Annotated in this window: 53 protein-coding genes (2 of these 53 cut by a window edge); 37 read left to right on the forward strand and 16 right to left on the reverse strand. The window is 66.5% G+C overall.

From position 1 onward, the window contains the following. From hisS to CCUG20998_RS10260, 3 genes are all read left to right on the forward strand, one after another. Window positions 1–520, forward strand: partial view of a histidine--tRNA ligase gene (hisS, locus tag CCUG20998_RS10250; protein ID WP_020728504.1) — the 3' end only. It extends 743 nt beyond the left edge of the window; the window shows 520 of its 1,263 coding nt (coding positions 744–1,263); its start codon lies beyond the left edge, outside the window; it ends in the stop codon at window positions 518–520. A 64-nt stretch (window positions 521–584) separates the two neighbouring features. Then, window positions 585–2,048, forward strand: a complete 1,464-nt coding sequence (locus CCUG20998_RS10255; RefSeq protein ID WP_020728505.1) for an HNH endonuclease signature motif containing protein — start codon at window positions 585–587, stop codon at window positions 2,046–2,048. A gap of 355 nt (window positions 2,049–2,403) precedes the next feature. Beyond that, window positions 2,404–3,432, forward strand: coding sequence for an Rv2578c family radical SAM protein (locus tag CCUG20998_RS10260; protein WP_020728506.1), 1,029 nt, complete (start codon window positions 2,404–2,406; stop codon window positions 3,430–3,432). A 7-nt stretch (window positions 3,433–3,439) separates the two neighbouring features. Here CCUG20998_RS10260 and CCUG20998_RS10265 read toward each other — a convergent pair whose 3' ends face one another. Together CCUG20998_RS10265 and CCUG20998_RS10270 are read right to left on the reverse strand one after the other, a co-directional pair. Then, window positions 3,440–5,023, reverse strand: a complete 1,584-nt coding sequence (locus CCUG20998_RS10265; protein ID WP_020728507.1) for a purple acid phosphatase family protein — start codon at window positions 5,021–5,023, stop codon at window positions 3,440–3,442. Between the two features lie 38 nt (window positions 5,024–5,061). Next, window positions 5,062–5,907, reverse strand: a complete 846-nt coding sequence (locus tag CCUG20998_RS10270) for a patatin-like phospholipase family protein (protein WP_036455832.1) — start codon at window positions 5,905–5,907, stop codon at window positions 5,062–5,064. A 28-nt stretch (window positions 5,908–5,935) separates the two neighbouring features. On the opposite strand from CCUG20998_RS10270, the gene CCUG20998_RS10275 reads away from it, so the two are divergent. Beyond that, window positions 5,936–6,418, forward strand: coding sequence for a hypothetical protein (locus tag CCUG20998_RS10275; protein ID WP_172607125.1), 483 nt, complete (start codon window positions 5,936–5,938; stop codon window positions 6,416–6,418). A gap of 11 nt (window positions 6,419–6,429) precedes the next feature. Here the strand turns inward: CCUG20998_RS10275 and CCUG20998_RS10280 are convergent, their stop codons facing one another. Then, window positions 6,430–6,972, reverse strand: coding sequence for a helix-turn-helix domain-containing protein (locus tag CCUG20998_RS10280; protein WP_020728510.1), 543 nt, complete (start codon window positions 6,970–6,972; stop codon window positions 6,430–6,432). Window positions 6,973–7,064: 92 nt separating this feature from the next. On the opposite strand from CCUG20998_RS10280, the gene CCUG20998_RS10285 reads away from it, so the two are divergent. Both CCUG20998_RS10285 and CCUG20998_RS10290 read left to right on the forward strand, forming a co-directional pair. Next, window positions 7,065–7,850, forward strand: coding sequence for an aldolase (locus CCUG20998_RS10285; RefSeq protein WP_020728511.1), 786 nt, complete (start codon window positions 7,065–7,067; stop codon window positions 7,848–7,850). A 37-nt stretch (window positions 7,851–7,887) separates the two neighbouring features. Continuing rightward, window positions 7,888–8,778 (forward strand): dihydrodipicolinate synthase family protein, encoded by an 891-nt coding sequence (locus CCUG20998_RS10290; protein WP_020728512.1) that lies wholly within the window; start codon window positions 7,888–7,890, stop codon window positions 8,776–8,778. Window positions 8,779–8,827: 49 nt separating this feature from the next. Here CCUG20998_RS10290 and ypfJ read toward each other — a convergent pair whose 3' ends face one another. From ypfJ to CCUG20998_RS10305, 3 genes are all read right to left on the reverse strand, one after another. Further along, the gene (gene ypfJ, locus CCUG20998_RS10295; RefSeq protein ID WP_020728513.1) at window positions 8,828–9,712 is read right to left on the reverse strand and encodes a KPN_02809 family neutral zinc metallopeptidase; all 885 of its coding nucleotides are present in this window, start codon (window positions 9,710–9,712) and stop codon (window positions 8,828–8,830) included. 61 nt (window positions 9,713–9,773) lie between these two features. Then, window positions 9,774–10,289 (reverse strand): SRPBCC family protein, encoded by a 516-nt coding sequence (locus CCUG20998_RS10300; protein WP_020728514.1) that lies wholly within the window; start codon window positions 10,287–10,289, stop codon window positions 9,774–9,776. Between the two features lie 18 nt (window positions 10,290–10,307). Beyond that, window positions 10,308–11,195: an oxidoreductase gene (locus tag CCUG20998_RS10305; RefSeq protein WP_198967877.1), complete on the reverse strand. Its 888-nt coding sequence runs from the start codon at window positions 11,193–11,195 to the stop codon at window positions 10,308–10,310. A gap of 91 nt (window positions 11,196–11,286) precedes the next feature. On the opposite strand from CCUG20998_RS10305, the gene aspS reads away from it, so the two are divergent. The 3 genes from aspS to CCUG20998_RS10320 are packed head-to-tail and all read left to right on the forward strand — an operon-like array spanning window position 11,287 to window position 14,577. Further along, window positions 11,287–13,068 carry an aspartate--tRNA ligase gene (gene aspS, locus CCUG20998_RS10310; RefSeq protein ID WP_020728516.1) on the forward strand — a complete coding sequence of 594 codons (1,782 nt, stop codon included), beginning with the start codon at window positions 11,287–11,289 and terminating at the stop codon, window positions 13,066–13,068. After that, window positions 13,065–13,499: a nitroreductase family deazaflavin-dependent oxidoreductase gene (locus CCUG20998_RS10315; RefSeq protein WP_020728517.1), complete on the forward strand. Its 435-nt coding sequence runs from the start codon at window positions 13,065–13,067 to the stop codon at window positions 13,497–13,499. The genes aspS and CCUG20998_RS10315 overlap by 4 nt, the downstream gene beginning before the upstream one ends. Before the next feature lie 19 nt (window positions 13,500–13,518). Next, the gene (locus CCUG20998_RS10320) at window positions 13,519–14,577 is read left to right on the forward strand and encodes an FUSC family protein (RefSeq protein WP_020728518.1); all 1,059 of its coding nucleotides are present in this window, start codon (window positions 13,519–13,521) and stop codon (window positions 14,575–14,577) included. Window positions 14,578–14,583: 6 nt separating this feature from the next. Here CCUG20998_RS10320 and CCUG20998_RS10325 read toward each other — a convergent pair whose 3' ends face one another. Then, window positions 14,584–14,982, reverse strand: coding sequence for an MmcQ/YjbR family DNA-binding protein (locus CCUG20998_RS10325; protein WP_020728519.1), 399 nt, complete (start codon window positions 14,980–14,982; stop codon window positions 14,584–14,586). Window positions 14,983–15,115: 133 nt separating this feature from the next. Between CCUG20998_RS10325 and CCUG20998_RS10330 the strand changes: the two genes are divergently transcribed. Together CCUG20998_RS10330 and CCUG20998_RS10335 are read left to right on the forward strand one after the other, a co-directional pair. After that, window positions 15,116–16,060 (forward strand): transglutaminase family protein, encoded by a 945-nt coding sequence (locus tag CCUG20998_RS10330; RefSeq protein WP_099052704.1) that lies wholly within the window; start codon window positions 15,116–15,118, stop codon window positions 16,058–16,060. After that, window positions 16,053–17,108, forward strand: coding sequence for a zinc-binding metallopeptidase family protein (locus tag CCUG20998_RS10335; RefSeq protein ID WP_020728521.1), 1,056 nt, complete (start codon window positions 16,053–16,055; stop codon window positions 17,106–17,108). Before CCUG20998_RS10330 ends, CCUG20998_RS10335 begins: the two co-directional genes overlap by 8 nt. Window positions 17,109–17,130: 22 nt before the next feature. Here the strand turns inward: CCUG20998_RS10335 and CCUG20998_RS10340 are convergent, their stop codons facing one another. From CCUG20998_RS10340 to CCUG20998_RS10350, 3 genes are all read right to left on the reverse strand, one after another. Then, the gene (locus CCUG20998_RS10340) at window positions 17,131–19,806 is read right to left on the reverse strand and encodes a circularly permuted type 2 ATP-grasp protein (RefSeq protein ID WP_020728522.1); all 2,676 of its coding nucleotides are present in this window, start codon (window positions 19,804–19,806) and stop codon (window positions 17,131–17,133) included. A gap of 46 nt (window positions 19,807–19,852) precedes the next feature. Beyond that, complete coding sequence (locus CCUG20998_RS10345) at window positions 19,853–23,188, reverse strand: transglutaminase family protein (RefSeq protein ID WP_020728523.1); 3,336 nt, start codon at window positions 23,186–23,188, stop codon at window positions 19,853–19,855. A 153-nt stretch (window positions 23,189–23,341) separates the two neighbouring features. Then, entirely contained in the window at window positions 23,342–24,448 is a 1,107-nt protein-coding gene (locus CCUG20998_RS10350; RefSeq protein WP_036455525.1) for a membrane protein, read from the reverse strand. Window positions 24,449–24,638: 190 nt separating this feature from the next. On the opposite strand from CCUG20998_RS10350, the gene CCUG20998_RS10355 reads away from it, so the two are divergent. After that, window positions 24,639–25,997: a replication-associated recombination protein A gene (locus tag CCUG20998_RS10355; RefSeq protein WP_036455838.1), complete on the forward strand. Its 1,359-nt coding sequence runs from the start codon at window positions 24,639–24,641 to the stop codon at window positions 25,995–25,997. Window positions 25,998–26,042: 45 nt separating this feature from the next. Here CCUG20998_RS10355 and CCUG20998_RS10360 read toward each other — a convergent pair whose 3' ends face one another. Beyond that, window positions 26,043–26,666 (reverse strand): hypothetical protein, encoded by a 624-nt coding sequence (locus tag CCUG20998_RS10360; RefSeq protein ID WP_020724914.1) that lies wholly within the window; start codon window positions 26,664–26,666, stop codon window positions 26,043–26,045. 212 nt (window positions 26,667–26,878) lie between these two features. Between CCUG20998_RS10360 and CCUG20998_RS10365 the strand changes: the two genes are divergently transcribed. From CCUG20998_RS10365 to aroQ, 10 genes are all read left to right on the forward strand, one after another. Continuing rightward, complete coding sequence (locus CCUG20998_RS10365) at window positions 26,879–27,280, forward strand: secondary thiamine-phosphate synthase enzyme YjbQ (RefSeq protein WP_012393935.1); 402 nt, start codon at window positions 26,879–26,881, stop codon at window positions 27,278–27,280. A 118-nt stretch (window positions 27,281–27,398) separates the two neighbouring features. Continuing rightward, window positions 27,399–30,104: an alanine--tRNA ligase gene (gene alaS / locus CCUG20998_RS10370; protein ID WP_020728526.1), complete on the forward strand. Its 2,706-nt coding sequence runs from the start codon at window positions 27,399–27,401 to the stop codon at window positions 30,102–30,104. After that, window positions 30,105–30,617 (forward strand): Holliday junction resolvase RuvX, encoded by a 513-nt coding sequence (gene ruvX / locus CCUG20998_RS10375; protein WP_011739856.1) that lies wholly within the window; start codon window positions 30,105–30,107, stop codon window positions 30,615–30,617. Further along, a complete protein-coding gene (mltG, locus tag CCUG20998_RS10380) occupies window positions 30,610–31,866 on the forward strand; it encodes an endolytic transglycosylase MltG (protein ID WP_020728527.1) in 1,257 nt (418 codons plus the stop codon). Before ruvX ends, mltG begins: the two co-directional genes overlap by 8 nt. Beyond that, window positions 31,863–32,696, forward strand: a complete 834-nt coding sequence (locus CCUG20998_RS10385) for a shikimate dehydrogenase (RefSeq protein WP_020728528.1) — start codon at window positions 31,863–31,865, stop codon at window positions 32,694–32,696. Before mltG ends, CCUG20998_RS10385 begins: the two co-directional genes overlap by 4 nt. Before the next feature lie 11 nt (window positions 32,697–32,707). Continuing rightward, the gene (locus CCUG20998_RS10390; RefSeq protein WP_020728529.1) at window positions 32,708–33,151 is read left to right on the forward strand and encodes a prepilin peptidase; all 444 of its coding nucleotides are present in this window, start codon (window positions 32,708–32,710) and stop codon (window positions 33,149–33,151) included. A 77-nt stretch (window positions 33,152–33,228) separates the two neighbouring features. Continuing rightward, the gene (gene aroC, locus CCUG20998_RS10395; RefSeq protein ID WP_015355840.1) at window positions 33,229–34,452 is read left to right on the forward strand and encodes a chorismate synthase; all 1,224 of its coding nucleotides are present in this window, start codon (window positions 33,229–33,231) and stop codon (window positions 34,450–34,452) included. A gap of 8 nt (window positions 34,453–34,460) precedes the next feature. Then, window positions 34,461–35,015: a shikimate kinase gene (locus tag CCUG20998_RS10400; protein WP_020728531.1), complete on the forward strand. Its 555-nt coding sequence runs from the start codon at window positions 34,461–34,463 to the stop codon at window positions 35,013–35,015. Further along, on the forward strand, window positions 35,012–36,100 hold the full coding sequence (aroB, locus tag CCUG20998_RS10405; protein WP_020728532.1) for a 3-dehydroquinate synthase: 1,089 nt from the start codon (window positions 35,012–35,014) through the stop codon (window positions 36,098–36,100). Before CCUG20998_RS10400 ends, aroB begins: the two co-directional genes overlap by 4 nt. Beyond that, window positions 36,097–36,540, forward strand: coding sequence for a type II 3-dehydroquinate dehydratase (aroQ, locus tag CCUG20998_RS10410; protein WP_020728533.1), 444 nt, complete (start codon window positions 36,097–36,099; stop codon window positions 36,538–36,540). The genes aroB and aroQ overlap by 4 nt, the downstream gene beginning before the upstream one ends. Window positions 36,541–36,565: 25 nt before the next feature. Here the strand turns inward: aroQ and CCUG20998_RS10415 are convergent, their stop codons facing one another. Beyond that, on the reverse strand, window positions 36,566–37,336 hold the full coding sequence (locus CCUG20998_RS10415) for a B-4DMT family transporter (protein WP_036455530.1): 771 nt from the start codon (window positions 37,334–37,336) through the stop codon (window positions 36,566–36,568). Window positions 37,337–37,369: 33 nt separating this feature from the next. On the opposite strand from CCUG20998_RS10415, the gene CCUG20998_RS10420 reads away from it, so the two are divergent. From CCUG20998_RS10420 to CCUG20998_RS10440, 5 genes are all read left to right on the forward strand, one after another. Further along, complete coding sequence (locus CCUG20998_RS10420; RefSeq protein WP_020728535.1) at window positions 37,370–38,488, forward strand: M24 family metallopeptidase; 1,119 nt, start codon at window positions 37,370–37,372, stop codon at window positions 38,486–38,488. 14 nt (window positions 38,489–38,502) lie between these two features. Continuing rightward, window positions 38,503–39,066 carry an elongation factor P gene (gene efp, locus CCUG20998_RS10425; RefSeq protein WP_020728536.1) on the forward strand — a complete coding sequence of 188 codons (564 nt, stop codon included), beginning with the start codon at window positions 38,503–38,505 and terminating at the stop codon, window positions 39,064–39,066. A gap of 2 nt (window positions 39,067–39,068) precedes the next feature. Beyond that, window positions 39,069–39,590 carry a transcription antitermination factor NusB gene (nusB, locus tag CCUG20998_RS10430; RefSeq protein ID WP_036449785.1) on the forward strand — a complete coding sequence of 174 codons (522 nt, stop codon included), beginning with the start codon at window positions 39,069–39,071 and terminating at the stop codon, window positions 39,588–39,590. Then, entirely contained in the window at window positions 39,590–39,997 is a 408-nt protein-coding gene (locus tag CCUG20998_RS10435; RefSeq protein WP_012393948.1) for a hypothetical protein, read from the forward strand. Before nusB ends, CCUG20998_RS10435 begins: the two co-directional genes overlap by 1 nt. Before the next feature lie 181 nt (window positions 39,998–40,178). Beyond that, window positions 40,179–43,010: an aminotransferase class I/II-fold pyridoxal phosphate-dependent enzyme gene (locus CCUG20998_RS10440; RefSeq protein WP_012393949.1), complete on the forward strand. Its 2,832-nt coding sequence runs from the start codon at window positions 40,179–40,181 to the stop codon at window positions 43,008–43,010. 5 nt (window positions 43,011–43,015) lie between these two features. On the opposite strand, the gene CCUG20998_RS10445 is transcribed toward CCUG20998_RS10440, so the two are convergent. Genes CCUG20998_RS10445 through CCUG20998_RS10455 form a run of 3 tightly spaced genes read right to left on the reverse strand, consistent with a single transcriptional unit; the run spans window position 43,016 to window position 46,075 of the window. Further along, window positions 43,016–44,236 carry an FAD-dependent monooxygenase gene (locus CCUG20998_RS10445; RefSeq protein WP_012393950.1) on the reverse strand — a complete coding sequence of 407 codons (1,221 nt, stop codon included), beginning with the start codon at window positions 44,234–44,236 and terminating at the stop codon, window positions 43,016–43,018. A 45-nt stretch (window positions 44,237–44,281) separates the two neighbouring features. Further along, window positions 44,282–44,854 (reverse strand): GNAT family N-acetyltransferase, encoded by a 573-nt coding sequence (locus CCUG20998_RS10450; protein ID WP_020728539.1) that lies wholly within the window; start codon window positions 44,852–44,854, stop codon window positions 44,282–44,284. A 15-nt stretch (window positions 44,855–44,869) separates the two neighbouring features. Continuing rightward, window positions 44,870–46,075, reverse strand: a complete 1,206-nt coding sequence (locus CCUG20998_RS10455) for a serine hydrolase domain-containing protein (RefSeq protein WP_012393951.1) — start codon at window positions 46,073–46,075, stop codon at window positions 44,870–44,872. 408 nt (window positions 46,076–46,483) lie between these two features. Here CCUG20998_RS10455 and CCUG20998_RS10460 point away from each other — a divergent pair, with 408 nt between their 5' ends. The 5 genes from CCUG20998_RS10460 to CCUG20998_RS10480 all read left to right on the forward strand — a co-directional run bounded on the left by CCUG20998_RS10460 (window position 46,484) and on the right by CCUG20998_RS10480 (window position 52,377). Further along, window positions 46,484–47,362 carry an LppX_LprAFG lipoprotein gene (locus tag CCUG20998_RS10460; protein ID WP_036455840.1) on the forward strand — a complete coding sequence of 293 codons (879 nt, stop codon included), beginning with the start codon at window positions 46,484–46,486 and terminating at the stop codon, window positions 47,360–47,362. A 266-nt stretch (window positions 47,363–47,628) separates the two neighbouring features. Continuing rightward, window positions 47,629–49,092 (forward strand): fatty acid desaturase, encoded by a 1,464-nt coding sequence (locus CCUG20998_RS10465; protein ID WP_012393953.1) that lies wholly within the window; start codon window positions 47,629–47,631, stop codon window positions 49,090–49,092. After that, a complete protein-coding gene (locus tag CCUG20998_RS10470) occupies window positions 49,089–50,270 on the forward strand; it encodes a type III polyketide synthase (RefSeq protein WP_020728541.1) in 1,182 nt (393 codons plus the stop codon). Before CCUG20998_RS10465 ends, CCUG20998_RS10470 begins: the two co-directional genes overlap by 4 nt. An 80-nt stretch (window positions 50,271–50,350) precedes the next feature. Then, window positions 50,351–51,364, forward strand: coding sequence for a sulfotransferase domain-containing protein (locus CCUG20998_RS10475; protein WP_172607274.1), 1,014 nt, complete (start codon window positions 50,351–50,353; stop codon window positions 51,362–51,364). After that, on the forward strand, window positions 51,364–52,377 hold the full coding sequence (locus CCUG20998_RS10480; RefSeq protein WP_036455533.1) for a sulfotransferase domain-containing protein: 1,014 nt from the start codon (window positions 51,364–51,366) through the stop codon (window positions 52,375–52,377). Before CCUG20998_RS10475 ends, CCUG20998_RS10480 begins: the two co-directional genes overlap by 1 nt. A 6-nt stretch (window positions 52,378–52,383) precedes the next feature. On the opposite strand, the gene CCUG20998_RS10485 is transcribed toward CCUG20998_RS10480, so the two are convergent. After that, window positions 52,384–53,028, reverse strand: a complete 645-nt coding sequence (locus tag CCUG20998_RS10485; protein WP_099052706.1) for a class I SAM-dependent methyltransferase — start codon at window positions 53,026–53,028, stop codon at window positions 52,384–52,386. Between the two features lie 174 nt (window positions 53,029–53,202). Here CCUG20998_RS10485 and pyrR point away from each other — a divergent pair, with 174 nt between their 5' ends. The 5 genes in view from pyrR to carA are tightly spaced (each overlapping or abutting the next) and all read left to right on the forward strand, a layout consistent with a single transcriptional unit that may run on beyond the window. Then, window positions 53,203–53,766, forward strand: a complete 564-nt coding sequence (gene pyrR / locus CCUG20998_RS10495; RefSeq protein WP_012393958.1) for a bifunctional pyr operon transcriptional regulator/uracil phosphoribosyltransferase PyrR — start codon at window positions 53,203–53,205, stop codon at window positions 53,764–53,766. Continuing rightward, on the forward strand, window positions 53,763–54,725 hold the full coding sequence (locus tag CCUG20998_RS10500; protein ID WP_020728545.1) for an aspartate carbamoyltransferase catalytic subunit: 963 nt from the start codon (window positions 53,763–53,765) through the stop codon (window positions 54,723–54,725). The genes pyrR and CCUG20998_RS10500 overlap by 4 nt, the downstream gene beginning before the upstream one ends. Next, complete coding sequence (locus CCUG20998_RS10505) at window positions 54,722–56,014, forward strand: dihydroorotase (RefSeq protein ID WP_020728546.1); 1,293 nt, start codon at window positions 54,722–54,724, stop codon at window positions 56,012–56,014. The genes CCUG20998_RS10500 and CCUG20998_RS10505 overlap by 4 nt, the downstream gene beginning before the upstream one ends. Then, the gene (locus tag CCUG20998_RS10510; protein ID WP_020728547.1) at window positions 56,011–56,532 is read left to right on the forward strand and encodes a PH-like domain-containing protein; all 522 of its coding nucleotides are present in this window, start codon (window positions 56,011–56,013) and stop codon (window positions 56,530–56,532) included. Before CCUG20998_RS10505 ends, CCUG20998_RS10510 begins: the two co-directional genes overlap by 4 nt. After that, a protein-coding gene (gene carA, locus CCUG20998_RS10515) for a glutamine-hydrolyzing carbamoyl-phosphate synthase small subunit (protein ID WP_012393962.1) crosses the window boundary here: on the forward strand, window positions 56,529–56,832 show its 5' portion. The gene runs 824 nt beyond the window's last position; only the first 304 of its 1,128 coding nucleotides appear in the window; its start codon is at window positions 56,529–56,531; its stop codon lies beyond the right edge, outside the window. Before CCUG20998_RS10510 ends, carA begins: the two co-directional genes overlap by 4 nt.

The raw sequence follows: 56,832 nt of genomic DNA on the forward strand, positions 1-56,832 counted from the left end.
TGTCATCAACCCGCGCATGGTGCGCGGGCTCGACTACTACACCAAGACCACCTTCGAATTCGTGCACGACGGGTTGGGCGCGCAGTCCGGCATCGGCGGCGGGGGCCGCTACGACGGCCTGATGAAGCAGCTGGGCGGGCAGGACCTGTCGGGCATCGGGTTCGGGCTGGGTGTCGATCGGACGATGCTGGCGTTGCGCGCCGAAGGCAAGAGCGTGGGGGAGAGCGCCCGCTGCGACGTGTTCGGGGTGCCACTGAGCGAGCAGGCCAAGCTGACGCTGGCGGTGCTGGCCGGGCAGCTCCGCGCCTCGGGCGTTCGCGTCGACCTCGCCTACGGTGATCGCGGGCTCAAGGGTTCGATGCGTGCGGCCGACCGCTCCGGTGCGAGCGTTGCGCTGGTCGCCGGGGATCGCGATATCGAGGCGGGCACGGTCGGGGTGAAGGACCTCGGTACCGGCGAGCAGGTCTCGGTGTCGACCGATTCGGTTGTCGACGACGTGATTGCCAAGCTCGGACGCTAGCCCGGCCGCGCCCCCGTCGGGGCGATCGCCGTTCGTGTCGTACCCCCGTGGCATTATCGAATGTATGTTCGAATCCTGGTACGCCAGTCGTGCGACATCCGAGTCGGCGGCGTTGCTGGATCGGGTGGGTGAGGCCGCGCGTTCAGAGGCGCAGTCAGCGGCCGGGCGCCTGGTGGCGATCGGGGAGTTGTTCGTACTGCGGTGCCGCGAGTCGGGGGAGCGGGCCCAGTGGGCAACCGATACCTGGGAGGCAGTCGCCGCCCAGGTCGCGGCCAGATTGCGCTGCAGCGTGGCGATGGGGGCGAGCTATCTGCGCTATGCGATGGCGATGCGGGATCGGCTGCCGCTGGTCGGCAAGGTGTTCGAGTCCGGTGACATCGACTATCGGAGCTTTCAGACGATTGTGTTTCGCACCGATCTGATCGCCGATGCCGACGTGTTGGCCAAGGTGGATGCCCAGGTGGCGGCGCTGGTATCGCGTCGCCCCTCGCTGACGCGCGGTGGGCTGGGCGCGGCGGTCGACCAGATTGTCACCAAGGTCGATCACGACGCGGTGCGCCAGGCGCACAAGGCGGCCTCGGACCGGTACGTCGACGTCATTGGCGGTGGTTCGGGAATGGCCTGGGTGGAGGGCAGTGTGGTTGCCACCGCTGGGCAAGCCCTTGATCGGCGACTTGATGAGTTGGCGGCCACCGTGTGTGCGGCCGATCCGCGCACGCGCAAGCAGCGGCGCGCCGACGCGTTGGGGGCGCTGGCCGCCGGTATCGAGCGGCTGGTGTGTGGTTGTGGGTCGGCTCAGTGCGCGGCGTCGGAACCGGCGCGCTCGAGCAACATCGTGATACATGTCATCGCCGAGCGGGCCAGCGTCGAGGGCGCGGGCACCGCGCCGGGCGTGCTGGCGGGGTCGGAGTGGCTTGTCCCGGCCGAGTTGGTCGCCGAGCTGGCCAAGTCCGCCAGGCTGGTGCCCGTGATCCGGCCGGCCGAGATTGCCGAACCGAGATACACCCCATCGGCGCAACTGGCTGACTTTGTGCGCTGTCGCGATCTCACTTGCCGGGCCCCCGGGTGTGACCGCCCGGCCGCCGACTGCGACGTCGACCACACGGTGCCCTACGCGGCTGGCGGCCTCACGCACCCCTCGAACCTGAAATGCCTATGCCGCAAACACCATCTGCTGAAGACGTTCTGGGGTTGGCGCGACCAGCAGTTGCCCGATGGAACCGTGATCTGGGGTCTGCCCGACGGGCATGTCTATGTCACCACCCCGGGTAGCGCGTGGTTGTTCCCCTCGCTGTGTGCACCCACCGGCCGCGTGCCCGCGAGGTCGGCCGCGCAGGGCGCTTGTGGCGACGGTCGGGGCGCGATGATGCCCCAACGGCGTCGCACTCGGGCTCAGCAACGGGCCCATCTGATCGCTACCGAACGCCGTCGCAACCGGCAGGCGCGCCAACCCCGCTCCGTGTTCGCGCAGGGTTCGGACTTGCAGACCCGCACCTGCGCCGCTGCCGAGGAACCGCCGCCCTTCTAGCTGGCTCGGTGCGCCGTCAAAGATGCGTGCGAGCGATGTACTTCGTTCTGTGTTGTCGAGCTCAGACGACTATCGCTGCAACCGTGCGTCGGCGCCGGCTTCATCGCAAACGCCACCGCCGAAACCCGCCGACAAACTTCCCACGGACAAACATCGACCAATCGTAGGCCGCGCTCAAATCCATTGCGGCTCAACAATCTGATGCGCGCTCGACGGGCAGGTCTAGGTGACTATCCCGGGCGGCGCGTGGTCGTTCCCCTTGTGTGCAAGCCGGCGGCACCCACCAGTTCGACCGCGCACAAGCGAGCTAGTCGGGCGCTTGACTAGAAATCGAACTAATGTTCGAATGTGTGGTATGCGCTGGTGTGCCCAGGCCCTGGCGGTCAACGGGGAACCCGTCGATGACGGAGCGTTACCCGGGCTGCAGCGCATCGGGTTGGTTCGAAGCGTCCGCTCGCCGCACTTCGAGGGCATGACGTTCCATGAAGTGCTCTGCAAGTCCGCGCTGAACAAGGTGCCCAACGCCGCCGCGTTGCCTTTCCGCTACACCGTCAACGGCTACCGCGGCTGCACGCATGCCTGTCGTTACTGTTTCGCCCGTCCCACCCATGAGTACCTCGACTTCGACTCGGGTGCGGATTTCGATACCCAGATCGTGGTCAAGACCAATGTCGCCGAAGTGCTGCGCCGTGAGTTACGCCGGCCATTGTGGCGGCGCGAGACCGTCGCGCTCGGCACCAACACCGATCCCTACCAGCGCGCGGAGGGCCGTTACGCGCTGATGCCGGGAATCATTGGCGCGCTCGCCGGATCGGGAACCCCGCTGTCCATCCTGACCAAGGGCACACTGCTGCGCCGGGATCTGCCACTGCTGGCCGAGGCATCCGGGCAGGTGCCGGTGTCGGTGGCCGTGTCGCTGGCCATCGCCGACCCGGACCTGCACAAGGAGGTCGAGCCCGGCACGCCGGCCCCGCAGGCCCGGCTGGGTCTGATCGCCGCAATCCGCGACGCCGGTCTGGATTGTCATGTGATGGTCGCCCCGGTGCTACCGCACCTCACCGACTCCGCTGCGCACCTCGATCTCTTGCTCGGCCAGATCGCGGCGGCCGGTGCTACCGGTGTCACGGCTTTCGGGCTGCATCTGCGCGGAGCGACGCGCGGTTGGTTCATGTCCTGGCTGGCCCGGGCGCACCCGGACCTCGTCGGCACGTATCGGGAGCTGTACCGGCGCGGTGCCTACTTGCCGCCGTACTACCGCGACATGCTCAGGCAACGCGTGGCGCCACTGGTCGCCAAGCATCGGCTGGGCGGTACCGCGCGCCCGTCCTCGCCGGTCGCCGAAGCGGAGGTGATGCCCGTTCCCGAGCAGGCGACCCTATTTTGACGCGGCGTTAATCACCGCGCGGCTTGGTCAGCGTGAATTCGTCGACAACCGTGGTCGCCCCGAACAACCCGGTCACCGCGTAGTGCGTCGCCTTGATCGATGTGTGGCCGCCGGGTTGGCCGGGATCGACATCGAAGGCCGCAAAGCCGTAGGGGTTGTCGTGGTCACGGAACGCCGACCATGGTGCGTCCTCGAGCACGTAGATCGATGGCCGGGACCGCTCGCCGGGATCGTATGGGCCGACCGCGGTCACGACCCGGCAGCGGGGTTCGGGGAAGAACAACTGGTTGCTGGTCAGCGACCGCCCCCCGCAACCGATGACCAGGTGCACCGTTCCCCGGGTCGCGTCGATCACGTCGCCGCGGGTGTCCACGGGGATCGGCGTTCGGGTCTGGGTGTCCATCGCGCCGCGCAGCGGATGTGACCGCTCGTAGTGGTGCTCATGGCCGCACAACACGAGATCGACCTCGTATTGGTCGAACAACGGCAGCCACTCCTGCCGGATGCCCAGGTCGGCGCCGTTGAAATGATCGGCGGTCGAGATGGCCGTCTGGTGCATGCACACGATCACCCAGTCGACCGCCGGGTCGCGGCGCGCCGCGGCGAGTTCGGTTTGCAGCCAACGTCTTTGCTCGCCACCCGAATAGCCGTGTACGTAGGAGCTGCCGGCGTCCTGAAAACACACATCATCGTTGCTCAGGCTGATCACCCGCACCGAGCCGGCGGTGAAGGAGTACCACAGCCCGCGCAACTCCTGGCTGGCCCCAGAGTCGGGCACCGAGAAATAGGTTTGGTAGGCGCCGTAACCGATTGGCCCATTGCCCAATTCATTCTCGTGATTGCCGGCCGCGGGCATCCATGGCCGGTAACGCGCTGAACGGCTGTTGGTTTCCAGCCAGTCCGACCAGGTGCGAATGCGGTCGTGTGCCATGTTCGCGTAGCACAGGTCGCCGTTGACCAGGTTGAATAACGGGGCCATGCGCTCGATCGCGATGGTGATGTCGCCCGCGGCAGGCGTTCCGCCGTTGTCGCTCACGTATCGACCGTCGGAGAATCTGCCCAGTGTTGGCGTGCCCTGATCCCCGAAGCTGGTGAAGCGCAGCGGTTTTCGCCCCAATGGCGCGGTTCGCACGGTGCCCAGTTGTGGATCCGCGCCGTCGTGGACCGCGGCGTATACGTAGTCGCTATCTGGTGTCAGGTTGGTCAGCCGGGCGTGGTTGACGCGAACCTCGGTATTGGACTTCGCATCCCGATAGGTTCGGGTCTCGGCGCTGACGACGCGGCCGAACCCGGACGCGGGGGTTCCCAGCATGACTCGCGGATTCTGGACCGCGTCAACGCTGTGCCACGACACGACGACCTCGGTGGCGGCGTTCTTGCCATATTGCAGATGCAGACCGCCAACCGGTTGCGCGCTGGTGCGATCGGGCTGATACCAGACACTGGGACCGTGCCCGGGCCGTAGCAGTGCCGCCCCGCCCAGGCCGATGCCCGCTCCGACGGCGGCCGACGCGAGGCCCGTCGTCAGCAACTTGCGGCGGCTGGGTCCCACGGGTTGCGGGTCATCGGGTTGATCCAGATCGTCGGGCATTACTGCTTTCATACCCCAGTCGGGTTAACACCGCTTGGCTAGTGCAGGTGCGGCTTGAGTAATGCGGCCTGTCCGATGCGCGCCGGATTCGTCGCCAGCCACTCGCGGGTGGCCTGGTGCGAGCGCGGGATAAGGGTTGCCGATTGCGAGAAGTCGGCTCCGGATATGGATACCGGACAAAGCGGCCGAATGACGCGCAGATCGACGGTCTGCTCGAAGCGCTCGATATCGACGGCGAGGCGATGGTTGACTGCCAGCGTCATCGCGTGCAGGACCATCGTGACCGCCGAGGCCGGCAAGGTCTGCAGATCGCACGAATAGCCGGTCGGCAATACCCAGATCTTGTCGGCCCCCAGCGCGACCGCGTGCGACACCGGGGTGTTGTTCACCACACCGCCGTCGATGAGCCCGCGCCCGTTGATGCTGACCGGGGGGAATATCCCGGGAATGGCTGCGCTGGCTGCGATCGCATCGACGGCGTCGCCGGAGGACAGCAATACGTCGGTGCCGGAGATGACGTCGGTGGCCACCACGTGCAGCGGGATCGGTGCATCCTCGAGATTGGTGAATTCAAGTTCCCTGCTGAGGATGCGCCGCAGACCCGTGTTGGGGACCAAGTGCTGGCGCCGGCCGAGGAAGCCCATCAGCCCGGTGACCGGTTGAGTGGGAAATACCTCTTTTCGGGTGAGGGACCGCCACAATCCGGCCAAAGCCCGAATCCCGGCCGCATCGGGCCGCGACGCGATCCACCCACCGTTGAGTGCGCCGACCGAGGTGCCGATGATCAGGTCTGGTGTGATGCCTTCGTCGGCCAAGGCTTGCAGCATCCCGACCTGTATCGCTCCGAGGCTTGCGCCGCCGGACAAGACGAATGCGGTGGTCACGCTTGCATCGTAAGGACGATCACCCGCCATGTCGGACGAATTGCGGACCGCGGCCATCGGTAACGAATCCGGTAGCGTTTTCGATATGACGAACGTGCGAAAGAGGGCGAGCGCGGTCTCAGTGACGGGGGCGGTGGTCGCGGTTGCCGCGGTGGTAGCTGCGCCGGCGATCTCTCATGCAGATCCAGCTGGGCATCAGGTGACTTACACGGTCACGACCACCAGCGATCTGACCGCCAACATTCAGTACATGAATGTCGATCCGCCCAGCCAGTCGGCGTTTGATGCCGATTCCTCGAAATACCTGACCTCCGTGCACACCCCGATCACCGGCGGTCAACCGTTGGTCTACACGGCCACACTGCAGAACCCGAGTCAGTGGGCCATCGTCACGGCCAGCGGCGGCCTTCGGATCAATCCCGAATTCCACTGCGAGATCGCCGTCGACGGACAGGTGGTGGTGTCGCAGAACGGTGGCAGCGGAGTCACCTGCTCGACCCGGCCGTGGTAGCGCTCCGCTAGTCACCGGCCGCTGAGTTCGGCCCCCGCGACCACCACGACTTCGGCCCGTTCGGTGCCGACCGCCCTTAGCTTGTGGCCGACCGAGGCGTCGAAGTAGGCGCTGTCACCGGTACCGAGCGTGACGGTCTGGTCGCCGTAGTCGAGTTCGACGCTGCCCGTGTGCACAAAGACGAACTCCTGGCCGGTGTGCTCCGGATGCGGACCGTCGGAGGCGCAGTCTTGCCCGGCGGTCGGCCGAACAACAAACGGCGACATGGTTTTTCCAAGTTGCGTCGACGCCAGTACGTGGTAGCGCCCGGATTGGGACCCTAGGCGGTCGTGGGCGCGGTCGACGGTCATCGTCTCGTGGGCGGACTCGTCTGAGAAGAGCCGCCCGACGTCGACGTCGAGTGCCCGCGCGACCTTGAGCGCCACCGCGATCGAGGGCGTGCTCTGTCCCCGCTCGATCTTGGACAGGTAGCTCTTGGTGAGCCCGGCCCGCTGGGCGAGTTGTTCCAGGGTGAGCCCGCGCTGCCGGCGGACCGCGCGCAGCAGTGCTGTCACTGTCCAGCTCCTAACCCGCCAAAATTCGAGGACACAAAGTTTCCTATAGTGCTACTATCGTGTCATATCGACGCTATGCAAGGGAGCCCCGGATGGCAACCACTTTCTCCGATTCCAAGTCCGAGTTGATGCGACGGGCCCAGGAACGCCTCGATGCCCAGACGCCCGAATCTCAGCTGACCACCCGGCAAAAGGTCGCGTTGACCTGCCGGGTGTTGTTCGACGCCGGCCACGATTCCGGTCTGGCCGGGCAGATCACCGCGCGTGCGCAGCGGCCCGGCACCTATTACACCCAACAACTCGGCTTGGGATTCGACGAGATCACCGAAGACAACCTGCTGTTGGTCGATGAGGACCTCAATGTTCTCGAGGGCTCTGCAATGGCCAACCCGGCAAATCGATTTCACAGCTGGATCTACCGCGAACGGCCGGACGTGCAGTGCATCGTTCATACCCATGGGTTCCACACCGCGGCGTTGTCGATGCTGAAGGTGCCGTTGGTCGTTTCGCACATGGACACCACGCCGCTCTATGACGACTGCGCTTTCCTCGCCGACTGGCCAGGCGTGCCGGTGGGCAACGAGGAAGGCGAGATCATCAGCGCCGCATTGGGAAACAAGAAGGCGATCCTTCTTGCGCACCACGGGCAGTTGATAGCCGGCGTCAGCATCGAGGAGGCCTGCACGCTGGCGGTCCTGATCGAACGCGCCGCCAAACTGCAACTGGCGGCCATGAGTGCGGGAACAATCGCCGAACTACCGGACCAACTGGCCCGCGAGGCTCACGATTGGACCCTGACACCTTCCCGCAGCCGGGCGAACTTTGCCTACTACGCGCGTCGCGCACTGGCCCGTCACCCCGATGCGCTGAGCAGCTGATTGGTCAATCCGTCCACCAAAGCCAAAGGAGCCAGCTATGGCAGAACCTGGTGCGCTCACGATTCACGGGATCATCGCCTACCCGGTCACGCCCTTTACCGCCGAGGGCGACGTCGATGCGCGCCGGCTGGCGGCACTTGTCGATCGGCTGGTGTGCTCGGGAGTCCATGCGATCGCCGCGCTGGGCAGCACCGGGGAACTGGCCTACCTCGACGAGGCCGAGTTCGATACCGCGGTTGACACCGCGGTCGCGGCGGTCAGCGGCCGGCTACCCGTCGTCTTGGGCGTCTCGGATGTCACTACTGCCAAGACCATTCGGCGCGCGCGCTACGCGCAACATGTCGGTGCTGACGCGGTGATGATCCTGCCGGTGTCCTACTGGAAGCTCAACGAACACGAGATCTTCCAGCACTACCGCAGCGTTGGCGACGCCATCACCATCCCGATCATGGCTTACAACAACCCGGCCACCAGCGGTGTGGACATGCGCCCCGAACTGTTGGTCAGGATGTTTGAAAGCATCGACAACCTCACCATGGTCAAGGAGTCCACCGGCGACCTGTCCCGGATGCGGCGCATCGCCGAACTCAGTGGCGGCCGGCTGCCGTTCTATAACGGCTCCAACCCGCTGGTGCTCGACGCGTTGAAAGTTGGTGCCGCCGGATGGTGCACGGCCGCACCCAACTTGTGGCCCCAGCCATGCATCGATCTGTACGAAGCGGTGCGCGCCGGGGATCTGGAGAAGGCCCAGATTCTCTACGACGACCTCAAGCCGCTGCTGGAGTTCATCGTCGCGGGCGGGCTGGCCACCACGGTGAAAGCCGGTCTGGGGCTGCTCGGATTCCCGGTCGGGGATCCGCGCCCGCCGTTGCTGCCGCTCGACGAGCACGGACGGGCCAAGCTGGGCCGCCTGCTGGCCGGCTGCTGAGCCGCGAAGCGATTGGTCGGCGTCGGTTGCGTTGTTGGGCAACCGATCTCTAGCCCAGGTTGGTGGCGCTGAAGGTGTCACATTTGTTGGGGTCGCCGGTCTGATACCCGACGGTGAACCACTTCTGCCGTTGCGCCGAGGAGCCGTGCGTCCACGTCTCGGGGTTGCTGCGTCCGGCCACCTGCTGCTGGATGCGATCGTCGCCCACCGATGCCGCGGCTGAGAGCGCGTCTTGGATATCCTTGTCGCTCAACGGCTCGAGGAAGGGGACGCCGGTACTTTCTTGCCGGACGGTAGACGCATAGTGTGCCCAGACCCCCGCGTAACAGTCGGCCTGCAACTCGGTGCGCACGCCATTGCCCCCGGCGCCTTTGGCTCCCTGTTGGGCGCGGCCCAGCACGCCCAGCAGGTTCTGCACGTGATGGCCGTATTCATGGGCCACCACGTATTCCTGCGCGAACGGCCCACCACTGGAACCGAATTCGTTGACAAGCAGCTGAAAGAAGTCGGTGTCGAAATATGCCGTCTGGTCCACCGGGCAGTAGAACGGGCCGACTTCGCTGCTGGCTGGCCCGCACCCGGTGCTGACCTGGCCGCTGAATAGGCGCAGATGCGGGCGCGTGTACCGATCGGGCATCAGCTGCTTCCATACCGCGTCCAGAGAGTTTCCGGTGGCCACCACCCGGCACTGCACGTACTTGTTGGCGTCGGCGCCCGTCTTGCACTGGCTCAGGTCGAATCCGGGAGCCACCACGTCGCGGTCGTCCATGGGTTGCTGGCTCAGCACGCCACCCGGATCGACACCGAGAAACATCGCGACCACGACGATCAACAGGCCGCCGATGCCGCCGCCGATGGCCATCCGGCCAAACCCGCCACCGCCTGACGATGACGCGGCGCTGGTGTCGATCTGCATACCCTCGTTAAAGGTCATCGCACGCTCCAAATCTGGCCCGCCGTCGGGCCGGGCGCTGGGCTACCCGGGCGGCACCAGCCTAACGCTGCTGCGGCACCTCGAACCGGGCGTCGGTGTAACTGCGCAGTTTGCGTAAGAAGCGCCGTAATCCCAGGTTGAGCAGCGGACCGAACAACATCATGCCCAGCCGCGCGGGGCCGGCGGGTTTTTGCGCCATGGTCCAGGTCAGTCGGCAACCGCCCGGGATGACCTCGACCCGGTAATCCTCGGCGAACGCCGCGACGGCCTGCGTCGAGCATTCATTGAACCGAAACGCCATGTGGCTGAACGGCTCCCAGGCGATGAATTCCTCGTTGCCGACCAGGCCCCCGCGCATCTCGACGGTACGTGTGGTGCCGACGCGGAAGGGCGGGGGACTCGTCCAGGTCACCTTGGTGATCACCGGTGCCCAGCTCGGCCAGGACTGCGCATCGGAAAGCACCTCAAACAGCTGCTCGGGGGTGATGGCGAGGTCGACGCTGTTGCGGTAGAGAAAGGGCGCTTGACCGGAATCCGGGTCGACAAAGCTCAGGTCGACGCGCTCGCACGGGAACATGAACTAGACCCTAACCAGCTATCCGGGTCCGTCGCTGGCTGCAGCCAATAATGGCACCAGCACCTGGCTGATCGGGGTCGCCAGGCCGTGGGCGCGAGCCTTGCGGATGATCACACCGTTGCGCAGGTCCCATTCCAACCGCCGGTGGGCTTCTCGATCGGCCAGGATCGAGGTGCCCATGTCCTCGGGTGCCGATGCGAACAGATCAACCATCTCATCGATCACGTCGTCATCGAGTCGGGCGCCCTCGGCGCGTGCCACCGCCAGACATTCGGCGACGTAGTGACGAGACAGTTCGGCGATATCGTCGCGCCGGAACATTCCGGAGCGCCGCCCGGACAGTGCCATCAGTCCGGCTAGCGCATTGAGCACGAGTTTGCGCCAGATGACGGTGGTGAAGTCGGGATCGCAGTCCACCCGGCAACCGGCAGCACGCAGCAACCCGGCCAGCGCCTCCGCCGCAGCCCCGGTGGGCAACACCAACGCGGCATCTCCGCGCAACCGCACCCAGCCGCCCGGCTGGGTCTCGGCCGCAAACCACACACTGCCCGCGACGATGGATGAAGACGAACAGTGCGGCTGCACCTGCTCGACCTGTTCGACACCGTTTTGCAGGACGGCTACCACGGTGTGCTCACCGCACAGGCGGGCCAGCCAGTCGCGCGCGGCGCCGGTCTGAGTGGCTTTGACCGCCAATATCAGCACATCGACCGGTCCGGTCAGCTGCTGCGGGTCGGTGTGTACCGGACCGGGCACCACGATCGGAGATGCCCCGTCGGGGCGCAGCTCGATGCTGTCGCGAGCCGTGTGGCCGCACAGCAGCACCGGGTTCCCCGCGGCATGCAGCAGCGCGGCGACCGTCGTGCCGACGGCGCCGGGGCCTACGAGTGCGATTCTGGGTGCGATGCAGCCAAAAGTACCGGGTTGGGTGGGCCAGTGGCCCGGCCCTCTAGACTGAGCAGTCGTTTTAGGTCGTTCCAAAGCCGGGTGAAGGGGAGTGTTTGTGCTGCGTAGCCACGCCGCTGGGGCATTACGAGATAGCGATGCCGGGCGACAGGTGACGCTGGCCGGTTGGGTGGCCCGCCGCCGCGACCATGGCGGCGTCATCTTCATCGACCTGCGCGACGCCTCAGGCATTGCCCAGGTCGTATTCCGCGAAGCCGACGTGTTGGCCCAGGCGCATCGGCTGCGTGCCGAGTTCTGCGTCGCGGTCACCGGTGTCGTCGAGATCCGTCCCGAAGGCAACGCCAACCCCGAGATCGCGACCGGCGACATCGAGGTCAACGCCTCTTCATTGACGGTGCTCGGCGAATGCGCGCCACTGCCGTTCCAGCTCGACGAGCCCGCGGGGGAGGAGTTGCGGCTGAAATACCGCTACCTCGACCTGCGCCGCGATGGTCCGGCATCGGCGATTCGGTTGCGTTCCAAGGTCAATGCCGCCGCCCGCGCGGTGCTGGCCGGACACGACTTCGTCGAGATCGAAACACCGACGATCACCCGCTCCACCCCGGAGGGCGCCCGCGACTTTCTGGTGCCCGCCCGGCTGCACCCGGGCATGTTCTACGCGCTGCCGCAAAGCCCGCAGCTGTTCAAACAGCTGCTCATGGTGGCCGGGATGGAGCGCTACTACCAGATCGCCCGGTGCTACCGCGACGAGGACTTCCGGGCCGATCGCCAGCCCGAGTTCACCCAGCTCGACATGGAATTGAGCTTTGTCGACGTCGAGGACATCATCGCGGTCTCCGAGGAGATCCTGACCGCGCTGTGGGCGCTGATCGGCTACCGGATTCCAACCCCCATCCCACGGATCAGCTACGCCGGCGCGATGCGCCGGTTCGGGTCCGACAAACCCGACCTGCGGTTCGGCCTCGAACTCGTGGAGTGCGCAGAGTTCTTCAAAGACACCACATTCCGGGTGTTCCAAGCGCCCTACGTCGGCGCGGTGGTGATGCCCGGCGGAGCCTCGCAGCCGCGGCGCACGCTGGATGGCTGGCAAGAGTGGGCCAAACAGCGCGGTCACCGCGGGCTGGCCTACGTGCTGGTCGGCGAGGATGGGACGCTGGGCGGCCCGGTGGCCAAGAACCTGACCGATGCCGAGCGTGACGGACTGGCCGCTCACGTGGGCGCCAGTCCGGGGGACTGCATCTTCTTCTCGGCGGGACCGGTGAAGGCGTCGCGGGCGCTGCTGGGGGCGGCGCGAATCGAGATCGCCGAGCGGCTCAACCTGATCGACCCCAGCGCCTGGGAGTTCGTTTGGGTGGTTGATCCGCCCCTGTTCGAGCCCGCCGAGGACGCCACCGCCTCTGGCGACGTGGCCGTTGGATCCGGCGCGTGGACGGCGGTGCATCACGCGTTTACCGCGCCCAAGCCAGAGCTCGAAGACCGTATCGAATCGGACCCCGGCAGCGTGTTGGCCGATGCCTACGACATCGTCTGCAATGGCCACGAGATCGGGGGTGGATCGATCCGTATCCATCGTCGCGACATTCAGGAGCGGGTGTTCGCGGTCATGGGTCTGAGCAAGGCTGAGGCCGAAGAGAAGTTCGGCTTCCTGCTGGAGGCTTTCACGTTCGGCGCCCCGCCGCATGGCGGCATCGCGTTCGGGTGGGACCGGGTCAGCACGTTGCTGGCCGGAGCGGATTCGATCCGCGATGTGATCGCGTTCCCCAAAACCGGTGGCGGTGTCGACCCGCTTACCGAGGCCCCCGCGCCGATCACCGCCCAGCAGCGCAAGGAGGCTGGAATAGACGCCAAGCCCAAACAAGTTGAGGGGACATGACGCGAGGGATCCCCGACGCCGAGACGATCAAGGCGTTCAACAGCAACATCGTCGATGAGTTCCGGGCCAATGGGGGCAAGGTGGGCGGCCCGTTCGCCGGCTCGGATCTGTTGCTGCTCACAACCACCGGGGCCAAGTCCGGGCGGCCTCGGCTGGCGCCGCTGGTGTACCTGCGCATCGACGGCAAGATGTTCATCGTCGGCTCCTTCGCCGGTGCCGATGTCGACCCGGCCTGGGTGCATAACCTCAGGTCCGACGCGCGTGCACACGTCGAGGTGGGTACCGACGCGTTCGACGTGACCGCCCGCGAACTGCCTCCGGCAGAGCGTGACGAGTTTTTTCTGAAGGTGGCCGCCGCCGCCGCGGGGTTCGGCGACTATCAAGCGAAAACCAGCCGGGTAATCCCCCTGTTCGAGCTGCAGCGGGCCTGACCGGGGTACCCGACACGACGTGGAGATTTCGCTACTGACCAGGGCGGCCGACGGAAGTCTCGCGGCCGTCCGGCAGCTGCGCACCGCCTTGTGGCCGATCACGCAGGCGTCGGTGACCGCCGGCCTGGCCTGGTTTCTCACCCACGATGTGCTCGACCACCCGCAGCCGTTCTTCGCACCGATCTCGGCCGCGGTGTGCATGTCGGCGACCAACGTGCTGCGCGCGCGACGCGCTGTCCAGATGGTTGGCGGGGTGGCGCTGGGCATCGTGGTGGGTGCCGGAGTGCAAGCCGTCCTGGGCACCGGCCCAACCGCGATGGGCGTGGCGGTGTTCGCCGCATTGTCGGTCGCGGTCCTGGCCGTGCGCGGCTTCGTCGCCCAGGGCCTGATGTTCGTCAACCAGACCGCCGTTTCCGCGGTGCTGGTCCTGGTCTTCGCCCCCACCGGCGACGTGGTGGCCGAGCGCCTCTTCGACGCGCTGATCGGCGGGGGATTGGCGCTGGTGGTCGCGATGTTGCTGTTCCCGGCCGATCCGGTGCGGATACTGCGCGACGCGCGTAACGGCGCGCTGGCCGCCCTGCACGACACCCTGGTCGAGGTGATCAAGTTCATCGACGATCCCGGCGGCGCCGCTCCGGACTGGCTGCTGGCCACCTTCGACCGGTTGCACAACCAGCTTGGTGGGCTGATCGAGGCCCGCGCCACGGCGGTCTTGGTGTCGCGCCGCGCGCCCCGGCGGTGGGCCGCCCGCGACGCCATTGCCGACATCGAGCGGCAATCGGCGCGACTGGGGATGCTGGTCAGCGGTGTCTTGAATCTGGTCCGCGCCATCACCCGACTTCCTGAGCAACAGGTACCGCGCCCGGTGCGCATCGCGCTGGCCGAACTGGCCGCCGCGCTGGCCGTCGCCGACGACGAACCAGCGGCCGCGATCGCCCATGCCGCCGCTGCCCGCGATCGGGCGCAGGAATTGCTATCGCAGGCTCGCGACCGCAGCGAGGTGGTGCTCGCCGACATCGTGGACGCGTGCGGAGTCGATCTACAGCGGGTCATCGACTTACCCGGCGGCGACCATTGAGGAACGTCAACAGGACTTGGCTGACCCGGCCAGGAACTCCTTTGCCAGCCTTTTCGGCGCCTGCGTCAGCCAGGCCTCGGTGAGCAGCTCCTCGAGGCCTATCGCCTCTATCTCGGATAACACCACCAGCACCGCCGGATACCCGTCGAAATGTGGGGTGGTGAAGTACACCGTCGGCTCGTCGGCGACCAGGGCGAACTTCACGCCTTCGTCGGCCACCCGGACGCCGAGAATATCGCCGTCCGGTGGTTGCCTGCCGGAGTCCGCCAAGGCCGCCAAGTCGGACTTGCGCAGCGGTCGCTCCCACGCCAACGGCTTCTTGCCGACCCGCCAGTTGTGCGCAGATCGCTCTTCTGTGAGCGGCAGCTCACTGACGATGCGCGCGACATCGCTCCAGGTCGCCATATGCTGATTGTGCTCCGGATGGGGTGCGCTCGGTGGCGCATTCGCCTGAACCGGGCCCAGATGTGTTGTGATCAGCCTTGCTGTTACCGGTGTGGTGGCCGTGGTTGACGGTCGAGAAGTCAGGAGTCAGCTCTTGTCGTTGCTTTCCGACGCGTTGTTCGGCTCCCCGGACACCAAGCGCTATCGCGTCACGCACCGCACCGAATACCGCTACTCGGACATCGTGACCAGCTCTTATGGGCGTGGGTTTCTCACCCCGCGCAACTCGTTGCGGCAGCGGTGCCTCACTCACGAGCTGACCATCGATCCGACGCCCGCCGACAGCTCCACCAGCCGTGACACCTACGGCAACATCAGCTCCTATTTCCATGTCACCGAACCGCATCGGGTGCTGAGCATCACCAGCGACTCCATCGTTGATGTGGCTCCACCGGATTCCGACCTGTACACCAGCGGGCCGGCGCTGCTGCCCTGGGAATCCGCCCGGCCCCGTGGGATGCAAGGGGCGCTGGCCATCGATTTCACGCTGGACCTGGATCCTGCGGAGATCACCGACGAGGTCCGTGAGTACGCGGCCGTCAGTTTCCTGCCGGAACGTCCGTTGGTGGAGGCGCTGCGCGATCTCACCACGCGGATCTACAACGACTTCACCTACCGATCCGGGTCGACCACGGTTTCTACCCGAGTCAATGAGGTTCTGCAGGCGCGCGAAGGGGTATGCCAGGACTTTGCGCGGCTGGCGATCGCCTGCCTGCGAGCCAACGGGTTGGCGGCCTGCTACGTGTCCGGGTATCTGGCCACCGACCCACCGCCGGGAAAGGATCGGATGATCGGAATTGACGCCACCCACGCCTGGGCGGCGGTGTGGACTCCCCAACAACCAGGCCAGTTCGAGTGGTTGGGGCTGGACCCCACCAATGATCAGCTGGTCGATGAGCGCTACATCGTGGTGGGCCGCGGCCGAGACTACGCGGATGTGCCGCCGGTGCGCGGCATCATCTACACCAATTCGGAGCACAGCGTGATCGACGTCGGCGTCGACGTGGTGCCTTTTGACGGTGATGTGCTCGATGCGTGATTTTCACTGTCCCACCTGTGGTCAGCGCCTGGCGTTCGAGAACTCCGCGTGTCTGTCGTGCGGCAGCGCGCTGGGATTCTCCCTGGACCAGATGGCGCTGATGGTGATAACCGGGCGCGACCAGAGCGAGCACGCCGGCGCGGTGGCCGCCGACGACTATCGGCTGTGCGCGAACCTGCATCTGGCCGAATGCAATTGGCTGGTTCCCGTCGGTCACCGCGACGGACTGTGCGAGTCATGTGCGCTGACCGTGCTGCGGCCCCACGATGGTGACACCGTGGGTCTCGCGGAGTTTGCTCGGGCCGAGGCGGCCAAACGTCGGCTGATCGCCGAGTTGCACGAGCTGAGGCTGCCGATCGTCGGACGTGACGAAGATCCCGACTACGGGCTGGCATTTCGGCTCCTGTCCAGTGCGCACGAGAATGTGATCACCGGGCACGACAATGGTGTCATCACACTGGATCTGGCCGAGGGCGACGACGTGCACCGCGAACAACTGCGCGTTGAGATGGAGGAGCCCTACCGCACCCTGCTGGGCCATTTCCGCCACGAGGTCGGGCACTACTACTTCTATCGGCTGGTTGCCCCGTCGGGTGACCACCTGGCCCGGTTCAAGCAATTGTTCGGCGACCCGGACGCCAACTACCAGCAGGCGCTGGATCGCCACTACCGGGACGGCCCCCCAGGCAATTGGCAGGAGAGTTTTGTGTCGTCGTATGCGACCATGCATCCCGCCGAGGACTGGGCGGAGACCTTCGCTCATTACCTGCACATCCGCGACACCCTGGATACCGCAGCCTGGTGCGGTTTCGCGCCGGCATCGGCGACATTTGATCGGCCGGCGTTGGGTCCCAGCGCCTTTCCCGCCATCATTGATACGTGGCTGCCGTTGTCGTGGTCGTTGAACATGGTCAACCGGTCGATGGGGCACGACGACCTGTATCCGTTTGTACTACCGGTCGCGGTCCTGGAGAAGATGCGGTTCGTCCATACGGTTGTCGACCAGGTGACGCAAGCACCGTGTGGTCCCGCCGCCGTCAGCGGTTAGGCGACTGTCTCGGACCTGCCTGCTAGGCGGGCATCGTCCGGCGTTCCTCGGGGCCCCACAGCGGCTGCATGCCGCCGGGCAGGGCCAGCTGGGTGTCGGTGATGACGTCGGCCAGCTCGCGTAGCGAGACGTGGATACCGGTCAACAATTCGGCCAACTCCGTGCGCCGCCCATCGGTGATTTCTTCGAGTTCGCCCGGATGCGACCGGCGCAATCGGGCGCTGATCTCATCCACCATCCGCTCCGGGCGCGAGGAACCCGAGGTGCCGGGCAGATCGTGGAGATTGGCCCGCAGCCGCTCCAGCTGGTAGACGAGAGAACGTGGATTATGCGCGTCGAAAAGCATCAGTTCATTGACGGCGGTAACGCTGAATTTTCCGACCGTGCGGCGCCGGTAGATCACCGACGATTCACAGACTTCCAGCGTCGATTCGATGATGGTTTGCTCGGCAACAACGCCGCGGACCGTGGTCAGGGTGTCCGCCAGCAGCGCGGTCAGCCACAGGCCCCGTTCGATGCGCTTGCCGATGTCCATCATCGTCCAGCCCACGTCGCGCACCATCGATTCGCTGGACACTCCGGACAGGGTGAGCATCCCGGACAGCGTTTGAGCCTGGGCTTCGGCAAGCAGCGCGTCGGCCTCGGCGAGCGATTGGGGCGGGTCTGACCTGAGGGTGACGGCGCGTTCGACGTCGGCCAGCACCATCCAGGTGTCGTTGGACAACTGGTCGCGCACCGCCCTGGCAGCCAATGCCAGTCCCTCCACCGACTGAACCAATGAACCCGGCCGCTCCAGATCCACGGTCATCGACCACAGCATCGAGGGAGCGACCGCGATCATCTCGGCGTGGTCGTTGGCGGCTCCGGTGTCGGTCCCGGTGATGTGGCCCAGCGTGGCCATCAGCACCGGCACGCATTCGCTTTCCTCGGTGTCCTGATGGTGCCGGAATAGGTGATAGCGCTCGCGGGCGACCATCAGCAGACGGGCCATGTTCTCGGCGCGCTCGCCATAGCGGCCCATCCAGAACAGGTCGGACAGCACACGGGGGGAACTGACCCCCAGGGTGCCCGCACCGGTCTTGATCGGCTGCAAAACCGACGGTTCCGCTACGGGCCGCGTCTCCGGTCCCGAGACCGGGGCAGCTACCGTCTCAACAATTGCACGTTCGGTTGGCCGAACCCAAATATCTTTCGCTGCAACGGATCTCAGGGTGTACGCGGCCGGGCCGGGGGCCAGGACATAACCCAGGCCCCCGATCATCGGTGCGTAGCCACCGCGCTGGGCGACGGTGAACAACCGCATGCCAACCCCGGCCGACGACAGCACACCGGCGTGATCAGTGGGCGCCGACGAGAAGGTCGGTAGCTCCTGTCCCACCCACTGCCACGGCATCGCCTCAATCCGCGTTGTCAATTCGGCCAGCTGGGCAGAGGAGAGCGTTGGTCCTAGCCGGGTTTTCCCCCCGACGGTCGACTTGATCAGCAGCGACGGCAGATTCGCCAGAAGGTGCGAACGTTCGGTGGCGATACCGCCCCAGTACATGGGGGCGCTCTGCAGCATCGGTTCTTCGCCGAGCAGGCGCTCTGCCAGCCCTGGCAGGAAGCGCATCAAGCCAGGGCTTTCCAGGATGCCGCTGCCCAGCGTGTTGACCACGGTCACGGCGCCGCGGTGTTGGGCCTCCACCAGACCCACCACACCGAGGCGGGAATCGGCACGAAGATCCAGTGGGTCGGCGTAGGACGCGTCGAGGCGGCGAAGCACCACGTCGACACGTTTCAGCGTCCCCAGCGAGCGCATCCACAGCTTGCCGTCGCGGACCACCAGATCCGCGCTCTCCACCAGCGGGAAACCCAGCAGCGTCGCCAAGTACGCCTGGTCAAACGCCGTCTCCGAGTAGATGCCCGGGCTGAGCACCACGACCACCGGGTCCTGGGCGACATCGGGAGCCGCATCGATCAGGGCCAGACGCAGCGCCTGCGCGAACGGTGTGGTCGGCCGGGGAGCGATGTTCTCGTAGAGGTCGGGGATGGCGTGGGCGACCACGCGTCGGTCGGCCAGCGCGTAGCCGGCTCCCGAAGGCGCCTGGGTCCAGTCGGCGTTGACCTGGTAGCTGCCGTCGGGTATCCGGCTGATGTCGCAGGCGTGTAGGAAAAGTTGATGGTGTCCAGGGACCTTGATGCCATTGGCGCCGCGCACATAGCCGGGATGGCCGAAGACGAGCTCGGATGGCAGCAGGCCCTCGGTGAGGAGCCGGCGTGGGCCATAAAGGTCCGCGAGCACCGCATCGAGCAGGCGGGACCGCTGCACGAGTCCGGCTTCGAGAAGCTCCCAGTCCTGCGCGGAGACCACCAGCGGTAGCGTGTCCAGACGCCACGGTCCGGGTTCGAGCCCGTGCAGACCGTGTTCCCCACGGGTGGAATCGACTCCGGTGTAGGTGATGCCGTCGTGGTCGATCAGGCTGTGCACCACCGAGCGCAGCCGGTCCAGGCCGGCTCGGCCGCGTTCAGCGACCGCGTCGGCCAGCTCGGTCCAGGCCGGCCGCACATTGCCGTCCGCGTCGACGAATTCGTCGTAACCGATGCCCGGGCTGTCGCGTACGTCGAACAGTGCTTCCTGAGCACGTGCAGTGCGGTACCCGGCCAGCAGGCGGTCGACGTCGTAGCGTTCGGCGGCGGCAACGGCCGCCGAACTACTCATGCCAAGTACCATCACGCGCCAATTCGATGCCGGTTTTGCAGGACCATTACTGTTGCACGGTACGCACGCGTCGCAGGTCGAGGATGCCAGGCGCGCCGATATCGGTGAACATCCGGGCCTGCTTTTCCCGGATATCGGACAAGTCGAGTTTGCCCGGAGTGAAGCCGGTTGCCTCGAAACGGCGGGCGCGGCGTGACTCCGCTGTGACAGCGTTGACGGGTGGCTCGTCGTAGGCGAGCCCGCCGGGATGGGTGACGTGATACGTGCACCCGCCGCGCGAGGTTCCGGCGGTCAGGTCGATGAGTTCGAACTGCAACGGACCGTCGGCCGAGATGGTCGGGTGCAGCGCGCTGGGCGGCTGCCAGGCCTTGAATCGCACCCCACCGACGTGCACATCAGGGTTGTCGGTGGCCAGCAGCGGCACCGGATAGCCGTTGCAGGTGACCACGTAGCGGTGGCGGTCGGCGCCGATCACGCGGATCTGGAGGCGCTCGACCGATGAGTCGACGTAACGGGCAGTGCCGCTGGCGGTGGACTCCTCGCCAAGGGTGTTCCAGGGCTCGATTGCCCCGCGCAGCTCGATCTCCACACCGTCGAAGACGGCGGTGCCAATGCGCGGGAAGCGGAATTCGGTGAATGGGTCCAGCCAGCTGGTCTCGAACGCGATGCCGTTCGCGCGCAAGTCGGCGGCCACGTCGGCGATGTCGTGAATCAAAAAGTGCGGCAACAGATATCGCCCATGCAGGTTAGCGCCGTGGCGGATCAGCGGAGCGCGCAGTGGTTGCTCCCAGAACCACGCCACCAGCGAACGCACCAGCAACGACTGCACCATCGCCATGCGCAGATGCGGCGGCATCTCGAAACCTCGCAGCTCCAGCAGCCCAAGCCTGCCGCGGGTGCCTTCGGGACTGTAGAGCTTGTCGATGCAGAACTCGGCGCGGTGGGTGTTGCCGGTGATGTCGGTCAGCAGATGGCGCAGCGCCCGGTCGGTCACCCAGGGTTTGGCCGCACCGCCGGCCGACAGCCGAGCGATTTCGGCGAATGCAATCTCCAGCTCGTACAGCGCTTCGGCGCGGCCCTCGTCGACTCGCGGCGCCTGGGAGGTGGTGCCGACAAAGCGCCCGGCGAACACGTAGGACAGCGACGGGTGCCGCTGCCAGTAGGTCAGCAGGGACACGAGCAAATCCGGGCGGCGCAGCAGTGGCGAGTCCTTGGGTGTGACGCCGCCCAGGGTGATGTGATTGCCGCCACCGGTGCCGCCGTGAGATCCGTCCACATCGAACGACTCGGTGGAGAGCCGGGCGAGCCGGGCCTCTTCATACAGCGTTTCCAGTTGCTGGCGCTGTTCTTCGAAGCTGGCGGTCGGTGCGACGTTGACCTCGATGACTCCCGGGTCGGGGGTGATCGTCGTCGATTCCAGCCGCGGGTCCGGTGGTGGGCCGTAGCCCTCGAGCACCAGCGGGCAGTTGGCCTTCGCCGCCGCGGCCTCGATGCGGGTGACGAGGTCTACGAAGTCTTCAAGCGCTTCGGTGGGCGGGATGAAGATGTACAACAGCCCGTCGCGAACTTCGGCGACGATGGCGGTCGGCGGCGCGTTTTCCGAGTCGTCGAGCACCGCATCCACGGCCTCGGCGGTGGCGGGTTCCGGCAGTGCGTACCCCACCGTCACCGGGTCGACGTCAAAGGATGTCCGCGGCGGTTGCCAGCTGATCGAGTTCAGGGGCAGTCGCAGCCCGGCCGGTGAATCCCCTTCGATCAAGACCAGCCGGCCGCGGCGCAGCCGCCAGTCTGCGCTGGCCCAGCCCGAACCGTCCTCGCGGCGGTGCAGGGGGAGCACGTGGGCGGCCGCGGATGTGACTGAGGCGTCGAGGCGGGCCAATAGCTCGGCACGGCCGGCGGGGGTGTCGGAGTCGGTTTCGGGGTCGAGGTCGTCAATCGGATCGACGGGGTCGCCGGACGGCAGTCGCACCGTGGCCGCCAGCCGCGCCAGCGGGTCCTCGTAGGCCGGGCGTACCTGCGACAGGGGCAGTCCCATTCCCTCGGCGAATGCGCTGAGCACCTGGTAGGCGGCGTCGGAATCGACCGGAGTCGGCGGGTCCAGCCAGGGATCGGCCAGCAGCGTGGGGTCCGTCCACAGGGGGCGTCCATCCGTGCGCCGATACAGTGCAATCTGCCAGCGTGGCAATGGCTCTCCGGGATACCACCGGCCCTGGCTGCGTTGGACCAGCCCCTCAGGAGCCCAGCGGGCCTTGAGGCGAGCGGCCAGATCGGATGCCCGCGATCGCTTGTGCGGACCGTCGGCCGCGGTGCGCCACTCCTTGTCGGTCTGGTTGTCCACCGACACGAACGTGGGCTCGCCGCCCATGGTCAGCCGGACGTCACCGGCGGCCAGGCGTTCGTCCACACGGCGGCCTACGTCGCAGATCGTCTGCCACGCCTCATCGGTGTAGGGCAGAGTGACCCGTGGGTCTTCATGGACGCGAGTGACGGTGTTGGAGAACTCCAGCACCGTGTTGCACACGCCGGTACCGCCGCTGATCGGAGCCGCGCTGGCGGGGTGGGGCGTGGCTGCGAGCGGGATGTGGCCCTCACCGGCGAACAGCCCCGACGTCGGGTCCAACCCGATCCAGCCCGCGCCGGGAATGTAGACCTCGGTCCAGGCGTGCAGGTCGGTGAAGTCGGCCGCCGGGCCCGAGGGCCCGTCGAGCGCCTCGATGTCGGAGGCCAGCTGCACCAGATAGCCCGACACAAACCGGGCAGCCAACCCGAATTGGCGCAGGATCGACACCAACAACCACGCCGAGTCGCGGCACGATCCGATGCCGGTGCGCAACGTGAAATCGGGCGTCTGCACACCGGGTTCCATACGCACGCTGTACCCGACGTCGGCGTTGACCGCATGGTTGATCGCAACCAGGAAGTCGATGGTGCGGGTGCCCTCGGGCACGCTGAAGTTGGCCACCCAAGCCCGAACCAGGTCCCCGGGGCCGGATTCTTCGCCGCTTTCGTCGACGGGCCGCAAGTAGGGTTTGAGGTCCTCGGCCAGTGCCTTGGGGTAGGTCAGGCCTTCGGTCGGCCAAATTTCGGCCCATTCTTCGATGAAGAAGTCGAACGGGTTGATCACCTTCAGGTCGGCGATCAGCCCGACGGTGATGGTCAGGTGTCGCATCGGTTTGGGAAAGACCAGCCGGGCCATGAAATTTCCCAGCGCGTCCTGCTGCCAGTTGACGAAGTGTTCGGTTGGCTCGACCCGCAACGAATAGGCCTCGATGGGGGTGCGCGAGTGCGGTGCTGGGCGCAGCCGCACGACGTGCGGATAAACCTGCACCAGCTTGTCAAAGGTGTAACTGGTGCGGTGCTCCAGCGCAACTTTGATGCTCATAGAAGCTGATCCCATCACAAGACTCTGCTGCCCGCAGCGCTTCGAAATTCGGTGTCGCCGTGGGCTTGACGGCCATGGGCAGCGTCACGCCGTCGCGTGTAACAACGGCGTTTCGGTGGCTTTACGGTTGGTGTTGCGGGGTGGACCGGGGTCCTACCCGAACTGCGGTCCCGGCGGCGCCCCTGGGGGCGGACCGGGCGGCAGACCCGCCGGAGGCCCGGGCTGGCTCAGCTCGACAACATGGCCACCGGACAGCTTGCGCCAGGTGTAGGTCTGGATGAGCGAGGCAACCGGAATGCCGACGAGCATGCCGACAAAACATAGCAGCTCACCGGCGAGCACCACCGCGTACTGCACCAGCCAGGACAACGCGGTGTTACCGAGTTCGGCCCGAACCGTCGCGATACTGGACTTGATGGAATCGATCGGCGACAGCGATCGGTCCACGGCGGCGATGATCGCGAACTGCGCCAGGAAGCCGAAAATCAGGCCGGGAATGATGCACAGCACCGAGCCGATCGCGGTCAGGACGATCACCAGCAGGCCGGTGAGGATGACCGTGCCGAGGTTGCGCGGTTTGAAGAACGATCCGATGGTCACCGGCTTTCCGTCGGCGATGTCCAGGCAGCCCGTGGTGATACCGGCGTGCATGAACAGCACCACCGCGAACACGGCCAGGTAGCCGATGAACATCACGATGCTCGCCAGCGGGCTCATGGTCATGTTCACGGTTTCCGAAGTGTTGCCGTAGGCGTCGGTATAGGTCGTGCTGGTGCGGTCGGAGAAAGCGAAGAAGAGCCCGACCATCACGCCGCCAACAGCGCTCAGGATCAAGCCGTAGATGACGATCGGAACCACCAGTGCCATGGCGTTCTGGGTGAACCGGTTCCACGCCCAGTTGATGGCTTCGCCCACGCTGAAGGGCGGCTTGGCCGGGCCGCCGAATCCCGGCTGGGCCGGGTAACCGGCCGGCGGTGGGCCGTAGCCGGGAGGCGGGGGTGGCGGCGGGTTGTACCCCGGGGGCGCGTACCCGCCCGGCGCCTGGCCGTAACCCGGAGGCGGAGGCGGTGGTGGGGTGCCGTAACCAGGAGGCGGGGGCGGGGCGCCGTAGCCGGGAGGCCCGGCCGGTGGTGCGCCGTAACCCGGCGGGGGAGGCGGTGGAGGCGTGCCGTAGTTCGGTGGTGGCGGGTAGCCCGGAGTGCTCTGATCGCCGCCCTGGGGGTCGGCCTGATTGCCCGGATTTTCTGGCGGCTGGCTCATCGCTGTCCTAAGTGCTTCGGTAGTTCGCCCGCGCGGTGCGCACGGGCGAATCAAGCAAACCGGAACTTAGCAAATATGTGTGGCAGGCGCGCGCATTGGCGGCGCAGCGCTGGTAATCGGCTCCGGCGCATCCCCTCGGATGTGCTGCTCAACCGGTGATGCGGCTCAACTGGCGATATTGCGAAGTGGTATGTCTGAACCCGTGTCCGACGGTCTGTTCGACCTGCCCGGCGCACCGCAACACAGCGATCATGGTCTGGAAGTGTCGACCGGCGCGCCGCTGGCGGTGCGGATGCGCCCGGAGTCGCTGGACGAAGTGGTGGGGCAGGGCCACTTGCTTGCCCCGGGTGCGCCGCTGCGCCGGCTGGTGGAGGGCTCCGGCGTCGCCTCGGTGATCCTCTATGGCCCGCCAGGTAGCGGGAAGACGACGCTGGCGGCGTTGATCTCGCACGCCACCGGACGAAGGTTCGAGGCGCTGTCGGCGTTGTCGGCCGGAGTCAAGGATGTGCGGGCGGTGATAGAGACTGCCCGGCAGGTGCTCCGTCGCGGCGAGCAGACGGTGCTGTTCATCGACGAGGTGCACCGGTTCTCCAAGACCCAGCAGGACGCCCTGCTGTCCGCGGTCGAGAACCGGGTGGTGTTGCTGGTGGCCGCGACCACCGAGAACCCGTCCTTCTCGGTGGTCGCCCCGTTGCTGTCGCGATCGCTGATTCTGCAGTTGCACCCGCTGGGCGCCGACGACATTCGCGCGGTCGTGCAGCGCGCGGCACAGGATCCACGCGGGCTTGGTGGGCGAGTCGCGATCGCCCCCGATGCCGCCGACCTGCTGGTGCAATTGTCGGCCGGTGACGCGCGCCGCGCGCTGACCGCGCTGGAGGTGGCGGCCGAGGCGGCCCAGGCGGCCGGGTCCGGGGTAAGCGTCGAGATCATCGAGCAGTCGCTGGACAAGGCCGCGGTCCGCTATGACCGTGACGGTGACCAGCACTACGACGTGGTCAGCGCCTTCATCAAGTCGGTGCGGGGCTCCGATGTCGACGCCGCGCTGCATTACCTGGCTCGGATGCTGGTGGCCGGTGAAGACCCCAGGTTCGTCGCCCGCCGCCTGATGATCCTGGCCAGCGAGGACATCGGCCTGGCGGATCCGACGGCGCTTCCGACCGCGGCGGCCGCCGCGCAGACGGTTGCCCTGATCGGCATGCCCGAGGCGCAGCTAACGCTGGCGCACGCCACCATCCATCTGGCGACCGCGCCGAAGTCGAATGCGGTCACCACCGCGCTGGCCGCGGCGATGGCCGATATCAAGGCGGGCAAGGCCGGCCTGGTGCCGCCACACCTACGCGATGGGCACTACTCCGGGGCGGCCGCGCTGGGCCACGCACAGGGCTACAAGTACTCCCATGACGACCCGGACGGCGTGGTGGCCCAACAGTATCCGCCCGACGAATTGGTGGGCACCAACTATTACCGGCCGACCGGCCGCGGCGGCGAACGCGAGATCGGCGGCCGCCTGGAGCGGCTGCGGGCCATCATCCGCCGAAAGCGTGGCTGACCGGTTGGCGAGCGTTGCCCTGCCGCAATAGCGGCCTCAGCCCACTCAGACCAGCTCGGGCACCCGCAGGTGAGCGATCGCCAGCTCGAACTCGGCCACGTCCAGCACCTCGGCGCCCAATTCACGGACCCGCCTGCTGCGCAGTTCGGAAGCCTGATCGCGGTTTCGCGCCATCGCCTCCATGGTGTCGAAGGTGGCGCACGAGACCGCACGCCGGCAGGCCGGGTGATCGACCATCAGGCTGGCGCTGCAGAACCCGTCCAGGCCCTCCAGCTCGGGCAACACGTACATCCCGTAGAAGTCCAGGGATCGCTCGATCTGATCCGGCACCACCTTGAGCCAGGTGGCCCGCACGCATGCACCCTGCCGGGAACGGTGGTCACGGTGCAGCATGGCGATGTCCCATTCCTCGACCCGCGCATTGCCGGAGAACATCATCGCGGCCCGGTCCCGGATGGGAGCCACCGCCGGTGCGCTCGAGCGCATGGCCTGCAAGGTCTCCCACGCGCTGGTCGCGATGCAGGTGCCGGACTGGCGGTCGACCAGCAGTGACAACCCGACGTAACCGTCGATCGCCTGCAGAGCGGGCATGACGACATCGCGAACATGGGCAATTCCGATGTCGACCGACAAGGGTTGCGCCTGGATGGTGGTGGAGCGTGCGTACACGATCGGCCCCTCCTCTGTCGGGGCGGCGCCCCGGTGGCGCCACCGGTCCCACCAATTACCTTCCTCCTGCCGATTCGGCCTGGCAATGACCTGAGGGGATCTCGGGAGATCTCGGGGGGATCCGCCCACCAGCTCACGGGCGATCGTGGCGATGGTGCGGCGGGAGGGAACGGATTGGCAGGTCGCCGAGCGCCCACCGTAGGCTGGTCTGGATGGATACCGATGTCCTCGACGTTGACACATCGCGTCGCCGCACCGTCGATCTCACCGACGCGGTGCGGGCCTTCTGCGCCAACCATGGTGATGGGCTGTGCAACGTTTTCGTCCCGCACGCGACGGCGGGTGTCGCCATCATCGAGACGGGCGCCGGTTCCGACCACGACCTGGTCGACACCCTGCAGACATTGCTGCCGCGCGACGACCGCTACCGCCACGCGCATGGGTCGCGCGGGCACGGTGCCGATCACGTGTTGCCGGCCCTGGTGTCGCCGTCGGTGACGGTGCCGGTGTCGTCGGGCGAGCCGCTGTTGGGTATCTGGCAAAGCGTCGTTCTGGTCGACCTGAATCAGGACAACCCGCGGCGGTCGGTCCGGCTGAGCTTCCTGGAAGGCTAGGTGGAAGGCTGAGCGGACCCGGAATGCGTCTTTGGACAGCCTTCTAATAGTCCGGCGAATAGGCTGGCAATCGATCTCTGCTAGAGAAAAACCAAGGAAACTTAAGGAAACAACGACGGTGCAAACACACGAGATCAGGAAGCGGTTCCTTGATCATTTCGTGAAGGCGGGTCACACCGAGGTGCCCAGCGCTTCGGTGATACTCGATGACCCCAACCTGTTGTTCGTCAACGCGGGCATGGTGCAGTTCGTGCCGTTCTTCCTCGGACAGCGCACCCCGCCGTATGCGACGGCCACCAGCATCCAGAAGTGCATACGTACCCCCGATATCGACGAGGTGGGCATCACCACCCGGCACAACACGTTCTTTCAGATGGCCGGCAATTTCTCGTTCGGTGACTACTTCAAACGCGGGGCGATCGAACTTGCCTGGGCGCTGCTGACCAACAGCGTCGCCGACGGGGGTTACGGGCTGGACCCGGAGAAGCTCTGGGCCACCGTCTACCTCGACGACGACGAGGCCGCTGGCTTGTGGCGTGAAGTGGCCGGTCTGCCGGCCGATCGGATCCAGCGCCGCGGCATGGCCGACAACTACTGGTCGATGGGCATTCCCGGTCCCTGCGGGCCGTCGTCGGAGATCTACTACGACCGGGGCCCGGACTACGGGCCCGAGGGCGGCCCCGTCGTCAACGAGGACCGCTACCTCGAGATCTGGAACCTCGTGTTCATGCAGAACGAGCGGGGCGAGGGAACCACCAAAGAGGACTACGAGATCCTCGGCCCGTTGCCTCGTAAGAACATCGACACCGGGATGGGTGTGGAGCGCGTCGCGCTGATCCTGCAGGGGGTGCCCAACGTCTACGAGACCGATCTGCTGCGCCCGATCATCGACTTGGTTGCCGCCCGCGCGCCCCGCGGTTATGACCAGGGCAATCACGCTGACGATGTGCGCTACCGGATCATCGCCGACCACAGTCGCACCGCCGCGATCCTGATCGCCGACGGGGTGAGCCCCGGCAACGACGGCCGCGGCTACGTGTTGCGCAGACTGCTGCGCCGCGTCATCCGGTCGGCCAAGCTGCTCAACATCGACACCGCGATCGTCGGAGATCTGATGGCCACCGTGCGCGATGCGATGGGGCCCTCCTATCCCGAATTGGCCAGCGACTTCGACCGGATCAACCGCATCGCCGTTGCCGAAGAGACCGCGTTCAACCGCACGCTGGCGTCGGGCTCGCGGCTGTTCGACGAGGTGGCCGGCGCCACCAGGTCCTCCGGTGTCAGCGTGGTGTCCGGTTCGGACGCGTTCACCCTGCATGACACCTATGGATTCCCGATCGAGCTGACCCTGGAGATGGCCTCCGAAGCCGGCCTGACGGTGGACGAGGGCGGCTTCCGCGAACTGATGGCGCAGCAGCGCCGGCGGGCCAAGGCCGACGCGGCCGCGCGCAAACATGCCCACGCCGACCTGACGGCCTACCGTGAACTGGTCGATGCCGGACCTACCGAGTTCACCGGGTTCGATGAGCTCACCTCCGAAGCGCGGATCCTGGGCATCTTCGTCGACGGCAAGCGGGTTCCGGTGGTGGCCCACGGCCAGGCCGTCGACGCCGATCGGGTGGAGCTGGTGCTGGACCGCACCCCGCTGTACGCCGAGTCGGGCGGCCAGATCGCCGACGTCGGAACCATCAGCGGAACGGGGTCGGGCAGCAGCGCCCGCGCGGCGGTGACCGATGTCCAGAAGATCGCCAAGACCCTCTGGCTACACCGGGTCAACGTCGAATCCGGGGAATTCGTCGAGGGCGACGGTGTCGTCGCGGCCGCGGACGCGGGCTGGCGCAAGGGCGCTACCCAGGGCCATTCGGGCACCCACATGGTGCATGCCGCCCTACGGCAGGTGCTGGGGCCCAACGCGGTACAGGCCGGGTCCCTGAACCGTCCCGGTTACCTGCGATTCGACTTCAACTGGCAGGGTCCGCTCACCGAAGAGCAGCGGGGCCAAATCGAAGAAGTCACCAATCAAGCGGTGCAAGCCGATTTCGCCGTGCACACCTTCACCGAGCAGCTGGAGAAGGCCAAGGCCATGGGCGCGATGGCGCTCTTCGGCGAAAGCTATCCGGACGAAGTCCGGGTGGTCGAGATCGGCGGGCCGTTCTCGATCGAGCTCTGCGGCGGTACCCACGTAGCCACCTCGGCGCAGATCGGTCCGGTGACGATCCTGGGCGAGTCCTCGATTGGCTCGGGGGTGCGGCGGGTGGAGGCCTACGTCGGCCTGGACTCCTTCCGCCACCTGGCCAAGGAGCGCGCCCTGATGGCCGGGCTCGCCTCGTCACTGAAGGTGCCGTCCGAAGAGGTCCCGGCCCGAGTGGCCAGCCTGGTCGAGCGGCTCAAGGCCGCCGAGAAGGAACTCGAGCGTGCTCGGCTCGCCAGTGTGCGGGCGGCCGCGGTCAACGCCGCCGCCGGCGCTGAGCGCATCGGCAACGTCCGGCTGGTGGCGCAGCGCATGTCCAGCGAGATGACGCCGGCGGACCTGCGCACCCTGGTCGGCGACATCCGCGGCAAGCTGGGCAGCGACCCCGCGGTGGTGGCGCTGATCGCCGCCCCGGCTGGGGGAGAGGCCTCCACCGTGCCCTATGCGGTCGCGGCCAACCAGGCCGCCCAGGGACTCGGCCTCGGCGCCAATGAACTGATCAAACACCTGGCAACGGCAGTCGACGGCCGCGGTGGCGGCAAAGCGGACCTGGCCCAGGGGTCGGGAAAGAAACCGGCTGGCATCGACGCCGCGCTCGAAGCATTACGTGCAGAGATAGCGCGGGTCGGTTGAGTGGTCGCCGCATCGCACCGCTCGCCCGACCGGCCCGGTGATCCAGAGGGCCTCGAACCCGGGACGGGCCGAGGCCGACGCTTGGGTATCGATGTGGGAACGGTGCGCATCGGGGTGGCGTCCAGCGATCCGGATGGCATCCTGGCGACTCCGCTGGAAACGGTGCGGCGCGAGCGCTCCGGCAAGCACCTGCGTCGGCTGGCCACGCTGGTCGGTGAAACGGAGGCGGTCGAGGTCATCGTCGGCCTGCCGCGGACCCTGGCCGACCGCATCGGCTCCTCGGCGCAGGACGCGATCGACCTGGCTGACGAGCTGGCGGCGCGGGTGGCTCCGATACCGGTGCGGCTTGCCGACGAACGGCTGACCACCGTCAGTGCGCAGCGATCGCTGCGCGAGGCGGGTGTCCGGGCCAAAAATCAGCGTGCGGTGATCGACCAGGCCGCGGCGGTAGCGATCCTGCAGGCCTGGCTGGACCAGCGGCGCACCCTGGCCGGGGGCCGCGCCGATGGCTGAGGATGTGTATCGGTCGCGGGCTGAGCCGGTCGCGGTGGGGCCCAACCGGCACCGGATGAGCCGGGTTGACCGGCTCAAGCGCAATCGCGAACAACACAACCGACGCCGGCGGCGGCGCGTCCTCGGGGCATTCGTCTTCGGACTGCTGGTCGTGTTCGTGGTGGTGGTCGTCGTCTTCGGCACCAAGCTATGGAATGTCATGCTCGGCACCGGCGGTGACTACGCCGGTCCGGGCAAGCGCGACGTCGTCATCCACATCAGCCCGGGCGACTCCACCACCGCGGTCGGCGAAACGTTGTACAACAACCACGTGGTCGCCACGGTGCGGGCATTCGTGGACGCGGCCCACGGCAACGCCGTGATCGCGGCGATCCAGCCGGGCTTCTACCTGGTGCGCACCGAGATCCCGGCGGCCGATGCGGTCGCCCGGCTCGCGGACCCCAAGAACCGCGTCGGCAAGCTGGTCATCCCGGAGGGCCGTCAGCTCGACGACACCACCGACATGAAGACCAATGTGGTGACGCCCGGCATTCTGACCTTGATTTCGCGTGCCACGTGCGTGGACCTGGACGGCAAGAAGCACTGCATCTCGATGGCCGACTTGCGTACGGCGGCGACCAAGAGCACGCCCGCCGCGTTGGCGGTGCCGTCGTGGGCCGTCGAACCGGTGCTCGAACTCGGCGCTGATCATCGCCGGATCGAGGGCCTGATCGCCCCGGGGACCTTCAACATCGATCCCGCGGGATCGGCGGACAAGATCCTGGCCTCGCTGATCAGCGCCGGTGCCGTGGAGTACTTGAAATCCGGTTTGGTGGACAACGCCAAGTCGCTGGGCCTGTCGCCCTACGACATTCTGGTGGTGGCGTCGTTGGTGCAGCAGGAGTCCAACGCCCAAGATTTCCCGAAAGTCGCGCGGGTCATCTACAACCGCCTCAACGAGCACCGCGCCCTCGAGTTCGACTCCACGGTGAACTACTCGCTGGATCGTCGCGAGGTGGCCACCAGCGACGCCGACCGCGCGATGCGGACTCCGTGGAACACCTACATGTCCGAAGGGTTGCCGGCCACCGCGATCTGCTCGCCCGGGGTCGAAGCGCTGCACGCGGCCGAACATCCGCAACCCGGGGACTGGTTGTACTTCGTCACCATCGATAGCCAAGGCACGACGCTGTTCACCAGGGACTACCAGCAACACCTGGCGAATATCGAGCTGGCCAAACGTAACGGTGTCCTCGATAGCGCGCGATGAGCAGCGGCCAGGAGCACAATCAACCACCGCGCGGTAGGAAAGCGGCCGTCCTCGGTTCGCCGATCGCTCATTCGCGGTCCCCGCAGCTGCATCTGGCCGCCTACCGGGCGCTGGGCCTGACCGACTGGACATACCAGCGGATCGAGTGCGACGCCGCGCAATTGCCCGCGGTGGTGGGTGGTTTCGGGCCGGAGTGGGTCGGCGTATCGGTGACCATGCCGGGCAAGTTCGCCGCGTTGCAGTTTGCCGACGAGCACACCGCCCGCGCCGAGCTGGTTGGATCGGCCAACACCCTGGTCCGCACCCCACGCGGGTGGCGGGCAGACAACACCGACATCGACGGTGTCGCGGGGGCGCTGGGGCAGGCATCCGGACCGGCCATTGTCTGCGGTTCGGGCGGCACCGCACCGGCAGCCGTGGTGGGGCTGGCCGAACTCGGCGTCACAGAGATCACGATCGCGGCGCGCAACGCGGACAAAGCCGCCCGATTGGTCGACCTGGGCGCCCGGCTCGGGGTGGCCAGCCGGTTCTGCGGACTGGATGACCCCGAGCTGGGCGAGCGGGCCGCATCCGCGGCGGCGCTGGTCAGCACCATTCCGGCCGAGGTGGCGTCACGTTACGCGGCCACCTTCGCCACGGTCCCGGTGGTGCTGGATGCGATCTACAACCCGTGGCCGACACCGCTGGCAGCCGCCGTGGCCGCCGCGGGTGGCCGGGTGATCAGTGGCCTGCACATGCTTTTGCATCAGGCATTCGCCCAGGTGGAGCAATTCACCGGGTTACCCGCCCCCCGTGCGGCGATGACTTGCGCATTGGAGGCGCTGGATTAGCCTGCCTGGGAATGTGGCTGGTGATCCGAAGCCCGGTAGTGGCCGTCGTGGTGGCCTGGCTGCTGGTGTTGAGCTACACCGACATTCGACATCGGCGGCTGCCCAACCTTTTCACGCTGCCCGGCGCGGGCGCGATGCTGCTCGGTGCCCTGGTGGCCGGGCGGGGGACGGCGGCACTGGCCGGGTCGGCCGCGCTGACAAGTGTCTACCTGCTGGTGCATCTGCTGGCTCCAGCCGCGCTGGGTGCCGGCGACGTGAAACTGGCGATCGGTCTGGGTGCTCTGGCCGGCTCGCTCGGGGTCGAGGTGTGGTTCCTGGCGGCGTTGGCGGCCCCGCTGATGACTGCGCTGTGGGCGGTCGGCGCACGGCTGCGCACCGGTGCCCTGGCCGTGCCGCACGGTCCGTCGATGTGCCTGGCGACCGCCGTGGCCGCCGGGCTGGCGCTGCTCGGGTAAGTTGGGCCCGGCCGGTTCGGGCGGCCGGCAGCCGAGCCATGGCCGGGCGTGCACCGCCATCGTGGGAAGATGTTCAGGTGTTGCGCTGGATAACTGCGGGGGAATCCCATGGCCGTGCATTGGTGGCCCTGGTCGATGGAATGGTTGCCGGGGTAGAGGTCACCTCGACGGAGATCGCCGATCAGTTGGCCCGCCGCCGGCTCGGCTACGGACGTGGCGCCCGGATGGCGTTCGAGCGTGACGCGGTGACCGTGCTCTCCGGAATACGCCACGGCAGCACGCTGGGCGGCCCGATCGCGATCGAGATCGGTAACACCGAATGGCCGAAGTGGGAAGCCGTGATGGCGGCCGACCCGCTGGACCCGGCCGCCGCGGCCGAGCTGGAGAATTCCGCCCGCAACGCGCCGCTGACCCGGCCGCGGCCGGGTCATGCCGACTATGCGGGCATGCTCAAGTACGGCTTCGATGACGCCCGGCCGGTGCTGGAACGGGCTAGTGCCCGCGAGACCGCCGCCCGAGTCGCCGCGGGCACCGTAGCGCGGGCCTTCCTGCGTCAGGCCCTGGGCGTGGAAGTGCTGTCGCACGTCGTCTCGATCGGCGCGTCGGCGCCCTACGACGGCCCGCCGCCGCAGCCCGAGGACCTACCCGCCATCGACGCCAGCCCGGTGCGTGCGTTCGACGGGCAAGCCGAAAAATCCATGATCGCCGAGATCGAGGCGGCCAAGAAGGACGGCGACACCCTCGGCGGCGTCGTCGAGGTGGTAGCGCTGGGGCTGCCGGTGGGGCTGGGGTCGTTCACCAGCGGTGAGAACCGGCTGGACAGCCAGCTCGCCGCGGCGGTGATGGGCATCCAGGCCATCAAGGGCGTGGAGATCGGTGACGGGTTCGAGACCGCGCGTCGTCGCGGTAGTCGCGCCCACGACGAGATGTACCCCGGCACCGACGGTGTGGTGCGCTCCACCAACCGGGCCGGGGGTCTGGAAGGCGGGATGACCAATGGCCAGCCGCTGCGGGTGCGTGCGGCGATGAAGCCCATCTCCACCGTCCCCAAGGCGCTGGCCACCGTTGACCTAGCCACCGGCGATGAAGCCGTCGCCATCCATCAGCGTTCCGACGTGTGCGCCGTGCCGGCCGCGGCAGTGGTGGTCGAGACCATGGTGGCGCTGGTGCTGGCCAGAGTGACGCTGGAGAAATTCGGTGGCGATTCGCTGGCCGAGACCCGCCGCAACATCGAGGCGTATCAGCGCAGCGTTGCTGACCGGGAAGCACCGGCCGCCCGGGCCCGGGCCATCCGGGGTTAGGCGCCACGATGGCACCCAAAGCGGTATTGGTGGGATTGCCGGGTTCCGGCAAGTCGACCATCGGGCGTCGGCTGGCCAAGGCGCTTGGAGTGAGTCTGCTCGACACCGATGCGGCGATTGAGCAGCAGGCCGGGCGCAGCATTGCCGAGATCTTCGCCACCGACGGGGAAGAGGAGTTCCGACGTATCGAGGAGGAAGTGGTGCGCGCGGCTTTAGCCGATCATGACGGAGTGCTGTCGCTGGGCGGCGGCGCGGTCACCAGCCCCGGGGTTCGCTCGGCGCTGGACGGTCACACCGTCGTCTACCTGGAGATCAGTGCCGCCGAAGGGGTGCGCCGCACCGGCGGCAGCAACGTACGGCCGCTGTTGGCCGGGCCCGATCGGGCGGAGAAGTTCCGCGCGCTGATGTCCCAGCGGATTCCGTTGTATCGGCGGGTGTCGGCCATTCGTGTCGACACCAATCGCCGCAATCCCGGTGCGGTGGTGCGCTACATCATGTCGCGCCTGGACGACCCCACACCGAACACGAGTCCCTCCTCCACCGCCAGCGGGGCCGCCACATGAGCGACAAAAAAGAACCGGTCACCGTGCAGGTGGCCGTCGACCCGCCGTACCCGGTGGTGATCGGTACCGGGTTGCTGACCGAGCTGGAGGAACTGCTCGCCGGCCGGCACAAGGTCGCCATCCTGCATCAGCCGGTGCTGACCGAGACCGCCGAGGCCATCCGTAACCACCTTGCCGACAAGGGCGTCGACGCGCACCGCATCGAGATCCCCGACGCCGAGGCCGGTAAGGAGCTGCCGGTTGTGGGATTCATCTGGGAAGTGCTGGGGCGCATCGGGATCGGGCGAAAGGACGCTCTGGTGAGCCTGGGTGGCGGCGCGGCCACCGACGTCGCCGGGTTCGCGGCCGCCACCTGGCTGCGTGGTGTCTCGATCGTGCACGTGCCAACCACGTTGCTGGGCATGGTCGATGCGGCCGTCGGAGGCAAGACCGGTATCAACACCGACGCCGGCAAGAACCTGGTCGGAGCCTTCCACCAGCCGCTCGCGGTGCTCGCCGACCTGGCCACGCTGCAGACCTTGCCGCAGAACGAAATCGTCTGTGGGATGGCCGAAGTGGTCAAGGCGGGCTTCATCGCCGATCCGGTGATCCTGGACCTCATCGAAGCCGATCCGCAGGCCGCATTGGATCCGTCCGGCGATGTGATGCCGGAATTGATCCGGCGTTCGATTGCGGTCAAGGCGGAAGTTGTCGCGGCCGACGAGAAAGAATCCGAGCTGCGCGAAATCCTCAACTACGGACACACTTTGGCTCATGCGATCGAGCGCCGGGAGCGTTATCAGTGGCGACACGGTGCCGCGGTGTCGGTGGGTCTGGTCTTCGCGGCCGAACTCGCCCGGCTTTCCGGGCGCCTCGACGACGCCACGGCGCTGCGTCATCGCACCATCCTGTCGGCGCTGGGTCTGCCGGTCAGCTACGACGCCGATGCGCTGCCGCAGTTGCTGGAATTCATGACCGGCGACAAGAAGACCCGGGCCGGAGTGCTGCGGTTCGTGGTGCTCGACGGGCTGGCCAAGCCGGGACGGATGGTGGGTCCGGATCCGGGGTTGTTGGTGACCGCCTACGCGGGAATCTGTGCCCCATGAGTGAGCGGATGACCGTCGTCAACGTTCTCAATGGTCCCAACCTGGGCCGGCTGGGCCGGCGTGAGCCCGACGTCTACGGCAGCACCACGCACGCCGAACTCGCCGCCCTGATCGAGCGGGAGGCCGCCGGGCTGGGACTGCAGGCGGTTGTTCGGCAAAGTGATAGTGAAGCGGAACTGCTGGACTGGATTCATCGGGCCGCCGACGCCGGCCAGCCCGTGATCCTCAATGCCGGCGGGTTGACGCACACCTCGGTGGCGCTGCGCGACGCCTGTGCGGAATTGAGCGCGCCGCTGATCGAGGTGCACATCTCAAATGTCCATGCCCGCGAGGAGTTCCGACGCCACTCCTACCTGAGCCCGGTCGCAACCGGGGTGATCGTCGGGCTGGGCATCCAGGGTTACCTGCTGGCCCTGCGGTACCTGGCCAGCTCCTCCTAACCCCCGAAGAAGCCGAAGCCAGCGACTAGTCCTTCTTCTTTTTCGGCACTTCGTCCGTCTTGGTCTCGTCCTCGTCGAGCTGGATCACCTCGGTGCTCGCCTCACTTTCGGTGGTGGCGATCGTCTCGGTTTTTGCCTCCGGCTCGGCCGTGCGGATCACCTCGGTCGGTGACTCTTGCTCGGTGGTGGCGATCACCTCGGTCGGGGCATCGCGTTCGACGGTGGCAACCGCGGTGGGAGCCGTTGCCTGCGCCTGGTTGGAAGCCACCGGCATCTCCCCGGTAGGACTGTCGTCGGCGCGCACCGCGGCGAACACGTCGGTGTCGGCGCGGTCGTGCTTGACACCGAGGCCGTGGTGTTTCTCCGGTGTCTTCTCGAACTTCCGGTCCACGCGCCACCTGCCCACGGCCACGCCGGAGATTCCCGGCAGGAAGATGATCAATGCGGTGAAAGCGGCAAACGTCGTAACCTCGTTGATCAGCCCGCCGACATAGACGCCCTTGTAGAACAACGAGATGATCCAGGCGACCGCGCCGCTGAGGACACCGGCCACTAGGCCGGCAACCAGCCAGGTCATGGCCAGATCTGCGCGGCGATCGGGGTCCGGATTCGCCTTGGCGTCGGCACGGCCGTCGAGTGTGCCCCACACAACGACGGCGATGACGTACAGCAGCAGCAAAACCAGGCTTATCAGTCCGGCTTGCGTCTGCCATGCGTTGATCAAGGCCCCCTGGAAGAGGCGGAGAACGACCATCGCGGCGGCGAACGCTAGTCCACGCAGCATCCAGTTAGTCATGAATGGTCAGCGTAGCGAGTACCGTCAAGGGTCGTGACACATTCCCAGCGTCGACACAACCTCAAATCTAAAATCAGTGCCGCCGGACTGGACGCGATGCTGGTCACCGATTTGATCAATGTGCGATATCTCTCCGGGTTCAGCGGATCCAACGGTGCGTTGCTGGTATTCGCCGACGAGCGCGAAGCCGTGCTGGCCACCGACGGTCGATACCGCACGCAGGCCGCCCATCAGGCGCCGGACCTCGAGGTGACCATCGAACGCGCCATCGGGCGACACCTGAGCTGTCGGGCTGCCGATGATGGTGTCGGCCGGTTGGGCTTCGAAAGCCATGTGGTCACGGTGGACGGCTTTGATGCGCTCACGGGTGCGCTGGCGGACACCAACACCGAGTTGGTCCGCGCCTCCGGCACCGTGGAGGCACTGCGCGAGATCAAAGATGCCGGTGAGCTTGCGTTATTGCGGCTGGCGTGCGAGGCGGCGGACGCCGCGCTGTCGGACTTGATCAAGCGTGGCGGGCTGCGGCCGGGCCGTACCGAGCGCGAGGTGGCCCGCGATCTCGAGGGCCTGATGCTCGACCATGGTGCCGACGCCGTGTCGTTCGAGACGATCGTGGCTGCCGGGCCGAACTCGGCCATCCCACACCACCGGCCTACCGACGCGGTGCTGGCCAAGGGCGATTTCGTCAAGATCGACTTCGGTGCGCTGGTTGCCGGCTATCACTCGGACATGACCCGCACCTTCGTGCTGGACAAGGCGGCCGACTGGCAGTTGGAGATCTACGAGCTGGTCGCAGCGGCGCAAAAGGCCGGTCGAGAGGCATTGTCTGCGGGCGCCGAGTTGCGCGGCGTGGACGGTGCCGCGCGACAAATGATCGTCGACGCGGGGCATGGAGATAACTTCGGTCACGGCCTGGGACACGGTGTTGGCCTGCAGATACACGAAGCACCGGGCATCGGAGCCACATCCGTCGGTACACTACTGGCGGGCTCCGTGGTTACCGTGGAGCCCGGCGTTTATTTGCCCGGCCGCGGCGGTGTCCGCATCGAGGACACGTTGGTAGTGCCCAATGGGGGCCCGAAGACACCGAGAAGCGCCGCGCAGACCCCGGAATTGTTGACCCGGTTCCCGAAGGAACTGACCATCTTGTAGGAGATTTACCTATCGTGGCGAGCACTGCTGACTTCAAGAACGGACTTGTTCTGCAGATCGATGGACAGCTGTGGTCCATCGTGGAATTCCAGCACGTTAAGCCCGGTAAGGGTCCGGCATTCGTGCGCACCAAGCTCAAGAACGTGCTCTCGGGCAAGGTCGTCGACAAGACCTACAACGCCGGCGTGAAGGTGGAGACCGCCACCGTCGACCGGCGTGACACCACCTACCTCTACCGCGATGGCTCCGACTTCGTGTTCATGGACAGCCAGGACTACGAGCAGCACCCATTGCCGGAGTCGCTGGTGGGAGATGCCGCCCGATTCCTGCTGGAGGGCATGCCGGTGCAGGTGGCGTTTCACGACGGAGCGCCGTTGTACATCGAGCTGCCGGTGACCGTCGAGATCGTGGTCACCCATACCGAGCCGGGTTTGCAGGGCGACCGCTCCAGCGCCGGCACCAAGCCGGCCACCCTGGAGACGGGCGCCCAGATCAACGTGCCGCTGTTCATCAACACCGGGGACAAGCTGAAGGTGGATTCGCGTGACGGCAGCTACCTGGGCAGGGTCAACGCCTGAGTATGCCTGAGGGAAGGCCGGGCAAACCGGTTAAAGGACGTCACCAGGCCCGCAAGCGTGCGGTGGACCTGATGTTCGAGGCTGAGGCGCGCGGCCTGGGCCCGGGCGAGATCGCGGACCTGCGCACCGAGCTGGCCGAGACGAAGCCGGACGTGGCGCCGCTGCACCCGTACACGGCGGCGGTGGCGCGCGGGATTGACGAGCACGCCGCTCACATCGACGACCTGATCACGTCGCATCTGCAGGGCTGGACGCTGGACCGGTTGCCGGCCGTGGATCGTGCCATCCTGCGAGTCGCGGTGTGGGAACTGTTGTATGCCGACGACGTGCCCGAACCGGTCGCCGTCGATGAAGCAGTCGAGCTGGCCAAGGAATTGTCCACCGACGACTCGCCGAGCTTCGTCAACGGTGTGCTGGGACAGGTCATGCTGGTGACGCCGCAGATTCGGGCGGCCGCCGCGGCGGTCCGGCAGGCGGTCCCGGATGAATCGGCGCGTCTGCCGGAAAACCAGGGATCGTGTTGATGAGCAGGCTCGAGTTGCGTGTCGTGGTCGCGGCCTGGATGGCAGCGGCGGTGATCCTCGGCGCGGTCATATGCGCCGCCTACGGGTGGGCCATCGTCGCCTCCGCACTGTCGATCTACGCCCTGGGTGTGGGTGCCTGGCTGTACCACTCGGTCGAGCGGCTGATCCTGGCCCGCCGGATCAGCACGGTTCGTACCGCGGCCAGGCCGCTACAGCCGTTGCTTCCCGTGATGGCCGCCATCATGGGTCTGACCCAGGCGGTGGTGCGCTCGCTGGGCGATGTCACGGACTTGCCCGCGCGCCGCTGGGAGCTTCCCCAGTTCCCGCAGCTTCCGGTGCTGCGCTGGGTGGACAGCGGCCGGGGAAACCGGCGGGTCGTCGACAGCGACGACGAGTTCGAAGCCTGACCGACCGGATCGCACCCGCAAGCGTCGCGGTCGGGGCGAACATTCGGTGTCGGATTGGGGCTAGATCCGGCCCCATGACTCGATAACCTGCAAGGGTGAGTTTTCGGGTATGAAAGGTACGCCGCGGGCGATACCTAAGCCGCCCGCCGGCGCGTCCCGCACCACTAGAACAGGTGACGACATGAAGCGATACAGCACCCGCCCGCGACGACTTCGTGTCTCCGCGCTGGCCGCGGTAGCCAACCCGTCATACGCACGTGTTGATACGTGGAACCTGCTCGACGACGCGTGCTGTCACCTCGCCGAGGTCGACCTGGCCGGGATGGACATCACCCACGACATGGCGAAAGTGCGGCGGCTGATGGACCGCATCGGCGCCTACGAACGGTATTGGCTTTATCCGGGCGCGCAGAACCTGGCAAATTTTCGCGCACACCTGGAAAGCAAGTCCACGGTGCGGCTCAAAGAAGAGGTCTCCCTGGCGGTCCGTCTGCTGGGTGAATATGGTGACCGCACAGCACTTTTCGATACTTCGGCGCCGCTGGCCGAGCAGGAACTGGTGGCCCAGGCCAAGCAGCAGCAGTTCTACACCGTGCTGGTCGCCGATGATGCGCCCACATCGGCGCCCGACTCGTTGGCCGAGCACCTTCGGGCATTGCACAATCCGTCTGACGACGTCCAGTTCGAAGTCCTGCTCGCCCCGAGTGTCGAGGACGCGATCACCGCGGTCGCACTCAACGGCGAGATACAGGCCGCAATCATCCGGCACGACCTGCCACTTCGGTCCCGGGACCGGCTGCCGCTGATGAACGCACTGCTGGGGGCCAACGATGACGTGGTTGCCCCCGATAGCCCGCACGACTGGATCGAATGTGGGGAATGGATCAGGGAGCTGCGCCCGCACATCGACCTCTACCTGCTCACCGACGAGTCGATCGCAGCCGGGGCCGAGGACGATCCGGACGTATACGACCGGACTTTCTACCGGCTCAACGATGTCACCGATCTGCACAGTACGGTGCTGGCCGGACTACGGAACCGGTTCGCCACACCGTTTTTCGATGCTCTGCGGGCCTACGCCGCGGCTCCGGTAGGCCAGTTCCACGCGCTTCCGGTGGCGCGCGGCGCCAGCATCTTCAACTCCAAGTCGCTGCAGGACATGGGGGAGTTCTACGGCCGCAACATCTTCATGGCCGAGACGTCGACCACGTCGGGCGGTCTGGATTCGCTGCTGGACCCGCACGGCAACATCAAGAAGGCCATGGACAAGGCCGCCAGTACCTGGAACGCCGACCACACCTATTTCGTCACCAACGGCACCTCGACCGCGAACAAGATTGTCGTGCAGTCCCTCACCCGACCGGGCGACATCGTGCTGATCGACCGCAACTGTCACAAGTCGCACCACTACGGCCTGGTGCTCGCCGGTGCCTACCCGCTGTATCTGGACGCCTATCCGCTGCCCCCGTTCGCCATCTATGGGGCGGTATCGCTGCACACGATCAAGCAGGTGCTGCTCGACCTGGAGGCGGCCGGACAGCTGCACAAGGTGCGCATGCTGCTGTTGACCAACTGCACCTTCGACGGCGTCGTCTACAACCCGCGGCTGGTCATGGAGGAGGTGCTGGCGATCAAGCCGGATATCTGTTTCCTCTGGGACGAGGCTTGGTACGCGTTTGCCACCGCGGTCCCATGGGCCCGGCAGCGCACCGCGATGGTGTCCGCGGAGTACCTCGAATCAATGTTGGCCTCTGACGAATACGGCGCCGTATACGAGAAGTGGCGCGCCTCCATGCAAGGGATTCCGCGGTCGCAGTGGGCCGAGCACCGATTGCTGCCGGATCCGAAACGGGCACGGGTGCGCGTCTACGCCACGCACTCCACCCACAAGTCGCTCTCGGCGCTGCGGCAGGCATCGATGATCCACGTCCGTGACCAGGACTTCAACGCCCTGACCCGCGACGCGTTCGGCGAGGCGTTTTTGACTCACACCTCGACCTCGCCCAACCAGCAACTGCTGGCCTCGCTGGACCTGGCGCGCCGCCAGGTCGATATCGAGGGATTCCAATTGGTCCGGCAGGTCTACGACATGGCGCTGGTGTTTCGGCACCGTGTTCGTAAAGACCGCCTGATCAGCAAGTGGTTCCGCATTCTCGACGAAGCCGATCTGGTTCCCGAGGAGTTCCGGGCCTCATCGGTCAGCTCCTACCGCCAAGTCAGACAGGGAGCTCTGGCCGAGTGGAACGAGGCATGGCGATCGGATCAGTTCGTGCTGGACGCCACCCGGGTCACCCTGTTCATCGGGAGCACCGGGATGAACGGATACGACTTCCGCGAGAAGATCTTGATGGAGCGATTCGGGATCCAGATCAACAAGACGTCGATCAACAGTGTGCTGCTGATCTTCACCATCGGAGTGACCTGGTCGAGCGTTCACTACCTGCTCGACGTGTTGCGCCGGATCGCCACGGACTTCGATCGGAGCCAGCGGGCGGCCAGCGCGGCCGACTGGGCGCTGCATGAGCGTCGCGTTGAGGAGATCACCCAGGACTTGCCGCATCTGCCCGACTTCAGCGAGTTCGACATTGCGTTCCGCCCCGATGATGCGAGCAGTTTCGGCGACATGCGGTCGGCCTTCTACGCCGGCTATGACGAATCCGACCGCGAGTACGTCCAGATCGGCATGGCCGGGCGCCGCCTGGCCGAGGGCAGAACATTGGTCTCCACCACATTCGTCGTGCCTTACCCTCCGGGCTTCCCGGTGCTGGTCCCGGGCCAGGTGGTGTCCAAAGAGATCGTCTACTTCCTGGCTCAGCTCGACGTCAAAGAAATCCATGGCTACAACCACGAACTCGGGTTGTCGGTGTTCACCGACGTCGCGCTGAAACGGATGGAGGCGGCTCGCAATGTGATCGCCTCGGCGGGCGCGGAGCTGCCGGCCTTCGAGCTTGCGCCGGCTTCTTCGGTTGTCAACGGTGACGGTGTGCTTCAGGCCGTCGCCGACGACGCCTGACGCAGCTAGGGCAGCCGCGGATACCGGGGCAGCTCGATGGACTCGGCGATGGTGAACCACTTTCTTTCGGCGAAGAAGCGAAACGGCCAGCGCTGCATGTACTTCATCGCCGCAGCGTTTGACCGGATCTCGGACTCCGACATCGGCAGAAAGCGATCGATGCTGTTCGGCAGGTCCTGACAGTTGGCTACATACGGCCGCAGCACGGTCTCGTAGCGGGCCAACGCGGCCGCCAGCGCGGCCTCGTCGATGCCGTCGCCGTGGGCCGGGCCCAACTCGCCGGCCAGCACGTATGCACCCACCAGCGCCAGGCTGGTGCCCATGCCGCTCAGCGGCGATGCGCAGTAGCCGGCGTCGCCGACCAGCGTGACCCGTCCGCGTGACCACGCGTCCAGATGAATCTGGACGATCGCGTCCAGGTAGAAGTCATCGGCCTCGCGCGCCGCGGCGATCAGCGCGTCGGATTGCCAGCCGGCACCGGCGAAGCGGGCGGCGAGCAGATCGCGTTGGGCGTCCAGGTCGCCACGGTCGTAGCGGATCGGAGCGGAGCGAAATGCCAGTCCGGCCTTGGCTGTCGCGGGATCGTGCGACGGGCGCATCGACGCGTTGAGCCCTCCGGGGGCCTGGTACATCAGGTACCAGCCGTTGAGGCCGACCGTGTCGGGTGCGCTGAACCAGGCGTTGTAGCCGCCCAGCGGCCGGGCGAACTGCTCTTCGGGGCCAAAGGCCAGCCGCCGGACACCCGAGTGCGGACCGTCGGCGCCGACCACCAGATCCGCCCGCACCGTCGTCCCGTCGGACAGCCTCGCCTGGACCGCGTCGCCCGACGGTGCCAGATCGGTGATGCGGGTACCGAATCGGTAGTCGGTGCCGGCGGCGGTGGCCCGGTAGAGCACCGCGGCCAGGTCACCGCGCAGAATCTCGAGCTCGCTGACCGGTCCGTTGCCGTGGAAGGCCTCAACCGGCATCTCGGCGCGGCGCCGGCCGTCCGCCCGTATCCAGGCGATGCCGCGCTGGCGCAGGCTGCGCTGGCGCATCTGCTCCAGCAGTCCCATCCGTTCGATGACCAGCCGTCCGGCCCCCCGCAAGTCGACGGTCTGACCGCCCGGGCGGATGTCGTCGGCGAGTTCGGTCACCACCACCTGGTATCCGCTGTGGGTGAGCCAGAATGCCAGCGCCGGGCCGGCGATCCCCGCGCCGCTGATCAGGACGATCGGCTTCGCCATGGGGCTCAGCCTAGGGCAGCGGCTCCAGTGGGTGCGAAGCTGTGCTCAGGGGGCAAACCGTGGCATCGGGGCGCGGTTGAGCCGCAGGATCCTGGTGTACAGCAGACTGTCGTTGGGTTCGGGACCCATGGTCGGATAGACGGCGTGACGGCAGAGTCGGGCCTCCAGGACGAACCCGGCGCGCTGCAGCAGCCGCGCCGACCGGGCGTTGTCGACGTGGCATGTTGCCCAGACGCGGCATCCGGCGGCGTCGGCCGGCAGCCCGGCCAGCAACAGGCTCAGCGCCTCGGACATGAAACCCATGTCCCACCATTGCCGGCCCAGACAGTAGCCAACCTCGATCGAGCGGGGCGCGTCGCTTCGGCAGCTGATCAGGCCGACGATCTCGCCGCTGCCGTGTAGCGAGATCACCCAATTGCGTTCGTAGCGGCTCCGGCTGAGCTGGTTGATCAGCACTCGGCGGGTTTCCGCCACGTTGCGGTGTGCTCTCCACAGCAGGAAGCGGGTGACTTCGGGATCTTTGGCGATCTTCTTGTATATCGGGCCGGCGTCGTCGAGTTTGGGTGGCCGCAGCAGCAGACGCCGGCTGTCCAGGTATCGAGGGGGGAAGTGGGTCATCTCGACCTCGCGCCGCTACAGTCCGAGCGCGCGGTAGGTGCGCCGGACGAACCGGGGTTGTGCCGTGCGCAGCTTGGCCAGCCCCGGGTTGCCCGCGACCGCAGCCGCCGCGTTCACGGACAGGTCGGGACAATGCTGAATCAGATACAGCAGGATCAGGTCGGCGCCAGGATCGGCCTGCCACCAGGTCCCGTAGGCACCGGGCCAGCTGAAGGTGCCAAGCCCGCCCGGGCCGAACAGTGGAGTGGACTGAGCCGGGTCGGTCACCACCGACAGGTTCAGCCCGAACCCGCGGCCCACCCAGAAGGGCGCCCCGAGAAAGTTGTGTCGCTTGTGCTCGTCGCTGAGCCGGTCGGTGCGCATCAGCCGCACCGACTCCGGTGAGAGCACCCGAACGCCGTCGATCGTCCCGTCGCCGAGCAGTAGCCGGACAAATCTCAGGTAGTCGTCGGCGGTTGACCACAATCCGCCGCCGGCGTTGCAGAACGACGGAGGCCGCACGTGCGGTGGGCCCATGACGTCGTGCCGTAGCTGGTCCAGCTCGTCGAGGCGGTACATGGTTGCGGCGCGGCGCTGGGCCTGTGTCGACACGAAGAAGCCGGTGTCGGTCATGCCGGCCGGGCCCAGTATTCGCTCGTCGAGCACCTGGTAGAAAGGCTTGTCGTCGATGCGGGACATGATGACGCCGAGCAGATCGATGGCGTGGCTGTAGGTGACCCGCTCGCCGGGCTGGTGCACCAGTGGCAGCGCGGCGAGTTCGGCCAGCCAGGCGTCGGAACCATGACCAAATGGCAATCGCATGTACGCCCGCGAAATGTCCCCGGACACCGAAAAACTGTAGGCCAGCCCGCTGGTGTGAGTCAGCAGGTCCTCGATGAGGATCGGCCGTCGGGTGGGGTGCGTGCGGTCCAACGGGCCGTGCGGGTCGTCAAGCACCCGGATGTCGCGCAACTCGGGCGCCCAGCGTGTGATCGGGTCACGCAGGGCCATTTTGCCCTCGTCGACCATGCTCATGGCCGCGGCAACGGTGACGGGTTTGGTCATGGACGCGATGCGAAACAGCGTGTCGCGCTGCATCGGCAGGCCCGCCTCGACGTCTCGGTAGCCGATTTCGTTGACCTGCAGTACTTCTCCGTGCTGCCAAACCACGGTCACTGCGCCGGAGAGCAATCCGGCATCGCAGACCTCGCGGATATCAGCCTGGTTGGCGTCGAGATTCACCGGATTGAGGTTAGCCGCTGGCGGTCGGCGGGTCAGGCGGCGGCCGTCCGATGGTTTGCGTTCGCCGGCGAACCACGCCGCGCGTGGACCGCGCCAACGAGGTCGGGCAACGCCCACGGCTTCGCGGTGGTGCCGGATTGATTGCTAGTTCTGCGAAAGGCTTTCTCGGTCAGTGGTCGCGTGTTACTGTCGCGCTCTCCGGCAAATGTGATCTGGGGAACATGCTGTGAGGGCAATGGCGCGCGAATGACTGCAGTGTTGTTGCTGGTGAACCAGGGTGCGGGGTGCAGTCACCAAGACCCGCCACCATGGACGGGGCCGAACTGGCTGGCGCTGTCCATGTGCTACGACGAGGGTAGCGACCCGCTGCTCATTACCACCGGTCGGATAACTCAGCAAAGGTTGGCCATGAATGGCTTGATCTCCCAAGCGCACACCTCCCACCGACTTCTCTCCCGTCCCTGCCGTCGATTCTCGACCCCGACGTCCGTCGCAATCCTGTTTGCGACGGCACTTGTCGCAACGGTCATGACCGGGTGCGGGCACAAATCCACAACGGCAACCTCGCAAACCCCAGGGGCGTCGGGAACCTCTGCCACCACGGCGACATCCGGGGCCACGGGCGCCCCATCACCACAAGCCCAGCAGATCTTGCAAGACAGTTCCAAGGCGACCAAGGGCCTGCATTCGGTTCACGTCGCGGTGAACGTCACCGATCTACCGAAGCTGCCGTTCGAAAGTGTGAATGCCGACGTGACCAATCAGCCGCAGGGCAACGGCCAGGCGGTAGGCAATGCCAAGGTCCGGATGCAGCCGGATGCTCCGGCCGTCGCGACCGACTTCCTGGTCACGAACAAGACCATGTACACCAAGAACGGCGAGACCTACACGTCGGTCGGTCCGGCCCAGAGGATCTACGACCCGGGCATCATCCTGGATAAGGACCGTGGCCTGGGTGCGGTGATCGCACAGGTGCAGAACCCGAAGATCGAAGGAAGCGAAACGGTCGACGGCATGGCAACCGTCAAGGTGTCGGGCACCATCGACGGCGCGGTGATCGATCCGATCGTGCCTCAGTTGGGTAAGGACGGGGGGACGATGCCGATCACCCTGTGGATCGTTGACACCAGTGCCCAGGCTCCGGCGAGCTCGACCGCCGAGTCGCCGGCACCGGAGCCGCCGGCGGCAAACCTGGTCCGGATGGTGGTCGACAAAGGCCAGGGCAACGTCGAGATAACCCTGTCCAACTGGGGTGTCCCGGTGACCATCCCCAACCCGACGGGGTAACACGGCAGCGGTGGACTTCGGATTGAGAACCGGCCCGGAAACGCAGCATGGGGGAAAGGGCTGCCGGTAGTTTCCGGGCCGGCTCTCGTCGGTGGTTCGCCGTGCGGGCGCAACAGATCTGGTGCCGCGTCGTTGCAGACACCCCAGTTCCGCGATCCGGAATTCCGTTGAGAATCCTCCAAGGTCGTCGCTCCAGTATTGGGGTCACTTCGCCGGAAATGGCGATTAGCAGCCGATCTCACCCGACCACACCTGGAGGAATACGAATGCCGAACGACCTCCCAGAAGTTCAGGAGCGCCCTGGGCTACGTCCTGCTCCTCCGCCCGGAGGGCCGCCGATGGCCGACGTATGGGTCTACAACGGAAGGGCCTACGACCTCAGCGATTGGATTTCCAAACACCCCGGCGGCGCCTTCTTCATCGGGCGGACCAAGAACCGCGACATCACCGCCATCATCGCCGCCTACCATCGCGACCCGGCCAAGATCGAGCGGATGCTGCAACGATATGCGTTGGGGCGCGACGCGACTCCCAGAGATATCCATCCCAAGCACAACGCGCCGGCGTTCTTGTTCAAAGACGATTTCAACAGTTGGCGCGATACCCCCAAGTACCGCTTTGACGACCGGAACGACCTGATGCACCGCGTCAAAGCCCGGCTGAACGAGCCCGCGCTGGCCGCCCGGATCAAGCGCATGGATCGACTTTTCAACATCGTTGTGGCGCTCCTGGCGGTTGCCTATTTCGCCGTGCAGGGTCTGCGATTGCTCGACACCCGATGGATGCCGTTGCCGGCCTTCGTGATCGCGATGGTGTTGTTGCGCAGCTCGCTTGCCGGCTTCGGTCACTACGCCTTGCACCGCGCCCAACGGGGCGTCAACAGGGTGCTCGGGAATAGCTTCGATATGAACTATGTGGCACTGGCTTTGGTGACCGCTGACGGACATACCCTGCTGCACCACCCGTACACGCAAAGCGATGTGGACATCAAGAAGAACGTGTTCACCATGATGATGGGACTGCCCCGGTTGTATCGGATCCCGGTGCATACCATTCACAAGTTCGGCCACATGTTCACCGGCATGGCCATTCGGATTGCCGACGTATGGAAAATCACCCGCAAGGTGGGTGTACAAGAGTCCTACGGAAGCTGGCGTGCGGCGCTGCCGCACTTCCTCGGCTCGTCGGGGGTGCGGCTGCTGTTGGTCACCGAGCTGGTGGTGTTCACCCTGGCGGGCGATTTTTGGGCCTGGGCCCTGCAATTCATCGTGACGCTGTGGGTCAGCACCTTCTTGGTGGTCGCCAGCCACGAGTTCGAGGACGACTCGGCGGAGGGTGTCGAGCAGGGCGAGGACTGGGGTGTGGACCAAGTCGTGCACGCCAACGACCTCACGGTGATCGGGAATCGCTACGTTGACTGCTTTTTGTCCGCGGGGTTGAGTTCGCACCGCGTTCATCACGTGCTGCCGTTCCAGCGCAGCGGATTTGCCAACATTGTCACCGAGGACGTGTTGCGGGAAGAGGCTGCAAGGTTCGGTGTCGAGTGGCTTGCGCCGAAGAGCTTCGTCGCGGACCGACTGCCCAAGCTCTGCCGTTCATATCTGTTGGCACCGTCCCGGCAGGCCAGGGAGCAAGGTTGGGGCCTGATCCGTGAGCATTGCTCACCCGCAGCCTGGAAAGCCAGCGCCAGCTACGTGGTCGCCGGCTTCGTCGGAATCGGGTCGGTATGAGCACCGCAGCCGAGGGCGGCGCAATCCGCCGGGCCGGCCACGAGCCGCGTTACGACCTCGCCCAATTGCCGCCGGCACCGCCAACCACGGTGGCCGTTATCGAAGGCATGGCCACCGGCGCCCCACAACGGGTGGTTGCTCAGGCCGACGCCGCCGCTCGTGTTTCCGAGCTGTTCGTTGATCCGCAACAGCGGGAACGAATTTCGCGGATATATGACAAGACCCGGATTGATACCCGCAGGATGGCAGTGGATCCGCTCGACGACGAGTTCGACGAGTTCCGGCGCGAGCCGGCAACGATCCGGGACCGGATGAACCTGTTCTATCAGCACGCCGTACCGCTGGCGGTCGACGTGGCCGCCCGTGCCCTCGACGGCCTCCCATACGCCCCCGACGAGATCGGCCAGCTGGTGTTCGTCACCAGCACCGGTTTCATTGCACCGGGCGTGGATGTGGAGATCGTCAAGCAGCTCGGTCTGCCCCGGTCGATATCGCGGGTGGTGGTCAACTTCATGGGTTGTGCTGCCGCAATGAACGCCATTCGCACCGCGACGAACTACGTCCGAGCCCACCCGAGCATGAAGGCATTGGTGGTGTGCATCGAATTGTCCTCGGTGAATGCGGTTTTCGCCGATGACATCAACGACGTCGTAATCCACAGTTTGTTCGGAGATGGCTGCGGCGCATTGGTCATTGGAGCCAGCCAGGTCCAGCAGCCGCTACCCGCTGGCAACGTGGTGATCCGCAGCAGCTTCAGCCAGCTGCTCGACGACGCCGAGGACGGGATCGTGCTTGGGGTCAATCACGACGGCATCACGTGTGAGCTGTCGGAGAATCTGCCCAGCTACATCTACCGTTCGGTCGACCCGGTGGTCGCAGAGATGTTGCGGGACAACGGGTTGAGCAAGGCCGATATCGACCTGTGGGCGATACATCCGGGTGGGCCGAAGATCATCGAGCAGTCCGCGCGCTCGTTGGGGATTCCCGTCGGGCGAGCCGTGCAGAGCTGGGATGTACTAGCTCAGTTCGGCAACATGTTGAGCGTATCGCTGATCTTCGTGCTGGAAATGATGGTTGCGCAGGCCGAGTCGGACAAACCCATCTCAACGGGTGTGGCGTTCGCCTTCGCCCCGGGCGTCACGGTCGAAGGCATGTTGTTCGACATCATCCGCCACTGATGGCCGCTGCCCAGCCGAGAACCCAACCAGCCGAGACCATGCTGAGCAGGAGAAGTGTCGTGCCAATCGCATCCGATGAAATGGGCAACAATCGCCCGCCTCCGGCGCCGTCATCCGGTCAGTTCCGGACCGATGACCGGGTTGCCTACCGCTCCTGGATGAGCGACAACCTGCGCTGGGATAGCTTGACGTTGCGGGACGGCGACATCGTGATCTCGGCACCGCCGAAGTGCGGCACCACCTGGACGCAACGCCTGATTTCCCTGCTCATCTTCGATGGGCCGCAGCTGCCGGCGCCGATGCACTTGGTGTCGCCGTGGCTGGACCTGACCGCCCGGCCGGTGCAGGAGGTCGCCGCCGCACTCGATGCCCAGCCCCATCGCCGGTTCATCAAGACCCACACGCCGCTGGACGGCTTGGTGCTCGAGGATCGGGTCACCTATATCGGGGTGGGGCGCGATCCCCGCGATGCCGCGGTCTCGATGCTGATGGACCAGCACCGGATGCGGGCGCTGCACGAGGTGTTGGGGCCGCCAGGTGAGCGATTCGCGCCCCCGGGTTTGGACTTCGACGGCGAGTTCAGCCCGCTCGACGTGCTGCGGCGCTGGCTGGAAGGGCCCAACGTACCCACCGAGGGGATCGCTTCGTTGGCCACCATCCTGCATCACTTCGCCACGTTCTGGGACCGGCGCAGGCAGCCCAACGTCGCGATGTTCCACTACGCGGACTACCGGGCGGACCTCGTCGGTGAACTGTTGCGCCTCGGCTCGGTCCTGGGTATCGAGCTGGGTCCCGATCGCGCCGCGGAGTTGGCCGAACACGCCACCCTCGACGCCATGCGCGCGCACGCCGATGCGCTTGCTCCCGCGGCCACCCCCGGCGTCCTACCCGGGCACCAGCCGCGTACCGAAGCCCCCTTCTTCCGGGCCGGTGGACGTGGCCAGTGGCACGACATTTTCACCGCCGCCGAGCATCGGCGCTACGGCGAACGCGCGGCCGAATTGGCCGGGAATCTGGGCGGCCCGGAGTTCCTCGACTGGGCTCACCGGGGTCGCGGGGACCGCCGCGGCCCCGTCGAGCGGGGGGAGTCCTGATGGCCACCCGAGTCGGGTATCACTCGTGGATCAGCGACAACCGGCGTTGGGACGCGCTGGAGCTGCGCGAGGGCGACATCGTGATTTCGGCGCCGTCGAAGTGCGGCGTCACGTTGACCCAGCGCCTGGTGTCGCTGCTGGTCTTCGATGGACCGCAGTTGCCGGGGCCGCTGGCCGAGGTTTCGCCATGGCTGGATAGGACGGTCCGGCCGGTGAACGAGGTCGTTGCCGCCCTCAACGCGCAGGGCCACCGCCGATTCATCAAGACCCACACGCCGCTGGACGGCCTGGTGCTCGATGACCGGGTCACCTACATCGGCGTGGGCCGCGACCCGCGCGATGCCGCGATGTCGGAGCTTTTCCAGTGGGACAACATGAACCACGCCAACCTCAACCGGAGGGGGTCCGCCGCCGGCGATGGACAGGGTGATCCCACGCCCATCCAGGCCTTCCGGGCCTGGATGGAAGGGCCGATCATGCCCCCGGAAAGCCCGGTTGCACCCCCACCTTCGGCGATCGCGCCGCCCCCCGGCCCCGGTTTCCCGCCTCCGCACGGGGGGCCGGGCCCGATGCCGCCCATGGCCAAACACATGGGCTCGCTGTCCAACATCCTGCATCACTTCAACACGGTCTGGTCGCGACGTCAGCTGCCCAACGTGTCGATGTTCCATTACACCGACTACCGCGCCGACCTCGTGGGTGAGCTGATCCGCCTGGCGGGGGTCCTGGGCTGCTCCCTTGGCCGCGATCGTGCCGAGGAGCTCGCGCAGCATGCCACGCTGAACTCGATGCGTGCGCGCGCCGCCGAACTCGCCCCCGAGTCCACCGAAGGCATTTGGCGCAGCAACGAGCGCTTTTTCCGGGCCGGTGGTAGCGGCGAATGGCAGGAGTTCTTCGACGAGCGCGTCTATCGCCGCTACTACGATCGCATCAACCAGCTGGCCGCGCCGGATCTGCTGGCCTGGGCGCATGAGGGTCGCCGGGGCTGTGATCCCGCCGGGCCGGTGGGCTGAGCTGCGCTAGTTTTGCCGCCGCGCGCGGACGTACCAGAAGGCCAGCTCGATGGGCTGCCCGTCGGATCCACCGAGTTGGCGGTTCACCGTGACCGGATCCAGCGCCGCGATTTCCCAGCCCGCACCGCCTAGCACGTCGCGCAGCGTCTGCTCGGGCACCGCCGGGCGCGGCTGTTGTTCGTTGGGCGGGTTGGCATCGCAGAAGCAACTCATCAGCAGGGTGGCGCCAGGTCTGGTGGCGCGGTGCACCGCGGCCGCATAGCTGCGCTTGCCCTCGTCGTCGAGGCAGTGGAACATGCCGCTGTCGATCACGGTGTCGAAGGCGTCGGTGTAACCGTCCAGCTTGGTGGAGTCGGCCACCGCGAACGTGACGTGCACGCCCGCGTCATCGGCTCGGCGCGCCGCGGTGATCAGCGCGGTCGGGGAAATGTCCAGGCCGGTCACCGGGTGTCCGTGCGCAGCCAGGTAGATCGCGTTGTCGCCCAGCCCACAACCGATGTCCAGCACGTCGCCGTGCACCCAGCCGCCGGCTTGCCAGGCGATGACATTTTCTTTGGGAGCCTTGGTATCCCACGGGGGCGTCGTCATCGGCGCAACGCCCGGGCGCGGGCTCTCGCCGCGGTACAGCGCATCAAAATCCATCTGTTGCAGCCCGGCGGGAAAACCGGTGGAATCCCCAGAAGCGGTGGAGTCCCTCACCTATGCCAGGGTATCCCCACGGCGGGCCCCGCATCGTGGCCGCGGGCGCGCAATGCTACGGTGTCGGGCAGTCGACATCCTTTAACGACCCGTCCGGAGAGGCGGAGAAGGAGGTCAGGTTCTCGCATGGGTGCCGCCAATGATGCCGTGGACGGCAGGGAGTTGATGTCCGCGGCCGACGTCGGTCGAACTATTTCCCGCATTGCGCACCAGATCATCGAAAAGACCGCGCTGGATAGCCCGGACTCGCCGCGCGTCGTGTTGCTCGGGATCCCGACTCGCGGTGTGATCCTGGCGTCGCGGTTGGCGGCCAACATCGGCGAATACAGCGGCATCGAGGTCGACCATGGTGCGCTGGACATCACGCTGTATCGCGATGATCTGATGAGCAAACCGCCGCGGCCGCTGGAGGAGACCGAGATCCCGGCCGGCGGTGTCGATGACGCTCTGGTGATTCTGGTCGATGACGTGCTCTACTCCGGGCGCTCGGTGCGCTCGGCGCTGGACGCGCTGCGCGATGTCGGACGGCCGCGATCGGTCCAGCTGGCCGTGTTGGTCGACCGCGGGCACCGGGAACTGCCGGTGCGCGCGGACTACGTGGGCAAGAACGTGCCCACCGCACGCAGCGAAAGCGTGCATGTCCAATTCAGCGAACACGACGGCCACGATGGGGTGGTGATCTCTCGATGACACCCAGGCATCTGCTGGCGGCGGGCGACTTGAGCCGCGATGACGCCATTGCGATCCTTGACGACGCCGACCGCTTCGCGCAGGCCCTGGTTGGCCGTGAGGTCAAGAAGTTGCCGACGCTGCGCGGTCGCACCGTGGTGACGATGTTCTACGAGAACTCGACGCGAACCCGGGTTTCCTTCGAGGTGGCCGGTAAGTGGATGAGCGCGGACGTGATCAATGTCAGCGCGAGCGGGTCTTCGGTCAGCAAGGGCGAGTCACTGCGCGACACCGCGCTGACCCTGCGTGCGGCCGGCGCCGACGCGCTGATCATCCGGCACCCCGCGTCCGGGGCGGCGCGGCTGCTCGCCGATTGGACCGCCGGCCAATCCGACGGCGGCCCTTCGGTGATCAACGCCGGCGACGGCACTCACGAGCACCCGACGCAGGCACTGCTGGACGCCCTGACCATCCGGCAGCGGCTCGGTGGCATCGAAGGCCGGCGCGTCGTCATCGTCGGCGACATCCTGCACAGCCGGGTGGCCCGCTCCAACGTCATGCTGCTGCACACACTGGGTGCCGAGGTGGTGCTGGTGGCGCCGCCCACCTTGCTGCCGGTGGGTGTCGCGGATTGGCCGGTCACCTTCTCCCATGACCTTGACGCCGAGCTTCCCGCCGCCGACGCGGTGCTGATGCTGCGGGTGCAGGCCGAGCGGATGAACGGCGGATTCTTCCCCTCGGTGCGCGAGTACTCGACCTTGTACGGTCTGTCCGACCGTCGTCAGGCGATGCTGGCCGGTCACGCGGTGGTGCTGCATCCCGGGCCGATGCTGCGTGGCATGGAAATCGCCTCATCGGTTGCCGACTCGTCACAGTCGGCTGTGTTGCAACAGGTTTCCAACGGAGTCCACATACGCATGGCGGTGCTGTTCCATGTCCTGGTTGGACTCGAGTCGGCTGGGGAAGAGGGTGCGGCGTGAGCGTGCTGCTGCGCGGAGTGCGGTTGTACGGCGAGGGCGAACGGGTCGACGTACTCGTCGACGACAACCAGATCGCTGACATCGGGACCGGACTGGCCATCCCCGATACGGCGGATGTCATCGATGCCACCGATCACGTGCTGCTGCCGGGGCTGGTTGACCTGCACACCCACCTGCGCGAGCCGGGCCGCGAATATGCCGAGGACATCGAGACCGGTTCGGCGGCAGCAGCGCTGGGTGGCTACACGGCGGTGTTCGCGATGGCCAACACCCATCCGGTGGCCGACAGTCCGGTGGTCACCGACCACGTCTGGCACCGGGGACAGCAGGTCGGTTTGGTCGACGTACATCCCGTCGGCGCCGTCACGGTCGGGCTCGCCGGAACTGAACTCACCGAGATGGGCATGATGAATGCCGGTGTCGCCGCGGTGCGGATGTTCTCCGACGACGGGATCTGCGTGCACGACCCGCTGATCATGCGCCGCGCTCTCGAATACGCCACCGGCCTGGGTGTGCTGATCGCCCAGCACGCCGAGGAACCCAGGCTGACCGTCGGTGCGGTCGCCCACGAAGGCCCGAATGCCGCGCAGTTGGGCCTGGCGGGTTGGCCCAGGACGGCCGAGGAATCGATTGTGGCCCGCGACGCGCTGCTGGCCCGAGACGCGGGCGCGCGGGTGCACATCTGCCACGCCTCCACCGTGGGAACCGTCGAAATATTGAAATGGGCTAAATCGCAAGGTATTTCGATCACAGCGGAGGTTACTCCGCATCACCTGCTGCTCGATGACCGCAGACTGTCCGGCTACGACGGGGTAAATCGGGTCAATCCACCGCTGCGCGAGGCGTCTGATGCGATGGCGCTGCGACAGGCGCTGGCCGACGGGATCATCGATTGTGTGGCCACCGATCACGCGCCGCACGCCGAGCACGAGAAATGCGTCGAGTTCTCCGCGGCGCGGCCGGGCATGCTCGGGCTGCAGACCGCGCTGTCGGTGGTGGTGCAGACGATGGTGCAGCCGGGTCTGCTGAGCTGGCGCGATGTCGCGCGGGTGATGAGTGAGAACCCGGCGCGAATCGTGGGGCTGCCCGATCATGGCCGGCCGCTCGAGGTAGGGGAGCCGGCCAACCTGACCGTGGTTGATCCCGACGCCACCTGGACTGTCACCGGGGCCGACCTGGCCAGCCGCTCGGCCAACACCCCGTACGAGTCGATGACCTTGCCCGCCCGGGTCACGGCGACGCTGTTGCGTGGAAAGATCACCGCCAGGGACGGAAAGAGCCCGGCATGAACTCAGGCACGCTGATCGGCTCCCTGATCTTTGCGGCCGTGCTGGCGGTGTTGATCGCGATGGTGATCGCGCTGATGATCAGGGGCTGGCGGCGTCGCGCGCGACTGCAACGCGAGCTGATCGGTGCGTTACCCGACCTGCCCGCCGCGGTGGGTCCCGCGTCGGTCACCACTTGCGGCATGTACGTCGGTTGCACCCTGGCGCCGGCGTCCAACCACCGGGTTGTGGTCGGCGACCTCGGGTACCGCAGCCGGGCGGAACTGACCCGTCATCCCGACGGAATTCTGGTGAAACGTGCGCGGGCGCAGCCGATTTGGATCCCACTGGATTCGATCACAGCGGTACGCACCGAGCGCGGAATCGCCGGCAAGATCGCGGCCCGCGACGGGATACTGGCAATCCGGTGGCGACTGCCATCAGGTACTGAGATCGACACCGGGTTCCGGGCAGACAATCGTGACGAATACGACGGCTGGCTAGCAGGCTGGCTTCAGCCCCGAACGGAGGGAATCGTGTGAGCAAAGCCTTGCTCGTACTTGAAGATGGCCGAGTCTTCACCGGAATGTCATTCGGTGCGGTTGGCCAAACACTGGGGGAAGCCGTTTTCAGCACCGGCATGTCCGGCTATCAGGAGACGCTGACCGATCCCAGTTACCACCGCCAGATCGTGGTGGCCACCGCCCCGCAGATCGGCAACACCGGCTGGAACGACGAGGACGGAGAGAGCCGCGGCGACAAGATCTGGGTCGCGGGCTACGCGGTACGTGACCCGTCGCCGCGCGCCTCCAACTGGCGCTCATCGACCACACTGGAAGACG

Source organism: Mycobacterium marinum (assembly GCF_003391395.1).
Lineage (GTDB): Bacteria > Actinomycetota > Actinomycetes > Mycobacteriales > Mycobacteriaceae > Mycobacterium > Mycobacterium marinum.

Excerpts from the sequence above, each read along its gene's own strand:
- CCUG20998_RS10255 (WP_020728505.1), top strand. The coding sequence starts at position 585 with ATGTTCGAATCCTGGTACGCCAGTCGTGCGACATCCGAGTCGGCGGCG.
- CCUG20998_RS10260 (WP_020728506.1), top strand. The coding sequence starts at position 2,404 with ATGCGCTGGTGTGCCCAGGCCCTGGCGGTCAACGGGGAACCCGTCGAT.
- CCUG20998_RS10265 (WP_020728507.1), bottom strand. The coding sequence starts at position 5,023 with ATGCCCGACGATCTGGATCAACCCGATGACCCGCAACCCGTGGGACCC.
- CCUG20998_RS10275 (WP_172607125.1), top strand. The coding sequence starts at position 5,936 with ATGTCGGACGAATTGCGGACCGCGGCCATCGGTAACGAATCCGGTAGC.
- CCUG20998_RS10285 (WP_020728511.1), top strand. The coding sequence starts at position 7,065 with ATGGCAACCACTTTCTCCGATTCCAAGTCCGAGTTGATGCGACGGGCC.
- CCUG20998_RS10290 (WP_020728512.1), top strand. The coding sequence starts at position 7,888 with ATGGCAGAACCTGGTGCGCTCACGATTCACGGGATCATCGCCTACCCG.
- ypfJ (WP_020728513.1), bottom strand. The coding sequence starts at position 9,712 with ATGACCTTTAACGAGGGTATGCAGATCGACACCAGCGCCGCGTCATCG.
- CCUG20998_RS10300 (WP_020728514.1), bottom strand. The coding sequence starts at position 10,289 with ATGTTCCCGTGCGAGCGCGTCGACCTGAGCTTTGTCGACCCGGATTCC.
- CCUG20998_RS10315 (WP_020728517.1), top strand. The coding sequence starts at position 13,065 with ATGACGCGAGGGATCCCCGACGCCGAGACGATCAAGGCGTTCAACAGC.
- CCUG20998_RS10325 (WP_020728519.1), bottom strand. The coding sequence starts at position 14,982 with ATGGCGACCTGGAGCGATGTCGCGCGCATCGTCAGTGAGCTGCCGCTC.
- CCUG20998_RS10335 (WP_020728521.1), top strand. The coding sequence starts at position 16,053 with ATGCGTGATTTTCACTGTCCCACCTGTGGTCAGCGCCTGGCGTTCGAG.
- CCUG20998_RS10340 (WP_020728522.1), bottom strand. The coding sequence starts at position 19,806 with ATGAGTAGTTCGGCGGCCGTTGCCGCCGCCGAACGCTACGACGTCGAC.
- CCUG20998_RS10345 (WP_020728523.1), bottom strand. The coding sequence starts at position 23,188 with ATGAGCATCAAAGTTGCGCTGGAGCACCGCACCAGTTACACCTTTGAC.
- CCUG20998_RS10350 (WP_036455525.1), bottom strand. The coding sequence starts at position 24,448 with ATGAGCCAGCCGCCAGAAAATCCGGGCAATCAGGCCGACCCCCAGGGC.
- CCUG20998_RS10355 (WP_036455838.1), top strand. The coding sequence starts at position 24,639 with ATGTCTGAACCCGTGTCCGACGGTCTGTTCGACCTGCCCGGCGCACCG.
- CCUG20998_RS10365 (WP_012393935.1), top strand. The coding sequence starts at position 26,879 with ATGGATACCGATGTCCTCGACGTTGACACATCGCGTCGCCGCACCGTC.
- mltG (WP_020728527.1), top strand. The coding sequence starts at position 30,610 with ATGGCTGAGGATGTGTATCGGTCGCGGGCTGAGCCGGTCGCGGTGGGG.
- CCUG20998_RS10385 (WP_020728528.1), top strand. The coding sequence starts at position 31,863 with ATGAGCAGCGGCCAGGAGCACAATCAACCACCGCGCGGTAGGAAAGCG.
- CCUG20998_RS10390 (WP_020728529.1), top strand. The coding sequence starts at position 32,708 with ATGTGGCTGGTGATCCGAAGCCCGGTAGTGGCCGTCGTGGTGGCCTGG.
- CCUG20998_RS10400 (WP_020728531.1), top strand. The coding sequence starts at position 34,461 with ATGGCACCCAAAGCGGTATTGGTGGGATTGCCGGGTTCCGGCAAGTCG.
- aroB (WP_020728532.1), top strand. The coding sequence starts at position 35,012 with ATGAGCGACAAAAAAGAACCGGTCACCGTGCAGGTGGCCGTCGACCCG.
- aroQ (WP_020728533.1), top strand. The coding sequence starts at position 36,097 with ATGAGTGAGCGGATGACCGTCGTCAACGTTCTCAATGGTCCCAACCTG.
- CCUG20998_RS10415 (WP_036455530.1), bottom strand. The coding sequence starts at position 37,336 with ATGACTAACTGGATGCTGCGTGGACTAGCGTTCGCCGCCGCGATGGTC.
- nusB (WP_036449785.1), top strand. The coding sequence starts at position 39,069 with ATGCCTGAGGGAAGGCCGGGCAAACCGGTTAAAGGACGTCACCAGGCC.
- CCUG20998_RS10435 (WP_012393948.1), top strand. The coding sequence starts at position 39,590 with ATGAGCAGGCTCGAGTTGCGTGTCGTGGTCGCGGCCTGGATGGCAGCG.
- CCUG20998_RS10440 (WP_012393949.1), top strand. The coding sequence starts at position 40,179 with ATGAAGCGATACAGCACCCGCCCGCGACGACTTCGTGTCTCCGCGCTG.
- CCUG20998_RS10445 (WP_012393950.1), bottom strand. The coding sequence starts at position 44,236 with ATGGCGAAGCCGATCGTCCTGATCAGCGGCGCGGGGATCGCCGGCCCG.
- CCUG20998_RS10450 (WP_020728539.1), bottom strand. The coding sequence starts at position 44,854 with ATGACCCACTTCCCCCCTCGATACCTGGACAGCCGGCGTCTGCTGCTG.
- CCUG20998_RS10460 (WP_036455840.1), top strand. The coding sequence starts at position 46,484 with ATGAATGGCTTGATCTCCCAAGCGCACACCTCCCACCGACTTCTCTCC.
- CCUG20998_RS10465 (WP_012393953.1), top strand. The coding sequence starts at position 47,629 with ATGCCGAACGACCTCCCAGAAGTTCAGGAGCGCCCTGGGCTACGTCCT.
- CCUG20998_RS10470 (WP_020728541.1), top strand. The coding sequence starts at position 49,089 with ATGAGCACCGCAGCCGAGGGCGGCGCAATCCGCCGGGCCGGCCACGAG.
- CCUG20998_RS10475 (WP_172607274.1), top strand. The coding sequence starts at position 50,351 with ATGGGCAACAATCGCCCGCCTCCGGCGCCGTCATCCGGTCAGTTCCGG.
- CCUG20998_RS10480 (WP_036455533.1), top strand. The coding sequence starts at position 51,364 with ATGGCCACCCGAGTCGGGTATCACTCGTGGATCAGCGACAACCGGCGT.
- pyrR (WP_012393958.1), top strand. The coding sequence starts at position 53,203 with ATGGGTGCCGCCAATGATGCCGTGGACGGCAGGGAGTTGATGTCCGCG.
- CCUG20998_RS10500 (WP_020728545.1), top strand. The coding sequence starts at position 53,763 with ATGACACCCAGGCATCTGCTGGCGGCGGGCGACTTGAGCCGCGATGAC.
- CCUG20998_RS10510 (WP_020728547.1), top strand. The coding sequence starts at position 56,011 with ATGAACTCAGGCACGCTGATCGGCTCCCTGATCTTTGCGGCCGTGCTG.